Below are 57106 nucleotides of genomic sequence, written 5' to 3'. Positions count from 1 at the left end.
CGCGGCGCGCTATGGGCCTTGCAGCCGTGTTTTCCCGAGGGCGAACAGTTCGGCGAAGACCTGGACCTGTGGTTCCGCCTGGCCGAACGGCACCGCCTGGTGCAAACCACGGTGCCGCTGGTGGCGTACCGGCTCGATGTCGGCGGCAGCCTGAGCGCTACCCACGGCCGCGACAAGGTGCTGCCGGTGTTTGCCCGCCTGGAACAGCGTGCGCGCAGCTGGCCAGGCAGCAATCCTGCACGCCGGCCAGCCTTGCTGCTGGTGTCGAATGCGCGCGTGGTGGTGGCGCGCGAGCTGCTCGAAGCGGGGCGCCGTGGCGCGGCCGTGGCCGAAATGCGGCGCGCCATGCGCGATGGCGTCACGCGCCACTGGTGGAGCACCGCACTGATGTGCGCGCTGTTTACACCGGCCATGACCCGGCGCTGGTCTTTGTGGCGAAAATCACGCATCGCCGCTTAAAATAGTCGTTGCCGATGGGCATTTCGGTATAATCAAGGGAATTGCCCAAGTGCTTCTTGGTTAAAAAATCACCTCTTGCTCTTGTACCAAAAAGACCTTCCTTCTTGCGTGACGGTAGCACTGCGCAACGTCGATGGTCGCCTCAGATCCATGCCCAACCCGCACCGCTCCGAAGGAAGTCCCTCCATGAAATCAAGCAACCGCCCCCTGTTGCGTTCCGCCTTGCTATTGCTGTTGCCCTTGTGCGGTTCCGCCCAGGCCGACTGGGTACAGGCGACCGATCCGCTGGCCATCCGCCCTTTGCCGGACAATATGCAGACCCAGGCGCAGAACCCGCCGACCTTCTCGTGGTCGCGCCATGCGTCGGCGCCGCCGTCCTATGTGGTCCAGGTATTCCTGAACGGGGTCTTGAATCGCACCTATAGCACCAGCCGCAACTGGTATTTGCCGCCGAAAGCGCTGCCTGCTGGCCGGTATACCTGGCGCGTGCGGCCATCGACTTCGCAGGAATGGTCGACCCCGCGCAGCTTCGTGATCGCCAGTAACTCGCAGTTGTTCGAAGTGCCTGAAAACCTGGCGCTGCGCACTGCCGTCATGCGCAAGGCGCGCCCGCGCGCGCTGCCCAGCGGCCTGAAGCCTTTCTCGTCCTGGAGCGTGGCCATGCGCGCCGACCGCCAGCCGGCGCTGACAGCCCTGACCAATGAGGTGAATTACTACGTCAGCTCCCTGACAACCGTGTCCGACAGCGAATGGCCTTTGCCGCCAAGCAAGATCCGCACGGCGGCGCTGGTGGCCCAGCAGTCGAACATCATGCAGCGCGTCAATCCGAACGCGCGCCAGCTGGAAGCGGCGGCGACCCTGTACCGCGTGACCGGCCAGCAGGCCTACCTGGACGAGGCGATCCGCCGCGGCGACCAGTTCGCCGCGCTCGATGTCAATGGACCGACCAGTTTTGCCAACCAGGACATGGGCAGCCGCATGATCGCGCAAAGCCTGATGAAGGCGATCGACCTGCTGGCCGGCGCGCTGGTGGTCAATGGCGACACCACGCGCCGCGACCGCTGGCTGTCGGTGGTGGCGGCGCGCACCAGGGCGCTGTATGCCGACCTGTCGGCCGGCGGCGGCCGCCTCGACCAGCTGCCTTACGATTCGCACGCGGCCACCAGCATGGCCTTCCTGACCCTGACCTCGACGCTGGCGCTGGGCGACATTCCCGAGGCCGAACAATGGTTCGATTTCTCGTTCCGCGCCTTTGTCAGCTCGTTCAGCGTGTGGAGCGGTCCGGAGGGCGGCTTTGCCAACGGCACCGCGTATGCGGAATACGAAGCCGATTTTGCCCTGCAGATCTGGCCGGCGCTGGCCCAGGCCACGGGCGTGAACATGTTCGGCAAGCCCTGGTCGCGCGGCTTTGCGCAGTTCCTGATGCACTTTGTGCCGCCCGGCCAGCAGACCCACGTGTTTGGCGACGGCCACGAAACGGCGCCCGAATACCGCTTCATGAAGGGTTTTGCATCGCGCTACGCCACGCCGCAGGCGGCCTGGTATGTGCAAAACCTGAGCCGTCCGAACGATGTGCTCGCGACCTTGCAGGCGCCGTATCCGATGCCGGTGTCGACCGTGACGGCGACCGCCGCCACGCCGCCGGCCAACGCCGCCTATTATCCGAGCATCGGCTGGACCGCCATGCACAGCAACCTGGCCGACAACGGCCGTACCTCGCTGTACTTCAAGGCCAGCCCCTATGGTTCGTTCAACCACAGCCATGGCGACCAGAACGGTTTTGTCCTGTTCAGCGGCGGCGTGCCGCTGCTGACGGAAACCGGCTGGTACGACTGGTACGATTCGCCGATGTGGAACAGCTGGTACCGCCAGTCGAAGTCGCACAATGCCCTGACCTTTGACGGCGGCGTCGGGCAGGTGGTGGAAGGGTATGAAGAGCCGCTGTCGCGCAACGGCCGCATCAATGCCTTCTCGACCACGCCGGCCGTCGACTATGTCGAAGGCGACGCCACGGCGGCGTATGCCGGCCTGCTGACATCGGCCACGCGCAAGATCTGGTATGTGCGCGGCAGCGACACCGCCGTTATCCTCGACCAGTTTGCCTCGGCCACGCCGCGCGTGTTCGAGTGGAATTTCCATGCCTACGCACCCATCGTTGCCGATGCCGCCGGCAATATTTCGGTGACCAACCAGAACCGCAAGGTGTGCGTGGTGCCGCTGGCCACCAGCGCCCAGCGTTTCGAGCGCCGCTCGGGTCCGCCGCCGCAAAGCGGCACCTATGAAGACCATGGCGTGTTCGTCAAGGCCGCGGCCGCCACCAGTGGCGAATTTCTCACGGTGCTCGACATCGGCTGCAAGGGCACGGCCGTGAGTCTGGATACCAGCGGCGGCCTGCGCAAGGTGGTGGTCGGTACGCAAGCGTTGACACTGCCACTGCCAAAGTAATCGCGGCACCCCAGGCCGAAAAAAGCAATACCCGTTGGTATTGCTTTTTTTTTCGGCTCTGGCGTGCCGCTAAGTCCATGCTATTCATGTAAGATGATTAATCGTTTCATACGGGTATAGCCTGATGCCGGCAGTGGCCGTGTCCCGTCTTCTGTCGTCCGTTTCCACTGCCGCGCAAGTTCAACCGTGTTTGCCCATGCCCCTGAAGATCCTGCAACTGGTGCCGGAAAGCCTGCCCACCTTTCGCCCCGATGTGGCGGTGCTGTTCGGCAAATATCTGCCACGCCACGGTGTCGAATGCGATATCGTCGGCATGCCTTCCGGGCAGGCGCCGCAGGAACAGGGCTTTCGCTCGGTGCGCAGTCCACGCTTCCATGCCAGCCGGCTGGTGCGCGAGCTGGCTTTTCAAGTCACCTGCGTGCGCGCCCTGTTCGGCGCGCGCCGCACCGGCTGCGACGCGATCCAGGTGCGCGACATGGTGCCGACCGGCTTGCTGGCGCTGCTGCTGGCGCGCCTGAAGGGCATGCCTTTTTATTACTGGGTTTCCTACCTGCTCAGCGAGGGGCGCATCGAACGCGCGCGCGCCGGCCTGGCGCAGCGCGCCACCTTGCGCGGCCGCCTGGTGCTGTGCAAGGGTCTGGTCGAACGGTGGCTGCTGTACCGCGTGCTGCTGCCGCGCGCCGATCACGTCTTCGTACAAAGCGACGCCATGGCGCGCCTGATGGAACGGCACGGCGTGGCGGCAGGGCGCTTGACGGCCGTGCCGATGGGGGTCGACATGGAAGTGCTGGGCCAGCAGTCGATCGCCGCCGTGCGGCCCGACGGCTGGCACGGCGTGCCGCTGCTGGCTTACCTGGGCACGCTGGACCAGTCGCGCCAGCTCGAACGGCTGCTCGACGCCCTGCAGCTGGTGCGCCGCGAGGTGCCTGCCGCCTGTTTGCTGCTGATCGGCGCGTCCGACACGCCTTCCGATGTGGACGAACTGCTCGCTTACGCGCGCCGCGCCGGCCTGGCCGACTGCGTGCGCGTGACGGGCTGGCTGCCATCGAGCCAGGCCTGGGCGCTGCTGGCCGGCGCCGACGCGGCCCTGTCGTACATCCCGCGTGGCGCGCTGCACGACGTCAGTTCGCCGACCAAGTTGCTGGAGTATTTGGCCCTGCGCATGCCCGCCGTCGGCAACGACAGCCCGGACCAGGTGCAGGTGCTGACCGGCAGCGATGCGGGCTGGCTGACGGCCAGCGAGCCGGCCGCGATGGCCGGCGCCATGGTCGCCATTTTGCGCGATGTGCCGGCCGCGCGCGCGCGCGCCCACACTGGCGCCGCCTATATCGACGCGCGGCGCAGCTACCGCGTGCTGGCGGCCGGACTGGCGGCGCGCTATCACCACCTGAGCGGGACTGTTGCATCGTGAGCGCTAAATAACGGTGGCTTGCGTGCAATTGCAAATCTATAACATATAATGCCAATATGACTACTGTAATGCTGCTGGGACCTGCGCTCGATGCCGTCAGCGGCGTGACCACCCATTTGAATCAATTGTTCCATTGTTCGCTGGCGCGCGATTTTCATCTGGTGCATTTTCAGGTCGGCAGCGAGGGGCGGCGCGAGTCGCGTGCGCGCAAGTTGCTGCGTCTGGCCTGGAGTCCGTTCCAGTTCTTGCAGGCATTGCGGCGGCAGCGGCCGCAGATCGTGCATATCAACACCTCGATGGAGCAGAAAAGTTATTGGCGCGACTTGGCTTATTTGCTGGTGGCCAAGGCCATGGGCAAGCGCGTGCTGTACCAGGTGCATGGCGGCGCCTTGCCGCAGGTGTTTTTTGGCGGCAAGCCTTTGCTGACGGGCCTGCTGCGCCGCGTGCTGCGCCTGCCCGACGCGGTAGTGCTGCTGGCGCAGTGCGAATTGCGCGGCTACCGCAGTTTCGATCCGGGCTTGCCAGTCGAGGTGATTCCGAACGCCATCGACGCGGGATGCGATGCCGGCGACAAGCCAGACTCCCCGCATGCGCCGCTGTCGCTGGTCTACGTGGGCCGCCTGGCCGAGAGCAAGGGCCTGTTCGAACTGGTCGAAGCGCTGCACCTGGCGCGTGCGGCCGGCAGCACAGCCACCCTGGCGCTGGCCGGCAGCGGCCCGGCCGAGGCTGCCTTGCGCGCGCGCGTGGGCGCGCTGGGGCTGCAGGAGCAGGTGCGCTTTCTGGGGCCGGTGTTCGGCGCGGCCAAGCATGCCTTGTGGCGCGGCGCCGATGTGTTCGGTTTCCCCACGCATCACGAAGGATTGCCGTATGCTTTGTTGGAAAGCATGGCCGCGCGCACGCCGATGCTGATCTGCCCGGTAGGCGCGATTCCCGACGTGGTGCAAGATGGCGTGCACGGATTGTTCGTGCCGCCGCGCGATCCGCAGGCGCTGGCCGGCGCCATCGTGCGCCTCGATGGCGACCGTCCCCTGCTGCGGCGCATGGGCCTGGCCTGTCGCGAGCGTATCGATAGCCACTACGCGGTCGAGCGGCTGGCGCGCGATTTCGGGCGCGTCTACCGCGCCATGCTGGCGCCGCCGGTGTCTGACTAGTTTTTTTCAAGCGAGATATTATGTGCGGTATTGCCGGTTTGATCTTTCCCTCGTCCGATCCTGGCCCGCTGGCCGCGCTCGAGTCCATGGGCCGCGCCATCGCCCACCGTGGCCCCGATGACACCGGCGTGCTGCAAGCGGCCACTGCGGACGGCGCCTGGCAGGTGGGCCTGCTGCACCGGCGGCTGTCCATCATCGACCTGGCCACCGGTCACCAGCCGCTGGGCAACGAAGCGGGCGATGTGCAGATCATCTTCAACGGCGAAATCTATAACTACCAGCCGTTGCGCGAGGAACTGATCGCGCTGGGCCACCTTTTCCGCACCGCCTCCGACACCGAAACCATCGTCCACGCTTATGTGCAGTGGGGCGACGACTGCGTGCGGCACTTTCGCGGCATGTTCGCCTTCGCCATCTGGGATGCGCGCCACAACCGCCTGTTCCTGGCGCGCGATCCGTTCGGCAAGAAGCCGCTGTTCCTGTGGCAGCACGAGGGCCGGCTGGCCTTCGGTTCCGAAATCAAGGCGCTGCTGGCCTTGCCCGGCGTCAGCGTGCAGGCCAACGAGGCAGCGATCTGGGACTATTTCGCCTATCGCTATGCGCCCGCTCCGGCCACGCTGTTCCAGGGCATCCGCAAGCTGGCGCCCGGCAGCACCGCCACCTGGGAAAACGGCGTGCTGCGCGAGCAGGTGTACTACACGCCGCCCGACAGCCGGCCGCGCGTAAGGAAGGCTTTGCCGGCCGATCCGGTCGCCACCTTTCTTGAAAAACTCGACGAATCGGTGCGCATCCGCATGATTGCCGATGTGCCATTTGGCGCGTTTTTGTCCGGTGGTATCGATTCCTCGGCCGTGGTGGCGCTGATGTCGCGCCACGCCGGCGTGCCCGTGAAAACTTTTTCGGTCGGCTTCAAGGAGGGCGGCTTCAGCGAGCTGGCCTATGCGGCCGATATCGCGCGCCAGTTTTCCACCGATCACCATGAACTGGAAGTGTCGGTCGACCAGGTGATCGCCTTGCTGCCCGACCTGGTGCGCTTTCGCGATGCGCCCGTGGCCGAGCCGTCCGACATCCCCATCTACCTGCTGGCGAAGGAATCGCGCAAGACGGTCAAGATGGTGCTGACGGGCGAAGGCTCCGATGAAATTCTCGGCGGCTATCCCAAGCATGTGTACGAGCGTTATGCGGGCAGCTACCAGCAGTTGCCGGGCGTATTGCGGCGCGGCCTGATCGAACCGGCCATCGGCGCCTTGCCGTACCGTTTTCGCCGCGCCAAGACGGCGATTGTCAACCTGGGGCTGGCAGCGTTCGGCGAGCGCATGCCGCGCTGGTTCGGCATGATGTCGGACCAGGAACGCGCGCGCCTGGTGGCGTTGCCGGCGCCACGGCGCACGCATGACGCGGATCTCGGCTGTGGCGGCGGCGACAACAGCGCGCTGCGCCGCATTTTGTGTTTCGACCAGAAAAGCTGGCTGCCCGACAATCTGCTCGAACGCGGCGACCGCATGACCATGGCCGCCTCGCTCGAAGCGCGCATGCCCTTCATGGACCACGAGCTGGCCGCCTATGTCTCGACCCTGCCCGACGACTACCGCGTACGCGGGCGCACCACCAAGTGGATCTTGCGCGAGGCGATGAAGCAGCTGCTGCCGCCGGCGATCCTGGCGCGGCCGAAAGTGGGTTTTCGCGTGCCCGTCAACGCATGGTTCCGCGGCCCCATGAAAGAGTATCTGTACGAACACCTGACCGGCGCGTCCTCGCGCACGCGCCACTACTACCATGCGAGCGCGCTGCAGCAGGTGCTGGCCGAACACGTGAAAGGGCGGCAAAACCACGAAAAGTTGCTGTGGAGCTTGCTGACGCTGGAAATCTGGCATCGCCAGTATCTGTGAGCAGCGACCATGCTGGCTAATCTGACCTGGAAACTGAACCGTTTGCGCGCCATGGGGGCGCCGGAAGTGGCGCACCGCGTGGGTGACGCCGTGCGCCAGCGCCTGCAGGCGCGCGGTATCGGCCTGGCCCTCACGCCGCCACCGGCGTCGCTGGCGCGCTTCGGCCAGCCGTGGCTGGGCTTGCCCGTGGACAGCGCGCCGCACCTGGCGGCGGCCGAACGCATCCTGGCCGGCCGCTTCGATGTGTTCGCGCTGCGCGACGCCGAGCTCGGTTTCCCGCCAGAATGGAACCGCGATCCGAAGACCGGCACCCTGGCCCCGGTCACCTTCGGCAAGACCCTCAACTACCGCGACGAGGCGGTGGTCGGCGATATCAAGTGCCTGTGGGAGCCGAACCGCCACCTGATGATCAGTGACCTCGCGATGGCGTATCGCCTCAGCGGCGAGATGAAACATGCGCAGGGCGTGCAGACGCTGCTCGAATCGTGGTGGCGGCAGTGCCCGTATCCGCTGGGGGCCAACTGGAGCAGCGCGCTGGAACTGGCCCTGCGCCTGGTCAGCTGGTCGCATGCCTGGCAGTTGCTGGGAGGCCTAGACAGTGCGCTGTTCCAGGGTGCCGGCGGCCAGGCATTTTTGCAGCGCTGGCTGGCCAGCATCTACCAGCATTGCCACTTTATCGCCGGCCACTTGTCCCGCCATTCGTCGGCCAACAACCATCTGTTCGGCGAACTGACGGGCTTGCATGTGGCGGCGCTGACCTGGCCCTGCTGGCCAGAAAGTGCGGATTGGCTGGAGCGGACCGAGCGCGAACTGGAACAACAGGCGCTGCTGCAAAATGGCCCGGACGGCGTCAACCGCGAGCAGGCGATTTACTACCAGCACACGGTGGCCGACGAAATGCTGCTGTGCCTGCTGGCGGGACGCGCCAATGGCCGGCCCCGTTCGTCGGCCTTCCTGCAGCGGCTGGAAAGCATGCTGGAATTTGTCGCCGCCATGATGAATGTGGCCGGTGGCGTGCCGATGATCGGCGACGCCGACGACGCCCAGCTGGCCAACTGGGACAAAGCACCGGGCGCCAATGCCTACCGTTCCCTGCTGGCCAGCGGCGCGGCGCTGTTCGCGCGCGGCGACTTCAAACGCAAGGCAGTGGTGTTTGACGACAAGAGCGCCTGGCTGCTCGGCGACGCGGGCCGCCAGGCCTTCGACGCCTTGCCTTCTGTTGCGGCCACGACCCTGCCGCGCAGTTTCGCCGATGGTGGTTATTACATCATGGGCGCGCGGTTCGACACGGCCAGCGAAGTGCGCCTGACCGGCGACGCCGGGCCGCTCGGCTACCTGGGCATTGCCGCCCACGGCCACGCCGATGCGCTGGCGTTGACCTTGTCGGTGGCGGGGCAGGCGGTGCTGGTCGATCCGGGCACGTACGCGTATCACACGCAGAAACAGTGGCGCGATTATTTCCGTGGCACCAGCGCGCACAATTGCGTGCGCATCGACGGCCAGGACCAGTCCGTATCGGGCGGCAATTTTTTATGGTTGCGCAAGGCCAGGGCAAGCTGCCTGGCCTGGCGTGACGATGGGCAGGGGCAGTTCTGGAGCGCCAGCCATGACGGCTACATGGCCTTGCCGGACCCGCTATCGCACCGGCGCGAGGTCAGCGTGACACACGATGCCGCGTGCATCGTGGTGGAGGACATACTTGAATGCCAGGGCACGCACGACGTCGAGCTGTTCTGGCACCTCGATCCGCAATGCCAGCTCAGGCTCGATGGCACCGTGCTGCATGTGCAAGGCGCTGCTTTCTCGCTTGAAATGCATTTGCCCGACCTGCCAGGCGCCACCATGGCGCTGGTGTGCGGCGCCGAGCAGCCGGTGCTGGGCTGGATCTCGCATCGCTTTGATGAAAAACAGGCTGCGCCCACTTTGGCCTGGCGCGCGCGCCTGGGTGGCGGGAGCAGGCTGCGCACCACATTACACTTGACGGTATCTGACCTGTAAAAAATTAACGAGGAAAAACATGAAAATTAGCATCTTTGGTTTGGGTTATGTGGGCGCGGTCTCCGCCGGTTGCCTGGCCACCGACGGCCACGAAGTGATCGGCGTCGATCCGAACAGGACCAAGGTCGACCTGATCAACCAGGGCGCCACGCCGATCATTGAAAAGGACATCGGCGAGATGATCGCCGCCACCGTGAAAAGCGGCCATCTGCGCGCCACGGCGGACGTGCGCGACGCCGTGTTCGGTTCCGACATGTCGCTGATCTGCGTCGGCACGCCATCGCAGCTCAATGGCAACCTCGACCTGAGCCATGTGCGCAAGGTGTGCCAGGAAATCGGCGCGGCGATTGCCGAAAAAGACACCTTCCACGTGGTCGTCGCGCGCAGCACGATGCTGCCCGGTTCGATGCGTTCGCTGGTGATCCCGACCCTGGAAGCGGCCTCGGGCAAGGTGGCCGGCGTCGATTTTGGCGTGTGCAACAACCCCGAATTCCTGCGCGAAGGCACGGCCGTCCACGACTACTACCATCCGCCAAAAACGGTGATCGGCGAGTCCGACGAAAAGGCCGGCGCGCTGCTGGTGCAGCTGTATCAAAAGATGGATGCGCCGCTGGTGCGTACCGATGTGGAAACGGCCGAGATGGTCAAGTACACCGACAACACCTGGCATGCCGTGAAAGTGGCGTTCGCCAACGAGATCGGCAATATCTGCAAGGCGGTCGGCATCGACGGCCACAAGGTGATGGACATCTTCTGCCAGGATACCAAGCTCAACCTGTCGCCGTACTACATGAAGCCGGGTTTTGCGTTTGGCGGTTCCTGCCTGCCGAAAGACGTGCGCGCGCTGACCTACAAGGCGCGCACGCTGGACCTGGATTTGCCCCTGCTCAATTCGATTTTGCCGTCGAACCAGAAGCAGGTGGAAAAAGGCGTCAAGATGATCGTCGACAAGGGCGCGCGCAAGGTGGGTATTCTGGGCTTTTCGTTCAAGGCCGGCACCGACGACCTGCGCGAGTCGCCGCTGGTCGATGTGATCGAATACCTGCTGGGCAAGGGCTACGAGCTGAAACTGTACGACAAGAACGTCAACCTGGCCGCGCTGACGGGCGCCAACCAGGATTACATCCTGAACCATATTCCGCATATCTCCAAGCTGATGGTGGACAATATGCAGGACGTGCTGGACTTTGCCGACACCATCGTGATCGGCAATGGCGCGGCCGAATTCAAGACCGTACCGGCAAGCATCAAGCCGCACCAGCATATCGTCGACCTGGTGCGCATCAGCAAGGATCAAAGTGGAGAGCAATATGACGGCATCTGCTGGTAATGCCGCGGGCGGCAAGCCGCGCCGGGTATTGATCCTGGTGGAAAACCTGCCGTCGCCATTCGACCGGCGCGTCTGGCAGGAAGCGACCACCCTGCATGCGAATGGCTATGCAGTGTCGATCATCTGCCCGACCGGCAAGGGCTACGAGTCGCGCTACGAGGCGATCGACGGCATCCATATCTACCGCTACCACCTGCCGCTGGAGGCCGAAGGCGCCAAGGGCTACCTGGTCGAATATTCGCTGGCGCTGTTCCACACCTTCCGCCTGGCGTGGAAGGTGCATTTCGCGCGCGGCTTCGATGTCATCCACGCCTGCAATCCGCCCGACCTGCTGTTTTTGATCGGCGGTTTTTTCAAGCTGGCCATGGGCAAGCGTTTTCTGTTCGACCACCACGACATCAATCCGGAACTGTACGAAGCCAAGTTCGGCCGGCGCGACTTTTTCTACAAGCTGATGGTGCTGTTCGAGCGCTGGTCGTTCCGCAGCGCCGACGTGTCGATCGCCACCAACGAGTCGTACAAGAAGATCGCCATCGAACGCGGCGGCATGAAACCCGAAGACGTCTACGTGGTGCGCAGCGGGCCCAAGCTCGACCGCTTGCGCGTGCTGCCGCCGGTGCCCGCACTGAAAAAAGGCCGCAACTACCTGGTCGGCTATGTCGGCGTGATGGGCGCCCAGGAAGGCATCGACCTGCTGCTGCAGGCGGCGCAGTACATCGTGCAGACGCTGGGACGCCACGACGTGCAGTTCGGCCTGGTCGGCGGCGGCACCTCGCTGGAACAGATGAAGCAGCTGGCGCAGGAGATGGGCATCGCCGATTACGTGACGTTCACCGGCCGCGTGCCGGACCAGCAACTGCTGGAGATGCTCAATACCTCGGACGTGTGCGTGAATCCGGACGTGGCCAACGACATGAACGACAAATCGACCATGAACAAGATCATGGAATACATGGCGCTGGGCAAGCCGATCGTGCAGTTCGACCTGGTCGAGGGCAAGGTCTCGGCCCAGCAGGCGTCGCTGTATGCGCTCAAGAACGACCCGGTCGACATGGCGCGCAAGATCGTCGAGCTGCTCGACGATCCGGCCCGCCGCGAACAGATGGGTGCGTTTGGCCGCCACCGCGTGATCAACGAGCTGGAGTGGGAGTACGAAGCGCCGAAGTTGCTGGCCGCTTATGCGCGCCTGTTTCCCGGTGCCGCGCCGGCGCTGCAAATGAGCAAATAAACACTCAGAAAGGTCGCGATGAAGATATATCCAGTGATCCTGTCGGGCGGTTCCGGCACCCGTTTGTGGCCGCTGTCGCGCGCCGTGCTGCCCAAGCAACTGCTGCCCCTGGTGGGCGACAACACCATGCTGCAGGAAACGGCGCTGCGGGCGCACAGCCTGCCGGGCGGGGTCTGCCAGGTAATGCCGCCGCTGGTGGTATGCGGCAATGAACATCGTTTCATGGTGGCCGAGCAGCTGCGCGAAATCAAGCTCGAACCGCTGGCCATCGTGCTCGAACCGGTGGGCCGCAATACGGCGCCGGCAGTGGCGGTGGCGGCGCAGTATCTGCTGGCGATCGACCCCGGGGCCTTGATGCTGGTGCTGCCGGCCGACCATGTGATCACCGACGTGGCCGCCTTTCACCGGGCGATTATCGCGGCGGCCGCACTGGCCTTGGAGGGCGCGCTGGCCACTTTCGGCATCGTGCCGACCGGGCCGGAGACGGGCTATGGCTATATCCGCGCCGGCCTGCCCGTCGCCGCCGAAGCGGGGCAGGGCGCTTGCCGGGTCGAACGCTTCGTCGAAAAACCGGATCTGGCGACGGCGCAGTCCTTCCTTGCAGCTGGCAATTATTACTGGAACAGCGGCATGTTTTTGTTCCGCGCCGAGCGCTATCTGAGCGAACTTGGCCGCTTGCAGCCGGCCATGCTGGACGCTTGCGTGGCGGCCGTGCGCGATGGCTATCGCGACCTCGATTTCTGCCGCCTCGACGAAAAAGCGTTTACCGGCAGCCCTTCCGATTCGATCGACTATGCGGTAATGGAACATACGGCGCATGCGGTGGTGCTGCCCGCTGCCATCGGCTGGAGCGATGTCGGCTCCTGGTCGGCGCTGTGGCAAGTGCAGCAGGGCGACGCCAGCGGCAACGTGGTGCGCGGCGACGTGTATCTCGATGGCGTGAGCAACTGCCTGGTGCGTGCCGAGCGCCGCCTGGTGGCCGTGCTGGGCGTGCGCGACCTGGTCGTGGTGGAAACCGATGACGCCGTGCTGGTGGCCCACAAGGACCAGGTGCAAAGAGTCAAGCAGGTGGTCGACCACCTGAAACAGCAGGGGCGCAGCGAACATGTGCAGCACCGCAAGGTGTACCGGCCGTGGGGCAGCTACGAAGGCATCGACCTGGGCCAGCGCTTCCAGGTCAAGCGCATCACCGTCAATCCGGGCGGCAAGCTGTCGCTGCAGATGCACCATCACCGGGCCGAGCACTGGGTGGTGGTGAGCGGCACGGCCAGGGTGACCTGTGGCGAGAAAGTCACCTTGCTGACGGAAAATGAATCGACGTATATTCCGATCGGCATGACGCACCGCCTGGAAAATCCGGGCAAGCTGCCGCTGCACCTGATCGAAGTGCAGTCCGGCAGCTATCTGGGCGAGGATGATATCGTGCGGCTGGAAGATGTTTATCAACGCATGTAGGGCGCTATAATCGTCGGCGGGCGGGCAGCCCAGGCTGCCTGCGATTTTCCACATGACCGGCGACCACTCATTGCGTACCTTTCTTAGTCTGACACTGGCGACGGCCGCCGCTGCCCTCTGCGGCCAGGCCAGTGCCGATGCGCCGCCCGCAGGCGCCGGCCTGCAGCCATCGCAACTGGCCATCATCATCAACGACGCCGAACCGAACAGCGCCGAAGTGGGCGAATACTACCGGCAGGTGCATGGTATTCCGGCCGCCAATGTCGCGCATGTGACTATTCCGAACCGGCCCCGCAAGCTGAGCATGGACCAGTTCAAGCAGCTCAAGGAGCGCATCGACGCCCAGTTGAAACCCGGCATCCAGGCCGTGCTGATGGTGTGGAGCGCGCCCTATGCCGTCGAGTGCAACTCCATCACCTCGGCATTTACCCTGGGCTACGACGCGGGGCAATGCGCCAAAACCTGCGACCCTGGCAAGCCCAGCCCGTATTTCAACAGCAATGTGGCCCAGCCCTATACCGAGCTGGGCCTGCGCCTGGCGATGCTGCTGCCCGTCGATTTCGTCGACGAGGCCAAGGCGGTGGCCGAGCGTGGCGCCGTCAGCGGCTTTTCGCCGCCGGCGGCCAGCGCCTATTACCTGACGACCTCGGATGCGGCGCGCAACAGCCGCGCGCCGCTGTTTCCGCCGCCCGGCATGCTGGCCCAGCGCAAGCTGGCCATCAGGCACCTGAAGGCGGACAGCCTGGACGGCGCGCAGGACATCATGGTCTACCAGACCGGCATGGCCAAGGTGGCCAAGCTCGACACCCTGCGTTTCCTGCCCGGTGCGCTGGCCGATCACCTCACTTCGTTTGGCGGCGATTTGCAAGGCACGCAGCAGATGAGCAGCCAGCGCTGGCTGGAAGCGGGGGCCACCGCCAGCTACGGCACCGTCAGCGAGCCTTGCAGTTATTGGCAGAAGTTTCCCCAGCCCAGCGTGCTGCTGCGCCGCTATCTGTCGGGCAGCACCGCGCTCGAGGCCTACTGGGGCAGCGTGGCCTGGCCGGCGCAGGGCCTGTTCATCGGCGATCCGCTGGCCGCGCCGTATGCGCGTTTCCGGCGCTGACGGGCAGGATTTTCTCCAACCGCGATGAATCAAAAAAGGCCCTTGCGGGCCTTTTGCTTATGTCTTTGCGGTCAGCTTGCGCCGTCCCGCCAGGGCTAGCAGGCCCAGTCCGGCCAGCAGCATGGCCCAGGTTCCCGGCTCCGGCACCGCGGGCACCAGTCCGCCGTTGGTGTTGAGATCGCCAGCGGCGGCGCCGCCGCCCACGCCGCCGGTGCTGAGCGGGGCGCTTTCGCCGAGGGAGGCGGCGCTGCTGCGGCTCACGGCACGGCCTGCCGCACCATAGGCCGCAGTGTCGTCGAGTGGATAGATTTCTTCAGCGGCAACGAAGTCGCGCGTGCGGAAGCGAAAGCTGTTGTCGTCGGCAGACAGCACCGTGCCGCCAGGCACTGTCGTTTCCTTGCCTGGCAGCGCGTTGATCGCCAGGCGATGCGTACCATCGCTGGAATCGAACTTGCGCAATTCCTGGTCCGACATTACGCCGTTAAATTCCGGTACCGGCTTCTTGCCGTCGTTGGCGCGCGTGCTGCCACTGATAAAACCATCAGCCAGGCTGCAGGCGCTGTAGGTGCCGTCGAGGTTGGCGTCCCTGGCCTTGCCATCCGCACTGTTGGTGCTGGCCTGGCAGCTTTTCTGGTTTTCGCCGGGCTGCGCTGGCGCTTGTGTTTGTGCCTGGGCATTGCCGGCCAACGCCATCATGGTGGCGGCGAGCAGCAAGGCAGGCCCGGTCGAACGGGTAAAAATCGATGTGGACACGATAGTTCTCTCAAAAAGCAGGTGCGAAGCGTCACTGGTGACGCCGTTGTCGCGCATGTTGCAGCCACCTCCCCCTGCGACCGTTTTGTGCCGGGAAAGGCGTGCTTTTCAAGGCCAGGCGTGGATGGGGCCTGAACCTGCGGGTAGTGCGTCTTGTTTAGTCATTATCAGGAACAAAACTTATTTGTAGGAAATATATCATATTTTTATGTTCAGTGTCGAGTCTGCCGTTGGCACCACCGCATTGTGTTGCAGGCGCGCCCGTGACTGGCGGTGAACGGCAGCAGCGATATTTTCCGTTGGGAAGTACGAAAGTCTGGCAACTATTTTGATAGTGAATTTATTTCAATTAAGAAACTATAATAAAATTATTGTAATTTATTTGATGTAATTATGTCATTGTAAATTCTGGTACTTCCGGTATCTGCAAATAGTCAGCACGTCGCGGCCATTTATTCATTTTGAAGAAACGCATCCATGAAGCTGAAATTGAAATTGATTGTTGCTGGTGTCCTGACGGCAGCGTCGTTCAGTGCTGTCGCTGACCACTACGCCTTGGGCAGCCTGGATCCGCTTGGCGCTGACACCGCATCAAAGGCGTCTGCCAAGTTTATCGACAGTGGCACCGCAATCACCGACAGCTGGTTTTTCCAGCTGCTGACGCCATCGTCGAGCTCATTCGGTGCGCTGCAAACGTTTTCGGTGGCGGAAGGCGCGATCACTGATTTTGCCGGCTCGCTGGTCGGTGTCGACAGCGGCATCTCCTACGGTGCACTGTCGGCCACGCCAGGCAGCTCAAGCCAAAGCCTGAGCTGGGCGGCGCCTTTGGCTGCCGGCAACTATCGCGTGGACATTACGGGTACTACCGCTATTGCTCGTTCGCAATATGTCGCGACCGTCGCGGCCCTGCCGGTGCCGGAGCCGGCAACCTGCGCCATGATGCTGGCCGGCCTGGCGCTGGTCGGCGCTGTGGCGCGCCGCCGCGGCAACAGGCCTGCCTGATTGTCATTGGCTGAAACGAAAAAAACCGCTGCGGCGGTTTTTTTTATGTCGACATGGCTCAGGCGGTGCGCTTGAAATCGCGGAAGCGGAAGCCGGCCAGTAGCAGCGTGCCGAAGTAGGCCACGCCGCACAGGCAAATCAGCAGGCCCAGGGTGCCGGCGCGCAACAACGGGTGCGCTTGCATGGCGATCCAGTCGATGCGGGTGGCGCCATAGGCGGCCACGCCGCCCATTACGGCCAGCGCCGGCAGCAGGCGCAGGAAGAACACCAGCCATCCCGGTTTCGGCGTGTAGATGCCGCGGCGGCGCAAGCCCCAGTAGAGGAAAGTGGCGTTCAGGCAGGCGCCCAGGCCGATCGACAGGGCCAGGCCGGCGACGGCCAGGTAGGGTACGAACAGCCAGTTCATCAGTTGGGTGGCGATCAGCACGCCGATGGCGATCTTGACGGGCGTGCGGATATCCTGGCGCGCATAAAACGCCGGCGCCAGGGTTTTTACCAGGATGATGCCCAGCAAACCCAGGCTGTAGGCGACCAGCGGCTCGGTCGACATGGCCACTGATTCGGCCGAGAATTTGCCGTAATGGAAAAGCGTGGCGATCAGCGGCGTGGCCAGGGTGGCCATGCCGACCGCCGCCGGCAACGCCAGCAGAAAGGTCAGGCGCAGGCCCCAGTCCAGCAGTGACGAGTATTCCGTCTTGTCGCCATCGACATTGGCTTTCGACAAGCTCGGCAGCAAGATGGTACCCAGCGCCACGCCCAGCATGGCGGTCGGAAACTCCATCAGGCGATCCGCATACGACAGCCAGGAAATACTGCCTTCGGCCAGGCGCGAGGCGATGCTGGTGTTGATCATCAGGCTGATCTGTGCAGCCGAGACGGCAAACACGGCCGGTCCCATCTTTTTCAGCACGCGCCGCACGCCACCGTCCGCCAGGCCGATGGCCGGATTGATCGACAGGCGCGGCAGCATGCCGATCCTGACCAGCGCCGGGATCTGGATCGCCACCTGCAGCAGGCCGCCGACAAACACGGCAATGGCCATGGCGTAGATCGGCTGCGCCAGGTGCGGCGCCAGGAACAGCGAGGCGGCGATAAAGGACAGGTTCAGCAGCACTGGTGTAAACGCGGGAATCTTGAATTCGCGCCAGGTATTGAGAATGCCGCCGGCCAGCGCCACGAACGACATGCAAGTAATATAAGGGAACATCAGGCGCGTCATCCAGACGGCCGCGTCAAAGGCGCCCGGGTCCTGCTTCAGGCCGGTCGCGATCACATACACGAACCATGGCGCGCCGATTATGCCGACGATGGAGACCAGCAGGGTGGCCCAGACCAGCGTGGTGGCGACATGGTCGGCCAACTGCTTGCTGGCCTCCTGGCCATGCTGGTTTTTGTATTCCGACAAGATCGGCACGAAGGCTTGCGAGAACGCACCTTCGGCGAACAGGCGGCGCAGCAGGTTGGGAATGCGGAAGGCGACGATAAAGGCATCGGTATAGGCGCCGGCGCCAAAGGCGCGCGCGAACAGGCTCTCGCGCAATAATCCGGTGACTCGGGACAGCATGGTCATGCTGGAAATGGCGGCGAGGGTTCTGAGCAAGTTCATGGGGGCAGATTATAGCTGGGCGCGGCCCGTGCAAACGGTTAACATGTCGTAATAATCACGGCGCCTAGCCCCCGGACCGTGCCGTTTTTTGCCCTGTCGATGCCGATAGCGTTTTTTTTGAATTGCCCTCGCCGCAAAATATCGTTATAATCGAAGGCTGTACAGAATTCTGTTACGCAGACACTAATGTTTGACAGGCACTGGTTTGGCACACATGGTTCGGCAGACGCACAGAACGCACCGGTTGGCAAACACTAATGTTTGCAAACGCACTTTGACCCTGTTTTAGGAAATTCCATGGCAAATACCGCACAAGCGCGCAAACGCGCTCGTCAAGCAGTTAAGCAAAACGCACACAATTCGTCCCAGCGTTCGACCTTGCGCACAGCTATCAAAGCTGCTCGCAAAGCGATCCAGGGCGGTGACAAGGCAGCAGCTGCTGCAATCTTCCAGGCTTCCGTGTCGACCATCGACCGTATCGCTGACAAGAAGATCATTCACAAAAACAAGGCAGCTCGCCACAAGAGCCGTCTGGCAGCTGCTTTGAAAGCACTGTCGGCTTAATATTCCACTGCGCGCCAGTTCGCTGGCGCTGGATGAAAAGCAAAAACCCGCAGACTTGTTCTGGCGGGTTTTTTCGCGTTGTGCCGGTTATTTTTGCGCAGGGAGATTGCCGATGAGCATGCCCGGCTTGATATTGCGCAGCCGAAACCAGCCCAGATTCATTTCCAGCGCATAGCGCGCCGGCACCGACCTGGTCGAGCAATGGCTGTCGAGCGTGTGCGGCTGCATGTCCTCGATATTGATGATCTTGCCGGCCGCGTCGAGAAACGCCACCGACAGCGGCAGTTCCGTATTGCGCATCCACATGCACAGCGCGCCTTGGGCGCCGAACACGAACAGCATGCCGCCGTTGACGGGCAGGCTGTCGCGGTACATCAGGCCCAGTTCGCGCTGCTCTTCCGTGGCGGCCAGCTCGGCCACGATCAGATGCTTGCCAGCTGACAGTTGCACCGTCTTCAGCTGCGGGTTTTGCGCCTGCGCCGCCATCGCAACGGCCAGGCTGCTACAGATCAAAAATTTTTTCATGTGCAAGACAGTAGCGGTGAAGCGGCGATTAAGCCATGCTGGCGCGCCAACCGTCAAGCAAGATGGCTTATTTGGCCAGCGCGGCGGCGGGCACTTCGCACCATTCGCCGGGCATCAAGGGGTGGCTGGCCAGCGAGAACGGGCCGATGCTGCTGCGCACCAGGCGCAAGGTGGGCAGGCCGACGGCCGCCGTCATGCGCCGCACTTGCCGGTTCTTTCCTTCTTTCAAGGTGATCGCCAGCCACGCGGTGGGCTGGTCGAGCCGCGCGCGGATCGGCGGATGGCGCGGCCACAGCCAGTCCGGCTCGGCGATGCGCACGGCCTGGCAGGGCTGGGTGATAAAGTCGCCCAGGTCCAGTGGCGATTGCAGCCGCGCCAGGCTGGCCGCGTCCGGCACGCCGTCGACCTGCACCAGGTAGGTCTTCGCTTCCTTGCGGTCGGGGTGGCTGATGGCGTGCTGCAGCCGGCCGTCGTCGGTCAGCAGCAGCAGCCCTTCGCTGTCGGCGTCGAGCCGGCCGGCCGGGTAGATATTCGGTATGCTCAGGTGATCGGCCAGGGTGATCCGGCCGTCCTGCGGCGAAAACTGGCACAGGACCTGGAACGGTTTGTTAAAAAGTATGAGTGGCATGGTGTTATCTTGACGCAAAAGGGGCGGGCGCCGCCGGTGTGGCGTGGCGCCGTGTACTATAGTGGTGCATAATGAGAAGCCTGCATCGTCTTATATCTTATAGAAGACTTTGCCATCACCTGTTCGTGAACGCTGCCATCGCAGTTCCATTCGGAGATTTTGATGTACCAACATATTACAGTACCTGCTGACGGACAAAAAATCACCGTCAATGCCGATTTTTCGCTGAACGTGCCCGACCAGCCCATCATTCCCTTTATCGAGGGCGATGGCACCGGCAGCGATATCACGCCGGTGATGATCAAGGTGGTCGATGCGGCGGTGGCCAGGGCCTATGGCGGCGCACGCAAGATCAGCTGGATGGAAATTTTTGCCGGCGAAAAAGCCACGCGTGTCTACGGTGCCGACAGCTGGCTGCCATCGGAAACCCTGGCGGTGCTGAAAGACTATGTGGTGTCGATCAAGGGGCCGCTGACCACGCCGGTGGGCGGCGGCATGCGTTCGCTCAATGTGGCGCTGCGCCAGCAGCTCGACCTGTATGTGTGCCTGCGTCCGGTGCGCTACTTCAAGGGCGTGCCGTCGCCGCTGAAGGCGCCCGAGAAAACCGATATGGTGATCTTCCGCGAGAACTCGGAAGATATCTATGCCGGCATCGAATACGAGCAGGGTTCGGCCGGCGCGAAAAAACTGATCGATTTCCTCGTCAATGAAATGGGCGTGACAAAGATCCGCTTTCCGGAAACCTCGGGCATCGGCATCAAGCCGGTCTCGGTCGAGGGCACCGAGCGCCTGGTGCGCAAGGCGCTGCAATATGCGATCGACAATGACAAGCCTTCCGTGACGATCGTGCACAAAGGCAATATCATGAAGTACACGGAGGGCGGTTTCCGCGACTGGGCCTATGCGCTGGCGCAAAAGGAATTCGGGGCCGAACTGATCGATGGCGGCCCGTGGTGCAAGTTCAAGAATCCGCGCACCGGGCGCGACATCACGGTCAAGGATTCGATCGCCGACGCCTTTTTGCAGCAAATCCTCATGCGTCCGGTCGAGTACAGCGTGATCGCCACCCTGAACCTCAATGGCGACTATATTTCCGACGCGCTGGCGGCCCAGGTGGGCGGCATCGGCATCGCGCCGGGCGGCAACCTGTCCGACTCGGTCGCCATGTTCGAGGCGACCCACGGCACGGCGCCCAAGTATGCGGGCAAGGATGTGGTCAATCCCGGTTCCTTGATTTTATCGGCGGAAATGATGCTGCGCCATATGGGCTGGGTCGAAGCAGCCGAGATGATCATCGCCGCGATGCAAAAGGCGATCGCCTCGAAGCGCGTGACGTATGACTTTGCGCGCCTGATGGAGGACGCGACCCAGGTGTCGTGCTCGGGCTTTGGCGAGGTCATGGTCGAGAGCATGTAGTGTAAAAACGGCAGGCCAAAAAAAACCCCGTTCGCAAACGGGGTTTTTCACATCTGAGGGCCGAAAGAAGCTTAGGCGGACTGGATGTTGGAAGCTTGCTTGCCTTTAGGGCCTTGCGTGACTTCGAATTGAACTTTTTGACCTTCTTTGAGGGTCTTGAAACCGTTCATGTTGATTGCGGAGAAATGAGCAAACAAATCTTCGCCGCCATCATCTGGAGTGATGAAGCCAAAGCCTTTGGAATCATTGAACCACTTAACTGTACCTGTTGCCATAAAAAGAACTTTCAAAATTAAAACAAATCACACGAGCCATAAAAGCAAGAAGCTTCTTGCCCCCTCCTCGACGTCTCACTTCTTATCAAGCTGTACATATTACTGCAACAGTCGATACCGCATTGTTGGCGGAATAAATATTGAAGTCAAGCGCTTTTCCACTGATCTTGCCAATTTCTTCACGGCCACCAAAAAAGCAACTCTTGATTTTGACGACAGGGTCGCCATCTGCGCTGTAGTGAGAAAACGCGTAAGATTGAAAACAATTGGAAAGGCGCAGATATTGCGCATGACAACCACTGTGAAAGCATTAGAATAAGCGTATGGCAACCAAGCACGACACAGAAGCCCTGCTGGAGCGGCAAGCCCTGAAGCCGCCGCCGCTCTACCAGGTAGCCTTGCTCAATGATGATTACACCCCGATGGAATTCGTGGTCGCCGTCATTCAGGAGTATTTCAACAAGGATCGTGAAACGGCGACGCAAATCATGCTCAGTGTTCACCGCTACGGCAAAGGAGTGTGCGGCGTGTTCTCTAAAGATATAGCGTGTACCAAAGTGGAGTTCGTTTTAACGCATGCGCGCAAGGCGGGGCATCCCCTGCAGTGCGTGATGGAGGAAGTATGATTGCGCAGGAATTGGAAGTAAGTTTGCACATGGCGTTTGTCGAAGCTCGGCAGGCACGGCATGAATTCATCACGGTTGAGCATCTGCTGCTGGCACTGCTGGACAATCCCTCCGCTGCCGAGGTATTGCGTGCCTGCGCGGTCAATATTGACGACCTGCGCAAGACCCTCACCAACTTTATCGGCGATAACACGCCGACCGTGCCCGGCACGGGCGAGGTCGACACCCAGCCGACGCTGGGGTTCCAGCGCGTCATCCAGCGCGCCATCATGCACGTGCAGTCGGCATCGAATGGCAAGAAGGAAGTGACCGGCGCCAACGTGCTGGTGGCGATCTTCGGCGAAAAGGATTCGCATGCGGTCTACTACCTGCACCAGCAGGGCGTGACGCGCCTGGACGTGGTCAATTTCATTTCCCACGGCGTGCGCAAGGACCAGTCGACCGAAAGCGCGAAAGCGTCGGAAGGCGTGGAAGAGGGCGCAGCGGGGGCCGAAGGCCAACCGAAGGAAAGCGCGCTCGACCAGTTTACGCAAAACCTGAACAAGGCCGCCGCCGAAGGGCGAATCGACCCGCTGATCGGGCGCGAGGACGAAGTCGACCGCGTGATCCAGATCCTGTGCCGCCGCCGCAAGAACAATCCGCTGCTGGTCGGCGAGGCGGGCGTGGGCAAGACGGCGATCGCCGAAGGCCTGGCCTACCGCATCACGCAAAATGACGTGCCGGAAATCCTGCAAAACGCCGTCGTCTATTCGCTGGACATGGGCGCCTTGCTGGCCGGTACCAAATACCGCGGCGACTTCGAGCAGCGCCTGAAAGCGGTGCTCAAGCAGTTGAAGGACAATCCGCACGGCATTCTGTTCATCGACGAGATCCACACCATTATCGGTGCGGGCTCGGCCTCGGGCGGCACGCTGGACGCGTCCAACCTGCTGAAACCAGCCCTGGCCAATGGCCAGCTCAAGTGCATCGGTGCGACCACCTACACGGAATTTCGTGGCGTGTTCGAAAAAGACCATGCGCTGTCGCGCCGCTTCCAGAAAGTGGACGTCAACGAGCCGACCGTCGAACAGACCGTGCAGATCCTGCGCGGCCTCAAGTCACGCTTCGAAGAGCATCATGGCGTGAAATACTCGCAATCGGCGCTGTCGACGGCGGCCGAGCTGGCGGCGCGCTTCATCAATGACCGCCATCTGCCCGACAAGGCGATCGACGTCATCGATGAAGCGGGCGCGGCGCAGCGTATCTTGCCGAAGTCCAAGCAGAAAAAGACCATCGGCAAGAGCGAGATCGAGGACATCATTGCCAAGATCGCCCGCATCCCGCCGCAAACGGTCAACCAGGACGACCGCAGCAAGCTGCAAACCATCGACCGCGACCTGCGCAACGTGGTGTTCGGGCAGGATCCGGCCATCGAAGCGCTGGCCTCGGCCATCAAGATGGCGCGCGCCGGCCTGGGCAAGACGGACAAGCCGATCGGCTCCTTCCTGTTCTCCGGTCCGACCGGCGTCGGCAAGACCGAGGTGGCCAAGCAACTGGCGTTTATCCTTGGCATTGAGCTGATCCGTTTCGACATGTCGGAGTACATGGAGCGCCACGCGGTGAGCCGTCTGATCGGTGCGCCGCCGGGTTACGTTGGTTTCGACCAGGGCGGCCTGCTGACCGAAGCGATCACCAAGAAGCCGCATGCGGTGTTGCTGCTCGATGAAATTGAAAAAGCCCATCCGGACATTTTCAATATCCTGCTGCAAGTGATGGATCACGGCACCCTGACGGACAACAACGGCCGCAAGGCCGACTTCCGCAACGTGATCATCATCATGACCACCAATGCGGGCGCGGAGAGTTTGCAGAAGGCCTCGATCGGCTTTACCAACTCCAAGCAGGCAGGCGACGAGATGGCCGACATCAAGCGCATGTTTACGCCGGAGTTCCGCAACCGTATCGATGCGACCATCAGCTTCCGCGCGCTGGACCAGGAAATCATCCTGCGCGTGGTCGACAAGTTCCTGATGCAACTGGAAGAGCAGCTGCACGAGAAAAAAGTCGAAGCCGTATTCACCGAGAAGCTGCGTGCCTTCCTCGGCAAGAAAGGCTTCGATCCGCTGATGGGCGCGCGGCCGATGTCGCGCCTGATCCAGGACATGATCCGCAAGGCGCTGGCCGACGAACTGCTGTTCGGCCGATTGGTGTCCGGCGGCAAGATCACGGTCGACCTCGACGACAAGGATCAGGTCTTGCTGGAGTTCCCGGAACCGCCTGACGCGGCGCCAACGGCCGCACCGGAAACGGTGGAAGTCGAATAAGTCTCTGGCTCTTCAAAAAACCCGCCCACGCAAGTGTAGCGGGTTTTTTTACGTTCATATGGGTAATAAAGAAGGTTTTCTTCGGGGCGCTTTATGCCAGAATTGTTGTCCGGTATCGACATAAGGTCCATGCCGCCTGACCGCCCTCTGGATGCTTACATGAAAATCTCCCGTCGCCTTTCCCTGCTGTTATTGTCCGCCGGCCTGCTCGTCAGCGCCGCCGCCCACGCCGCCACCAGCTATTTCCGCTACCCTGCCGTGCGCGGCGACACCGTGGTGTTTACCGCCGAAGGCGACTTGTGGAAAAGCAGCGTGCAGGGCGGCCCCGCCCAGCGTCTGACCACCCATCCCGGCTATGAAACCCATGCGGCGATCTCGCGCGACGGCCAGTGGCTGGCGTTCTCCGCCTCGTACGAAGGGGCGCAGGATGCCTATGTGATGCCAATGGCCGGTGGTTTGCCGCGCCGCATCTCCTATGGCAATGGCGGCGTGCTGGTGCTGGGCTGGACGGCGCAGGGCGAGGTGCTGATCAGCACGCAAAACACGGACGGCCCCGCCTCGCGGCGCATTGTCGCCGCCATCGACCCTGCCAGGCTCACGCGGCGCGTGTTTCCCGTTGCCGATGCCAATGACGCCGCGCTCGATGACGACGGCAAGACCCTGTTTTTCACGCGCTTTGGCCTCGCCATGACGAACGACAATGTGCGCAACTACCGCGGCGGCGCGCACGCCCAGCTGTGGCGCTATGAACTGGACGGCAGGAGCGAAGCGGTGCCCCTGCATGGCGACTCGTCAGTTCGCGCCGGCAACAACAAGCGCCCCATGTGGTGGCAGGGCCGCGTCTATTTCATCAGCGACGAGAGCGGCAGCGACAATCTGTGGAGCATGTTGCCGGACGGTTCGGACCGCCGCGCCATCACCCGTCACACGCAGTGGGACGTGCGCAATGCCCAGCTCGGTGACGGCAGGATCGTCTATCAGCTGGGCGCCGACTTGCAGGTCCTGGACCTGGCCGCAGGCACGGACTCGCCGCCATTGCCGATCAGCCTGGTGTCGGACTTCGACCAGCAGCGCGCGCGTCAGGTGCGCTCGCCGCTCGACACCCTGAGCAATGTGCAATTGTCCGGCAAGGACGAGCGCATCATTCTCACCGCGCGCGGCCGGGTCAGCATCGCCGGCACGGGCAGCCAGCGCCGCGTCGATATCGCCATTCCGGAAGGCGCCCGCGCGCGTGACGCCGTGTTCAGCAGCGATGAAAAATACGTCTACGCGATTGTCGACACCAGCGGCGAAAACGAGATCTGGCGCTATGCGGCCGACGGTTCCGGCCCGGGTGAGCGCCTGACCACCGAGGGCGACAGCCACCGCTGGAAATTGTATCCGTCGCCGGACGGGCGCTGGCTGGCGCACAGCGACAAGAAGGGCCGCTTCTGGCTGCTTAACCTGGCCACCAGGGCGAACGAGCTGATCGACGACGCGGGCAAGGCCGGCGTCGACAAGCATGACGAGGTGCAATGGTCGCCCGACAGCCGCAATCTGGCGCTGGTACGCGTGGCCAGCAACGAGCAGCGCGAACAGATCGGCCTCTACAATCTGGCCAGCAAGGAACTGCACTTCGTCACCAGCGACCGCTACACCTCCGGCTCGCCCATGTTTTCACCCGATGGCCGCTGGCTGTACTTTCTGTCGGCGCGCAATTTCCAGCTGTCCAACGGTTCGCCCTGGGGCGACCGCAATATGGGACCGGTATTCGACAAGCGGGTCGGCGTGTATGCGCTGGCGCTGCAGCCGGGCAACCGCTTTCCATTCCAGCCCGACGATGAACTGAGCCGCCCGGGCGTCAAACCGCCGGAAACCGACGATGAAAAGGCGGCCGAACTGGCGGCCGAAAAGGCACTGGAAAAAGTGGGTGGCAAGGCGGCCGTGAAAAAGGCGCCGGCCACCTTGCCCGCCATCATGCCCAAAGGCCTGGCCGCGCGCCTGTACGAAGTGCCCTTGGCGCCCGGCAACTACACGGCGCTGGCGGTCGACGACAAGCGCTTGTATTTCCTGGAACGCGATGGCGCCGGTGACAAGGCCAGCCTGAAGACGCTGGCGATCGGCAATACCGGTTCCAAGCCCGAGTTATTGGTCGCCAATGTGCGCGAATTCGACCTGGCGCAGGACAAAAAACATCTGTACTACAGGACAGCAACCAGCGCCAGCGCCACCGGCCCCGGCGAGATGCTGGTGATCGAGGCGGGCGCCAAGCTGCCGACCGACCTGTCCAAAGCCAAGGTAAAAGTCGATGACTGGACCTTTGTGTCGAACCCGCGCCTGGAATGGAAGCAGATGTTCAACGACGCCTGGCGCTTGCACCGCGACTTTTTGTACGACGCGAAAATGCGCGGCGTCGACTGGACGGCGGCGCGCGCCAAGTATGCGCCACTGGTCGAGCGCGTGACCGACCGCGCCGAACTCAATGATGTACTGGGCATGATGGTGGCCGAAGTGGGCGCCCTGCATTCGCAGATCCGCCCCGGCGAATTGCGCCGCACGGAACAGGAGGGCACGCCGGCCGGCCTCGGTGCGGTGCTGGCGCGCGCGAAGGATGGCTATGTGGTCGAACATATCTACCGCAGCGAGCCGGAACTGCCGTCCGAACGCGCACCGCTGTCGCGCCCGGAAGTGGACGTCAAGCAGGGCGATGTGATCACCGCCGTCAACGGCAAGGACGCCCTGGGGGCGCGCGATATCAGCGACTTGCTGCTGAACCAGGCCGGCAAGCAGGTGCTGCTGCAGGTAAAACGCGGCAATGCCGCGCCGCGCGCGGTGATCGTCACGCCGGTCGACATGGCGAAACAGACGGCGCTGCGCTACGGCGACTGGGAATTGAGCCGCGCCGAACAGGTGGCGGCCGCCTCGCAAGGGCGCATCGGCTACCTGCACCTGCGCGCCATGGGGGCGCGTGATATCGCTTCGTTTGCGCGCGATTTCTACGCCAATATCAACCGCGACGGCCTGATCATCGACGTGCGGCGCAATAACGGCGGCAATATCGACAGCTGGATCATCGAAAAGCTGCTGCGCAAGGCCTGGGCCTTCTGGGCGCCGCCCGGCGTGCAGCCGTCGTCGAATATGCAGAATACTTTCCGCGGCCACCTGGTGGTGCTGGTCGACGAGCTGACCTATTCCGATGGCGAGACCTTTGCCGCCGGCATCCAGGCATTGAAGCTGGCGCCCCTGGTGGGCAAGCGCACGGCCGGCGCCGGCGTCTGGCTCAGTGACAACACCAGACTGTCGGACAATGGCATGGCGCGCGTGGCCGAAAACGGCCAGTTCGGCGCCGATGGCCAATGGCTGATCGAGGGTGTCGGCGTGGCGCCCGACGTCGAGGTGGAAAACCCGCCGCACGCCACCTTCAATGGCGGCGACCGCCAGCTCGACGTGGCGCTGGCGATGTTGGCCAAAAAGCTCAAGGAACAGCCGCTGCGCCAGTTCCAGGCCCAGCCGATACCGGCGCTCAAACGTTAAAGCGTGGTGGCGGCGCATGGTCCTGGTAGGCGATCCAGGTGCCCTGCACCAGGGTCGGCGAGGCGATGCGCGCCACGTCCTGGCGCAGGTCGGTGCCGATGACAGTGGCCATGGCGTCGATCACCGTGGGCTTGTCCGAGCGGCTGCCCCATTCCCTGATGCGCGCCACGTCATCGGGTTTGGCTGCCATGCCCTGCAACTGTGCTTTGGTGATGCCCGGCAGCTGGACTGCGCCCAGTGCCGGCAGCGCGTCGACGATGATCAGCTTGCCGGTTTGCTGCGGATGGACGATCGCCAGTAGAGGGGCGAAGGTCGTGATAGCCGAGGATGAACGGCGCCGATCTCAGATCCACGCTTCCTGGTCCACGCAGTCGTCCGCATGGTAGGTCAGGTATTGCACCATGCGCGGCACCTCGCCAAGGTTGGGCGTGGCGCAATGGGGCAGGGCCTGGTGCCAGATGATGAAGTCGCCGGCCTGGCCTGGCACCGCTAACGGCTGCAGCTGCTGCACTGCCCACTCGCGCGGATTCTGGCCGGTCGGCACCGTCGCCAGCCAGTCGCCGATCTGGCGATGAAAGCCCGGCACGCAGTGAAACGCGCCATGGCTGGCGGCGCAGTCGCCCAGGTACAGCAGGCCTTGCAGCTTGAACGGGATCGGCAAGGCCAGGCTGGTGTCCCAGTGCAGCGGGCTGCCCGTGAAACAGCTGCCAGCGGCTTGCGGCGGATTGAAGCTGACCTTGTCGATCGATGGATAGATGGCCTCGCTGCGATACAGCTGCTGGTAGGCGCGGCGGATGGCCGGATGGTGGCGGATGGTTTCCAGCGCCGGATGATCGGAAAATTGCAGCATGAAACCCGACTTGCCCGGGTGATCGCGGTACCAGGAAGCGCGGTCGTCAGCACTGGCGCCCAGGTAGTCCCAGATCGCCGCCTGCGCCGCCTGGCATTGCGCTTGCGGCACGGCGCCGCGCAGCACCACATAGCCATTGCGTTCCCAGAACCGCAGGTCGGCGGCCGACAGCGCGTCGCTGGCGACAGTGGCGGCATGGGCTGGCCGCGCACGCGTGCGCGCCGCGATCCAGGCCTGGAAGGCGTCGAACGTGGGGCGCTGCTGAAACAGGAACTGCAGCGCGTCGTCCATGAAGATGCCGCGCGCGTACAGCGCCCTGATCTGCTGCTGGTGCTGTGCCGGCGATCCTGTGCCGGTGTGCTTGCCGCCACAGCGCTGCCACAGGCCGCGCAGGAGCGCCAGGTCATCCATCATGACGCTTTGAGCCGGCGCCACAAGGTGGTGCGGCTGATGCCCAGGTGCCGCGCCGCGGCGTCGTGGCGCCCGCCGAAGCGCGCCAGCACCTCGGCCGCGCTCTCGGCGCGCGCGGGCAGTCCGGTGGGTGGGGCGGCCGGCGGCGGGCTGGCGTCGCCGCCCAGCTCCGGCGCCACCGCCAGCATGAACGCCGGCGTCAGCGCCTGCAGCGGCTCGGCCGCCAGGAACAGCGCCAGCCGTTCGGCCAGATTGCGCAGTTCGCGCACATTGCCGGGCCAGCCGTAGCGCAGCAGCAGCGGCGCGCAGGCCAGCAGCTGCGCCTGCAGGTTAGGCTGCGGCCGCGCGCCGAGGGCGGCCAGCGCGTTTTTCAGCGACCACTCCATCAGGCCGGCGATGTCGCCCGCGCGCTCGCGCAGCGCCGGCAGCTGCAGGCGCAGCACCGCCAGGCGGTAGAACAGGTCGGCCCGGAAGCGGCCTTCGCGGATGCGCTGTTCGAGGTCGCAATGGGTGGCGCTGATGACGCGCACGTGAATCGGAATCGGCCGCGTGCCGCCCACGCGCACCACTTCACGTTCTTCGAGCACGCGCAGCAGACGCGTTTGCAGGGACAGCGGCATTTCGCCGATTTCGTCCAGAAACAGGGTGCCGTGGTTGGCCGCCTCGAACAGGCCCGCGTGGCCGCCGCGGCGCGCGCCCGTAAAGGCGCCGTCTTCGTGGCCGAACAGTTCCGATTCCAGCAAGGATTCGGCGATCGCGCCGCAATTGATGGCGACAAAAGGGCGGTTGGCGGCCAGGCTGCGCGGACTTTCGCGGTGGATCGCCTGCGCCACCAGCTCCTTGCCGGTGCCCGTCTCGCCCTGTATCAGCACGGTTGCTGGCGACTTGCCGAACAGTAGCACCGACTGGCGCAGCGCCTCCATGGCATCGGACTCGCCGCGCAGGTCGTGCAGGCCGTGGCGCGCGCGCTGGGCTTCGCCGCTGGCGGCGCGCTTGCCGCGGTTCGCTTCGAGCTGGGTCAGGCGCGCCAGTTCCAGCGCATCGTCGAAGGCGCGCCGGATCGCCGTCGCCGAATACACGAACACGGCCGCCAGCCCCGCCTCTTCGGCCAGGTCGGTCACCAGGCCGGCGCCGACGATGGCCTTGACGCCGGCCGCTTTGAGTTCATTGATTTGCGCGCGCGCGTCTTCCTCGGTGGCGTAGGTGCGTTGAGCGATGCGGATGCCGAAGGTGGTCGCAAATTCGGCCAGTTCCGGCATCGCATCCTGATAGGTGACGACGCCGATCTGCGCCGAGATGCGCCGCGCGCGCGCCAGCGCCTGCATCACGTCGTAGCCGCTGGCCTTGGCGATAATTACCGGCACCGACAGCCGGCCCTTCAGGTAGGCGCCGTTCGAGCCGGCCGCGATCACGGCGTCGCAGCGTTCATTGGCCATGCGCTCGCGGATATGGCGCACGGCGTCATCGAAGCCCAGGTTGATCGGCTCGATGGTGGCCAGGTCGTCGTATTCGAGCGTGATGTCGCGGAACAGGTCGAACAGGCGCGACACCGAGACGGTCCAGATGACGGGCTTGTCGCGGTGGTCCAGCATGGGCGGGGAAGGGCGGCGCATGGCGGCGATTGTAAAGCATTTGCCGCCGTGCCTGACGGCCGAAGCACCAACTGGTCTGTTGTATGGCCGGCACGCGCCGCCGCTTGCGCGTCCTGCGCCGGCGTCAGATACGGAAATCGGCCGAAACTGGTTTATGATCTGTCAGCATCTTGTTGCCTCAATGTATACGTTTGCCGTTTTTCAACCTTGTGGTGTCCATGAACCGCGTTCCGACCAGCCCTGATTTCATCGCCGAGGCCTTGCAGCTGATTGCCTTGCCGGCCTGCGCCTGCGACGCCTGCGGCATGGTGGTGGCGGCCAATGATGCGCTGGCCGGGATGCTGGGCATGGATGTGGCGGGGCGGCTGCTGGCCGACTGTTTCAGCGACGCGTATCGCGCCTCGAGCACCAGCATGCTGCGCGCCGCGCTGGGCGCCGCCGGGCGCGAACGCCAGTGGGACAGCTGCCTGCAGGGCGTGCACGCGCCGGTCGCGGTGCAGGTCTGGGCCAGGCCGTTGCTGCCGGCCGATGGCGCCGGTCTGGCTGGCGCCACTCTGGTGTTTGCCGATATCAGCGTGCAGCAGCGCGATCAGCAGGCGCTGCGCAAGTCGCTGCTGGAACAGCAGGCGATCCTGGAAAGCGCGGCCGTCGGCATCCTGTTTTCACGCGGCGGCGTGATCGAGGAGTGCAATATCCGCGCCGCCGAAATGTTTGGCTATGCGCGCCACCAGCTGACCGGCCTGGCCGGCGTGGCGCTGTACCGCTCGCAGCAGGACTACGAGGCGCTGGGCCGCGAGGCCGGCCCGCTGCTGTCGATCGGCCGCTCGTTCAGCACGGAACTGGAACTGCGGCGCTTCGATGGCAGCCTGTTCTGGAGCCGCGTGCACGGGCGCGCCGTCGATCCGCTCAACACGCAGGACGGCACGGTGTGGATCGTCGAGGACATCAGCGACCACCGGCGCGATGAAGACCAGTTGCGCCGTGCCCTCGTCGAGCAGCAGGCCATCCTCGACAACGCCTCGGTCGGCATCCTGTTTTCGCGCTCGCGCCAAGTGCTGCGCTGCAATCCGCGTTTTGCCGAGATGTTCGGCTACGCACAGCAGGACATGACGGGCATGCCTTCGGCCGAGCTGTTCCCCTCGCCCGAGGCGCATGCCGCATTCGGCGCGCTGGCCGCGCCGCTGCTGGGGCAGGGCCTGCCCTACGAACAGGAAGAGACGCAGTTCCGGCGCCGCGACGGCAGCCTGTTCTGGTGCCGCATCCGCGCCAAGGCGGTCCACCACGAACACAGCGAGCAGGGCACGATCTGGATCCTGGAAGACGTCAGCGCCAGCCGCCAGACGCAGATGGAAGTGGCGGCCATCATGACCAACGCCTCGGTCAGCATTTTGTTTACCAAGAACCGCCTGATCACGCGCTACAACCTGGGCTTTGCCGACATGTTCGGCTATCGCGGCGACGAGGCGCTGGGCATGCCGGGGCGCGCCCTGTATTCGTCGCAAGACGCCTACGAGATGCTGGGCGCGGCCGCGTTTCCCTTCCTGTCGGTGGGCAAACCGTTCCAGACCGAAGTGGAGATGCGGCGCAAGGACGGCAGCACCCTGTGGGGCCAGCTGATCGCCTATGTCGTCAATCCCGCCGACGCCGCCGCCGGCACCATCTGGATCATCGAAGACCGCACCGAGGCCAAGCGCGCCGAAGAGTCCCTGCGCAACGCGCTGCTGGAAAACCAGGCCATCCTCGACAGCGCCGTGCTGGGCATTTCGGTGATCGAACATGGCCACAACCTGCACGCCAACAGCAAGATGGAAGAGCTGTTCGGCTATGGTCCCGGCCAGGTCGACGGCCTGTCGGTGCAGGCGCTGTATCCTGACCTGGCGTCATGGAAGGCGGCGCGGTGCGAAACGGCGCGCGACTTCGCGGCCGGCCGCGTGCACATGTCGGAATACCAGCTGGTGCGCAAGGACGGCAGCCGCTTCTGGGCGCGCCTGTCGGGACGTCCGTTTGATCTGGCGCATGCGCACGGCCGTTCGGTGTGGCTGGTCGACGACGTGACGGCGCGCCGCGAGGCGGCCGAAGCGGTGCTGCGCGCGCGCGACGAACTGGAATTGCGGGTGCGGGAACGCACGGCCGAACTGGCCGGCGCCAACGCCCTGCTGCAAGGCGAGATCGCCGAGCGGCGCCAGGCCGAGGCGCGCGTGCACCACATGGCCTACCACGACAGCCTGACCGGCCTGCCGAACCGCGCGCTGCTGGCCGACCGCCTCGAGCGCGCCATGCTGGCCGCGCAGCGCTCCGCCCGCAAGCTGGCCGTGATGTTCATCGACCTGGACCGCTTCAAGAATATCAACGATACACTGGGCCACATGATGGGCGACATTTTGCTCAAGGAAGTGGCGGCGCGGCTGTGCCGCGCGGTGCGCGCCAGCGACACCGTGGCGCGCCTGGGCGGCGACGAATTCGTGGTGCTGTTGCCTGGCATCCGCGGCGCCGAAGAGGCCGCCACGGTGGCCGCCAAGATCATCGAGTCGCTGACGCCCGCGTTTCCGCTCGAAGGCCATGTGCTGCATATCACGCCGTCGATCGGCATCTGCCTGTATCCGGAAGACGGCGCCGATGTCGACGCGCTGATGCGCCATGCCGACGCGGCCATGTATCACGCCAAGGCCAGTGGCCGCAACAACTACCAGTTCTTCACGCAGAAGATGAACCAGGCGGCGGCGATCCACTTCGACCTGGAAAGCAGCTTGCGCACGGCGCTGGCGCAGGACCAGTTCGAGCTGTATTACCAGCCGGTGATCGATATCGCCACGCGCACCGTGCACGGCATGGAAGTGCTGCTGCGCTGGCGCCGGCCCGGCCACGGCCTGGTGATGCCTGACCGTTTCATCCCCATCCTGGAGGAAAACGGCATGATCGTGCCGGTCGGCGCCTGGGTCATGCGCCAGGCCTGCGAGCAGAGCATGGAATGGCTGCGCCAGGGCTTGCAGCCGGTGCCGCTGGCGGTCAACCTGTCGCCGCGCCAGTTCATGCATGCGGGCCTGGTGGCGGCCATCAGGGCGGTACTCGAGGACAGCGGCATCGCCCCGGGCTTGCTGGAGTTTGAAATCACCGAAACGGCGCTGATGCAGCAGGGCGAGCAGACCCTGGAGATCCTGCGCCAGATCAACGCCATGGGCTTGCGCCTGTCGATCGACGATTTTGGCACCGGCTACTCCAGCCTGGCCTACCTGAAGCGCTTCCCCGTGAAAAAGGTCAAGATCGACCGCGCCTTCATCAAGGACCTGGAGACCAGCGCCGAGGACCGCGCCATCGTCTCGGCCATCATCGCGCTGGCCGGCAGCCTGCAGTTGTCGACCGTGGCCGAAGGGGTGGAAACCGAGCAGCAGTTCGCGCTGCTGCAAAGCAAAGGCTGCCGCTACGCCCAGGGCTATCTGTTCTCGGCGCCGATGCCGGCGTCGAACGCACGCATGCTGCTGGCGCGCCGCGGCGATTAGTCGATGGTGGCCACCACCGGCGCGTGGTCGGACGGCTGTTCCCATTTACGGGGCACGCGGTCGATCACGCAGGCGCTGCAGCGGCCCGCCAGCTGCGGCGACAGCAGGATATGGTCGATGCGCAGGCCCTTGTTCAGGCGGAAGCCCAGCTGGCGGTAGTCCCACCAGCTGAATGACTTGTCGGCCTGCTCGAACAGGCGGAACGAGTCGGCCAGGCCGAGGTCGAACAGGCGCTGCAGCGCGGCGCGCTCCCTGTCGGACACCAGGACCTGTCCGGCCCAGGCCACCGGGTCGTGCACGTCGCGGTCGTCCGGCGCGATATTGTAGTCGCCCACCACCGCCAGCTGCGGATGCGCGGCCGCTTCTTCGGCCAGCCAGTCGTGCAGCGCGGCCAGCCAGCCCAGCTTGTATTCATACTTGTCCGAATCGACGCTCTGGCCATTCGGCACGTAGGCGCACACCACGCGCATGCCACCGATGGTGGCGGCCAGGATGCGCTGCTGCGCGTCCTCGTAGCGCGGGTTGTTTTTCACCACGTCTTCGATCGGCAGCTTCGACAGGATGGCCACGCCGTTATAGGTCTTCTGGCCGCTGAATACCACCTGGTAGCCGGCCGCCTCGATCTCGGCGGCGGGAAATTTGTCGTCCGTCAATTTGGTCTCTTGCAGGCACAAGATGTCGACCGGATTATCGGCCAGCCACTGCAGCACTTGCGGCAGGCGTACTTTCAGCGAGTTGACGTTCCAGGTGGCTAATTTCATGAGAGAAGATCCTTAAAGGAGGGCGATAGCGGCGCATCTTACCGCATGGCGCCGCAGGGTGCGCTGGCGGGGCGGATGGGTAGTTGTGGTTTATTTGCTCTACGGGAAAATAAAGTTCAAAAAAGACTATATTTTTAACCAATCGTGACGCATGCCGTTTCGGTTTTTGTGTATGATTCATCAAGCCACATGATTGATTTGCCAAATTTGCTTGTGTTGCTGTCATGTATCGGAAACTAAACACGATAAAGGTGTAAAGTTTCTCGCTACAAGGCGATAAACACTACTAAAATGGCATATTGTGACATCGTTGTCATACGGGCCATGTCAGCCATGAGATGAAATAATTGGAATTCACCGTGTGTGATTCCGGATTACAGACCATTGCGCCTGAAGCGGATCGCAAGCTCCGTTGACGGCGCCGCCGGTCTTGCTGTAGCACTGGGGCAGTTCTGTTGAGATTGTTTTTTTTAATTAATAAATGATACCATCTGGAAATGTTGCAGTTTTAATAGTGAGACTTGCGCGTAGCATTTGCAAAGGAAGAAAATGCGAACTGCATTTGAAGCGTGGGCACAGCGTGACGGCCACATTGTTCGGCGACGCGAAGACAAGCCGGACGAATATCTGATTTTCGAAACCCAGCGGCGCTGGGTGATCTGGCAAGCAGCCTTGACTCATGGCAAGACGACGCCGAAGCCGCGCGTGAGCGCAGCCGAAAAGGCGGCCAAGGCGCAGCGTGCACTGGAAATGTCGTCCGACGAGGCGGCCGTGCGCAACAAGGTGCTCAATGAGGTGCTCGACGCCTTCAGCAGCGCCGACGGCGCCGCCGGCATGGAGGGCATACTGAAAGTCATCCAGGGCCTGAAAATGAAGCAGAAGGCACTGGCCGGCGACAAGAGCGAAGATTCAACGGCTTGAGGAGACGGCGATGCGTTACCGGCACTACAAGGGCGGGATCTACGAACTGGTGTGCGAAGCCACGCTGGAATCGGACCTGACCCCGATGATCGTCTACCGCGCCGCCGACGGCTCGATCTGGACCCGGCCGAAAGACGTGTTCTTTCAGCTGATCGAGGTCGAGGGCGTCATGGTGCAGCGCTTTGCTCCCATTAATTGATAACCGATCATTGATCACCGATGGCCGCGCCAGCGCGTGCCCAGGACACTCCATGTATAAAATGCTGGCATCTGCCACGCTGCTGGGCCTGGCCTGCGCTGCCGCGCAGGCTGAAACTGTCGGCTCGGTCGACACCGTTTTCAAGCTGATCGGTCCCGATCACAAGATCGTTGTCGAAGCCTATGACGATCCGCGCGTGACCGGCGTGTCGTGCTACCTGTCGCGCGCCAAGACGGGCGGCATCAAGGGCGCCGTCGGCCTGGCCGAGGACAAGGCCGACGCCTCGGTTGCCTGCCGCCAGGTGGGTGCGCTGCAATTCAACGGCAAGCTGCCGCGCCAGGAAGAAGTCTTTACCGAGCGCGCCTCGATCTTTTTCAAGCACGTGCGCGTGGTGCGCATGGTCGATCCCAAGCGCAACGCGCTGATCTACCTGGTCTATTCCGACCGCCTGATCGACGGCAGTCCGAAAAACAGCGTGACCGCCGTGCCGGTGCCCGCCAACCTGCCGATTCCCCTGCGTTAACGAGCCCGCCATGCGCCGTCCCCTCGCCGCCATGCTGCTGCTCTCCGGACTGGCCGGCTGCGCCACCATGACCGGTTCGACCGAGCAGATGGTGCTGGTGCAAACCATCCTCGACAACCGCCAGCTGGCCGGCGCCGGCTGCATTCTCAGCAACGACATGGGCAAGTGGTTCGTCACCACGCCGGGCCGCATCATGATACGCAAGAGCCGGGAGCCGCTCAAGGTCGACTGCAAGAAGAGCGGCTCGCCGGCCGTCGTCATGGATGACAGCTTCGACGCCACCGTCAATGGCGGCAGCGCCTGGAGCAATGTCATCTTTACCCTCGGCGTGGGCTACTTCGTCGACCGCGACACGGGCGCCGCCTACGACTATCCGTCGACCCTGACTGTCATCATGCAGGACCCGGCGCGCCTGGCAAGACCTGCTCCTGCCCCTGCAGCCCTGGCTGCACCGGCGATGGCCACGCCACCTGCCGCGCAGCCGTCTGCCGTCGTCATGCCGCCGGCCGCGCCTGCGGCCAAACCTGTACTTTCACCGGTCCCCGACCCCGTCGTTTATTAATTGCGCACGCACATGAAAAAAGCCGCCAGGGTCAGTGACCGTGGCGGCTTTTGATGTCATGCAGCGTTATTGAACGCGGTTCAGCAGGAAGGTCGACAGCAGCGGCACCGGCCGGCCGGTCGCCCCTTTTGCCGCGCCCGATTTCCAGGCCGTGCCGGCGATATCGAGGTGGGCCCAGGTGTACTTCTTGGTGAAGTTTTCCAGGAAGGCCGCGGCCGTGACGGCGCCGCCGCCAGGTGAGCCGATATTGCCCAGGTCAGCGAAGTTCGATTTCAGCTGCTCGTTGTACGCTTCCTCGATCGGCATGCGCCATGCGGTGTCCGACGCCTGCTTGCCGGCGGCCAGCAGTTCGTTGGCCAGCTGGTCGTGCGCCGCGTCCGAGCGCGTGAAAAGGCCTGTGTTGTGGTGGCCCAGCGCGATTACGCAAGCGCCTGTCAGGGTGGCGATATCGACCACCACCGCCGGCTTGAAACGCTCGGCGTAGGTCAGCGCGTCGCACAGCACCAGGCGGCCTTCGGCGTCGGTGTTGAGGATCTCGATGGTCAGGCCGTTCATCGAGGTGACGATGTCGCCCGGCTTGGTGGCGCGGCCCGACGGCATGTTTTCGCAGGCGGCGATCACGCCGATCACGTTCAGCTTCAAATTCATTTCGCCGATGGCGCGGAAGGTGCCCAGCACCGAAGCGGCGCCGCACATGTCGTACTTCATTTCATCCATGCCAGGGCCGGCCTTGAGCGAAATGCCGCCCGTGTCGAAGGTGATGCCCTTGCCGACCAGGACCACCGGCGCATCCTTGGCCTTGCCGCCCATGTGTTTCAGAACGATGAATTTCGGCGGCTGTTCGCTGCCGTTGGTGACCGACAGGAAGCTGCCCATTTTCAGCGCTTCGAGCTGTTTGCGGTCCAGCACTTCGACCTCGAATTTGTAGTCCTTGGCCAGCTGCTTGGCGGTGTTGGCCAGGTAGGTCGGAGTGGCGATATTGGCCGGCAGGTCGCCCAGGTTGCGGGTGAAGTTCGAGCCGTTGGCAATCGCGATCGCCTGCGCCAGGGCGCCGCGCGTGGCGGCGGTGGCCGGCGCCGACAGCACGATCTTGCGCACGCCGGCAGGGGCCGGGTCTTTCTTGCTTTTTTGCGAGTCGCAGCGGTATTGCCCGTCATGCGCCGCCTGCACCACGCAGCGGATCGCCCAATTTACATCGCGCTCTTTCACATCACCCAGCGGTAATGCGATAATGGCGTCCGCCGCGCCCAGCGAACCAAAAACCTTCAAGGCCGCTTGCACGCCGGTGGTGTAGCTTTTTTCGCTGACGGTTTCTTCGCTGCCCATGCCGACCAGCAGCACGCGCTCGGCGGTGACACCGTCCACGGCGCGCAGCAGCAGGGTGCTGCCAGGCTTGCCGGTGATGTCGCCGGACTTCAGCGCAGCCGAAATGGCACCCTTGCTGTCCAGCGCTTGTGCCGCTGGCGACAGTTTTTTGTTTTCGAATACCGCAACCGCGATGCATCCGCTTTTGGCCGTGCCGAGGGTGCTCCTGGTATCGAATGCTTTTATGCTAAAGTCCATTTGGTTCTCCGTTTTCATTTACTAGTAACGTGTTACTCAACTAACTGACCCGAATTATAAACTCCGAATGATCTTTCAACGTGCCCTTCGACGTGAATTGGCTAGTGCCGCCGGGGCCACCTTCACTGTTTTATTCAGTATCCTGCTCACCTGGATGCTTATCGGTATCCTCGGCAAGGCCGCCGGCGGCAAGGTCGCGTCGGCCGACGTGATGTCGCTGATGCTGTTTTCCTCGCTGATGCAGCTGCCCACCATCCTGATACTGACCGGTTTCATCTCGGTGCTGATGGTCGTCACGCGCAGCTACAAGGACTCCGAAATGGTGGTGTGGTTCGCCTCGGGCCTGAGCCTGTCGCGCTGGATCGCGCCGGTGCTCAGCTTCGGCCTGCCGCTGGTGATCGCCATCGCCGCCCTGAGCCTGTACGCCACGCCATGGGCGCAGCAGAAAAGCGACGCCTACGTGGCGCGCTTTGAAAAACGCGAAGACCTGCAGAAGGTCACGCCGGGGCAGTTCCGCGAATCGGCCGGCAGCAACCGCATCTTCTTTGTCGAAGGCGTCAGCGGCGAGAAAAACGTGGTGCAGAACGTGTTCGTCAATACCGTCGACGCCAAGGGCAGCGCGGTAGTGGTGGTGGCCAAGGAAGGCGTGATCAATACCGACGCCGCAGGCAGCCGCTTCCTGGTGCTCAAGGAAGGGCGGCGCTACCAGGGCATTCCGACCCAGGCCGACTTCCAGACCATGGAATTCGAGCAGTACATCATGCGCATCGAAAGCCGCCAGCAGGAACTGGGCGCCGACCTCGGCGTGCGCGCCATGAGCACCATGGCGCTGATCGCCGCCAACAACCAGTTCACCATGGCCGAACTGATGTGGCGCGTCAGCGCGCCGCTGATCGCGCTGCTCCTGATCCTGCTGGCCATTCCGCTGGGCTTTGTCAATCCGCGCGCCGGCAGCTCGGCCAACCTGATCGTGGCGCTCCTGATCTTCTTCAGCTACAGCAACCTGACCAAGGTCTTCGAGGCGAGCGTGAAGCAGGGCCGTTTGAGCTTCGGCATGGCCTGGTGGCCGCTGCATCTGCTGGCGCTGCTGGCCGTGGTGGCGCTGTTCGCCTGGCGCCTGAATGTGAATCACCGCTATCATCCGCTGGTTTTGCTGGCGTCCTTCAAGCGCGCCCGCCGCGCCGCCAAACAGAATAAAGCGGATACCAAATGAAGATTCTGCAGCGCTATTTTGCCGTCTCGATATTCCAGGCCGTATTCTTCGTGCTGCTCGCCTTCCTGGCGCTGCAGGCGTTCATCGACCTGACGGGCGAGCTGCCCAAGGTGGGCCGCAACGGCTATACCATCCAGTACGCGTTCTTCTATGTGCTGGTGCTGGTGCCGGGCCACGTGTATGAAGTCATGCCGATCGCCGCGCTGATCGGCACCATCTACACGATGGCGCAGTTCGCGGCCAGCTCCGAGTTCACCATCATGCGCGCGTCGAGCATGTCGACCGGCATGGCGGCCGGCTTTTTGCTGCGCATCGGCGTGGTGTTTGTCGCCATCACCTTTCTGTTCGGCGAATTCATCACGCCCTACACCGAACCGCTGGCCGAGCGCCTGAAGCTCACCTCGCGCGGCACGTCGGTGTCGAGCGAGTTCCGCTCGGGCCTGTGGACCAAGGACATGATCAAGAGCGATGGCCTGAGCGGCACCGTCACCGGTTCGCGCTTTTTCAATGTCGGCGAAGCGCGGCCCGATGGCCAGCTGAAAAACGTCAAGCTGTACGAGTTCGACACCAGCATGCGCCTGCGCAGCCTGACGGTGGCGGCCAGCGCGACTTACCAGGGCAATAATGTATGGCGCTTGTCGGACGTGACGGAGACATCGTTTTCCAACAGCGCCGCCGCCAAGCCCGGCTACGAACCCAAGCTGGAAAACTACTATGGCCAGGAAACGAGCCTGGTACGCACCGTGAAAAGCGCGACCAAGGACATGGTGTCGGAAGTGACGCCGAAGATCCTGACGGTGTCGGCCTCGGACCCGGAGCGCATGTCGGCCAGCGAACTGGCCGTCTACACGCGCCACCTGGCCGAAAACAAGCAGGAGACGGAGCGCTTCCGCATCGCCTTCTGGAAAAAGCTGATCGATCCGCTGGCCATTTTCGTGCTGATGGCGCTGGCGCTGCCGTTCGCCTACATGCATACGCGCAGCGGCGGCGTGAGCCTGAAGATTTTTATCGGCATCATGATCGGCGTGAGCTTCATGCTGGTCAATACCCTGTTTTCCCACCTTGGCCTGCTCAGCACCTGGCCCGCCCTGTTGACTGCTGCCGCGCCCAGCGTGCTGTATCTGCTGGCGGCGCTGGTGATGCTGTGGTGGGTGGAGCGACACTGATGAACAATACAACTACCCGGCAAGTCCTGATCCTGTTCGCCCACGGCGCGCGCGCCGCTTCCTGGGCCGCGCCGTTCGAACGCCTGCGTGACCTGACCCAGTCGCGCATGCCCGGCGTTGCCGTGCACCTGGCGTTTCTTGAACTGATGACGCCGCGCCTGCCGGAATTGATTCCGTCCTTGCTGGCCGACCTGCCCGATGGCTTTGTTCTCGACGCCACCGTGGTGCCGGTGTTCCTGGGACAGGGCGGCCATGTGCTGCGCGACCTGCCGCTGCTGGTCGAGGAACTGCGCCAGGCGCATCCGCAACTGCGCCTGAAAGTGGTCGAAGCCGTCGGTGAAAACGCCAGCGTGCTGGCGGCGATCGCCGACTACTGCGTGGCCGCCCCCGGCCAGGCGTGAACGCTCCGGTCGATATCGGGCCGGTCGATATCGTCTACCTGTGGGTGGACGGGCAGGACCCGGCCTGGCGCGCGCGCCACCGCGCCGCCTATGCGCAGTGGGCGATACAGCACCCCGGCCAGCTGGCGCTGCACGGCAATGTGGCGGGCCGCTACCGCGACAACGGCGAGCTGCGCTACAACCTGCGTGCGCTCGAACGCTACTTTCCCGGGCATGGCCATATCTACCTGGTGACCGACCGGCAAGCGCCATCGTGGTTGCGCGCCGGTGCCGGCCTGACCGTGATCGATCACGGCCAGCTGATGCCGGCGTCCGCCTTGCCGGTGTTCGACTCGGCGCATATCGAATCGTACCTGCACCATATCCCGGGCCTGGCCCAGCGCTTCCTGTATTTCAACGACGATGTGTTCCTGGGGGCGCCGTTCGACGCCGCCCACTGGTTTGGCGAGCGTTTGCGCGTATGCCTGGAGGCGGCCCCGGTCGAGTTGCCGGCGCAGGCGCGCTTTGACATGGCCGCACCCGTCAACTGCGCCGTGCTGTCGCGCGACTGGCTGGCGGCGCGCGATCCCGGCTACCGCCACGAGCCGCGCTTGTACGCGCATGCGCCGCGGCCGATGCTGGTCAGCGCCATGCGCGAGCTCGAGCGGCAGGCGCCCGCACTGTTCGCGCAGGTGCGTTCGACCGTGTTTCGTTCCTGGCGCGCGCCGGCGCTGCTGCCCGACCTGGTGCCGCGCTGGATGGTGGAGCAGGGCCTGGCGCGCAGCGAGGTGCTCGACCCGCTGCATGTCGCCAGCGGCGACGTCGATGCGCCGGCGCGCCTGGCGCAGTTGCGCGCGCAGTTCGGCAGCTTGCCGTTTTTCTGTATTAACGATACCTGCGACGAGGCGGACGACGATGATCCGCGCCTGGCGCGGGTGGCGGCGACGCTGGAGCAGTTGCTGCCGCAGCCGTCGCGCTTTGAAATGGATGTCAGCGCGCCTTTGGCCGACGCAGCTTGATGCGCGCAGCGGCGCCGGTGTCGGCCAGGGCGGCCAGGAACAGCAGCAGATAGCCGTCCAGTTCCAGGACTTCTTCCATCAGCTCCGAGACCATCTCCGGCAGCGCATGAATGACCTTTTTGTCGAACGGCCAGCCGGCCACCATGAACAGGCCGCCGATCAAGGTGATGATGGTCACGCGCATGCCGAAGATGGCGCGCACGTTGGCAAACACGGCGCGCGCGCGCGGCACGAAAAACACCAGCAGGCGCAGCAGCACCAGCAGTTCCAGCACGCGCAGGGTTTTTTCCAGCACGTTCCACGCAGACGACTGGCCCATTTCGCGAATTTCCAGCTCGCGCAGCAGGAAGCCGAACATCAGCGCCGACAGGCCGGCATGGATCAGGAAACGCAGCGAGTCGCGGTCCGGTTCGGTCCACGCCTTTTGTCCGTGCACGGCACAGGCCAGCGCCAGGAACAGCGCCTGCAGGCATTCGAGCAGATGGTTTTCATTGTCGATGGCGGGAAAGAGCAGCCACAGGCCGATCTGTCCTGCAGTGACCAGCAGCATCAAGGCAAACAGGCCGCCATTGCTGCGGATCAGAGTATGCGGCGCTGCGCGCAGAGAGGTGAAATTCATGGGTGCTTGGCGGTGGTTGAATGCTCGGACTGCGCGATATTGCAGCGCGAGCATCCTACCATGTTTCAGCAATGCACAATAGTTACTGACTTTGCAGTCGGTAAAAAAAGCCGCCTCAGGCCCGGCGCGCCAGGGGTGCGATGAGCGCATCGGGGGCCTGCTGCATGCGCATGGCCATCGCCTCGCCGATCATCACCAGCACCGGGCCTTGCTTGTCGCCCAGGCCCAGTGCCAGTTGCGACAGCGGCAGGCGCACGATGCGCTGTTCCGGCCGGCTGCAGTTTTCGATCACCACCACCGGCGTGCCGGCGCGCCAGCCTTGCGCCAGCAGGCGCCCGGCGGTGGCCATCGCCTCGCGTCCACCCATGTACTGCACCAGGGTGTCACAGTCGGGCACCGCCGTTTGCTCGGTTTCGCCGGGCGCCGTGCTGGAGGTGAAAAAGGCCACGCTGCGCGATACGCCGCGCTTGGTCAACGGCTGCTGCGTGGCCGCTGCGGCGGCCAGCGCGGTGGTAATGCCGGGCACCACTTCCACCGCGATGCCGGCTTCTTCGAGCGCGCGCAGTTCTTCATCGGCGCGGCCGAACAGCATCGGGTCGCCGCCTTTCAGCCTTACCACCACGGCGTGCTTGCGCGCCTGGTCGACCAGCTGCTTGTTGATGAAGGCCTGCGCTGTCGACAACTGGCCGCAGCGCTTGCCGACCAGGATTTTGACGGCCTGCGGACACAGTTCCAGCATCTCTGGCGTGACGAGCGCGTCGTGCAGCACCACGCCGGCCTGCGCCAGCAAACGCGCGCCGCGCAAGGTCATCAGGTCCTGCGCACCGGGGCCGGCGCCGATCAGATAGACCTTGCCGGGCAGGGATGTGGAGTGATTCATGCTGTAGCCTTCCTCAGTCGAAGCGGATCATGCCCGCGGCGACAGTCTGGTGGGTCACTTCATCGATCAGGATAAACGCACCGGTGGCGCGGATATCGGCGTAAGCGTCGGCCGCCAGCGCCTGCTGCACGTTCAGGCTGATGCGCGCGATATCGTTCAGCTTCAGGCCTTCGGCCGGATGGCGCTCTTGCGTGTTGATGTCGAGGATGGAGTCGATCGCCGTTACCTTGGCGGCCGTCTGGCGCGTGCCGTGCTTGATCCAGTATTTGCGGCGCAGGTCCAGCGCGTCCTCGGACAGCCAGCACACATCGGCCACCACCTGTTTCAGCAGGCTGGCAGGACGGTCGCTGCCGGCCAGCAGGTCGCCGCGCGATATGTCGAGGTATTCATTGAGCAGCAATGTCACCGACTGGCCCACCACGGCGCTTTGCAGCGAGCCGTCGAGGGTGACGATCTCCTTGACGGTGGCGCTCTGGCCCGATGGCTGCACCACCAGCGTGTCGCCGACGCTGACCTTGCCCGCTTCGATGCGGCCCATGTAGCCGCGGAAGTCGTTCGCTTCGTGGCCGTTGTGGCGCGCCACCAGCTGCACCGGGAAACGGAACGGCGCGTCGTGCGATGCGTCGTAGACAGACAGCGATTCGAGCAGCTCGATCAGGGTCGGGCCGCTGTACCAGCCCAGCTTGTCGCCGCGCTCGACGACGTTGTCGCCGGTCAGGGCCGACAAGGGAATCGGCGTGATGTCCTTCAAACCCAGCGACTGGGCGAACTCGCGGTAGGCGGCGACGATGCGGTTGTACACCGTTTCATCGTAATCGACCAGGTCCATCTTGTTGACGGCCACCACCACGTGCTCGATCTGCAGCAGGTGGGCAATGGTCGAATGGCGCTTGGTCTGGATCAGCAATTCCACGCTGCCGTCGTCGCCCAGTTTGACCTTCGACACGTCGATCAGGATGATGACGGCGTCGGCGGTCGAGGCGCCGGTGACCATATTGCGCGTGTACTGCTCGTGGCCCGGCGTGTCGGCGATGATGAACTTGCGCTTCGGCGTGGCGAAATAGCGGTAGGCCACGTCGATCGTGATACCTTGCTCGCGTTCGGCTTCCAGGCCGTCCGTCAGCAGTGACAGGTCGACCGTGTCGCCGACGGTGCGCTTGTGCTTGGAGCGCGACATGGCGTCGAGCTGGTCGGCAAAGATGCCTTTGCTGTCGAACAGCAGACGGCCAATCAGCGTGCTTTTGCCGTCATCGACGGAACCGGCCGTGATAAAGCGCAGCATGCCGCGCTCCAGGCTGTCATTGGTAGTGGTGTTCAACACTGCTGCGTTCATTAGAAATACCCTGCTTTCTTGCGTTTTTCCATCGAGGCTTCGGAGGTCTGGTCATCCATGCGGGTAGCACCACGTTCCGTGATTTGCGTGATTGCCGTTTCGGCGATGATGGCGTCGACCGTGGCCGCATCGGACGATACGGGGCAGGTGCACGAGATATCGCCGACGGTACGGAAGCGCACCACCTGCGTTTCCACCGTTTCGCCATCGCGCGGCGGCGTCAGATCGGTCAGCGGCACCAAGAGGCCATTGCGCGGGATCACCTGGCGCTCGTGCGCGAAGTAGATCGGCGGCAGTTCCAGTTTTTCGCGGGCGATATATTGCCACACGTCCAGTTCGGTCCAGTTCGAGATCGGAAACACGCGCATGTTTTCGCCGGGGTGCACGCGGGTGTTATACAGGTCCCACAGTTCCGGGCGCTGGGCTTTCGGGTCCCAGGCGCCGAATTCGTCGCGGAACGAGAAGATGCGTTCCTTGGCGCGGGCTTTCTCCTCGTCGCGGCGCGCGCCGCCGATGCAGGCGTCAAACTTGTGCTCGGCGATGGTTTCGAGCAGGGTCACGGCCTGCGCCGCATTGCGCGAGTCGGTGGCCGGGTTGCGCAGGCGCACCGTGCCGCGTTTGATGGAATCCTCCACCGAGCCGACGATCAGGCGCTCGCCCAGTTCCGCCACTTTCTTGTCGCGGAAAGTGATGACTTCCGGGAAATTATGGCCGGTGTCGATATGCACGAGGGGAAATGGGAACTTGCCCGGGCGAAAGGCTTTTTCGGCCAAACGCAGCAGGACGACGGAATCCTTGCCGCCCGAAAACAGCAGCGCGGGATTGGCCGATTCGGCCGCCACTTCGCGCATGATATGGATGGCTTCCGACTCAAGACTGTCGAGGTGGCGCTGGTTCAGAATATTGCTCATATTGGATGCTTTCTTGTTCTCTGTTAGCTTGTTCAGGCGGCCACGGATTTAATGCGGATCAACTTGCCGTCCACCATGTGCAGGCCGCATTCCTTGGAGTCGGGGTTTTCCCACCACCAGCGTCCGGCACGCACGTCTTCGCCCGGTTGCACGGCGCGCGTGCACGGTTCGCAGCCAATCGACGGATAACCCTGGTCATGCAGCGCGTTGTAGGGCACGTCGTTGGCGCGGATATACGCCCAGACGTCCTCTTCCGACCAGTCCGCCAGCGGATTGAATTTGGTCATCGCGTGCGCCGTGTCCTCTTCCTGCACATGCAGTTCGGCGCGCGTGGTCGACTGGGCGCGGCGCTGGCCCGTGACCCAGGCCTTGTTGCCGGCCAGGGCGCGGCCCAGGGGCTCGACCTTGCGGATGCGGCAGCATTCGCGGCGCATCTCGACGCTGTTGTAAAACGCGTTCAGGCCGTTCTGTTCCACATACTGCGCCACCGCTTCAGGCTGTGGGCGGTACAGGGTGACGTCATGGCCGTAGCGCTGCTTGATCTTGCCCAGTACGGCCAGGGTTTCCTGGTGCAGGCGGCCGGTTTCCAGCGAAAAGATGCCGATCGGCAGCTTCGCTTTGAGGATCATGTCGGTCAGCACCATGTCTTCGGCTGCCAGGCTGGACGCGAACACGGCCGGCGAAAAATCCGCCGCGATCCGTGCCAGCGTTTGTAGGGTGGCGGTGACTAAAGTAGAAAGGTCGCTCATGTCGTAGCCTTTGTTCAGATACCGGCCGCGTTGTCGAGGTCGGGATTCTGGCCCTCGCGGTGGTGGCGGCGGAACAGCGGCGACTTCTGGTCCCACGAGGCCTGGTAGGTTTCCGAAAACACAGATAAACCTTTCAGCGCGTCATGGATGCTGCGGTCCGGACGCGTCGCATACGCGTCGAAGCCGACCCGGTGCATCGAGAACAATTGATCGCGCAGCACGTCGCCGATGGCGCGCAATTCGCCTTTGTAGCCGAGGCGGGCGCGCAGATTGAAGGCGATCGAATAGCCGCGGCCATCGGTGAACTTCGGAAAGTCGATGGCGATCACTGGCAGCTGTGCTATCACGTCGGCCAGCTCCTCCGGGCGCTCGTCGCCGGCCAGCCAGACGCCAATGTGCGGCAGGCGCGCGGCCAGACTCTCTCGCTGGGCTTGCCACACGGCCAGCGGCACGATGGCCTTGCCTTCAGGCACGACCACGGACTCCGGCGTGTCGCCCTCGTCCAGGCGCAGCAGGCCCCAGCTATTGGGCACGACGGCGGCGTTCTTGATGATTTCTTCGCGTACTTCAAACATATTCGTCTTCTCCGACCAGGTTGCCGACGGTGATCGGCGTTGCATACACATGTTCCTTGAAGGGCGGCAAGCCCAGGCGCTGGGCCGTGTCGACAAAGCGCTCGCCTTCATGGCGCTCGCGCACATACACGTGCAGCAGGCGGGCGATGACTTCCGGCATCTGCAGGGCGGAGAACGAGGGGCCGATGATCTTGCCGATGGCGGCATGGTTGCCTTGCGCGCCGCCGATCGACACCTGGTACCATTCGCTGCCGTCCTTGTCGACGCCGAGCACGCCGATGCTGCCGACGTGATGGTGGCCGCAGGCGTTGATGCAGCCGGAAATATTGAGCTCAATTTCGCCGATATCGTGCTGGAAGTCGATATTGTCGAAACGCTCGGCAATCGCGGCGGCGATCGGCAGCGACTTGGCGTTGGCCAGCGAGCAGAAATCGCCGCCGGGGCAGCAGATCATGTCGGTCAGCAGGCCGATATTCGGCGTCGCCAGGCCATGCGCCCTGGCTTCCTGCCACAGCTTGAACAGTTTCGATTGTTCCACGTCGGCCAGCACCAGGTTCTGCTCGTGCGTCACGCGCAGTTCGCCAAAGCTGTAGCGGTCGGCCAGGTCAGCCACGAAGTCGATCTGCTCGGCCGTCGCGTCGCCCGGCGGCACACCGGTTTTCTTCAGCGACAGCACCACCGCCACGTAACCTGGACGCTGGTGCGGCTTCACATTGCGCTGCAGCCAGTTGGCGTAGGCCTTGTTGTCGGCATGCTCAAGCGCGTAATCGAGGTCCGGCAATTCCAGGTAGGCCGGCGGATTGAAAAAGTCCGCCACGCGCTGCATTTCCTCGGCCGTCAGGGTTTCCGGACCATCCTTCAGGTCGACCCATTCCGCTTCCACCTGGCGCGTGAATTCTTCCACGCCGATGGCTTTCAGCAAAATCTTGATGCGCGCCTTGTATTTGTTGTCGCGGCGGCCGTGCAGGTTGTACACGCGCATGATGGCCTGCGTGTAGGTCAGCAGATGCTGCCATGGCAAGAATTCGCGCACCACGCTGCCCAAAATCGGCGTGCGGCCCATGCCGCCGCCGGCCATCACCTTGAAGCCCACTTCGCCCGCTTCGTTGCGCACGGCGGTCAGGCCGATATCATGTACGGCGATCGCGGCGCGGTCCTGCTCGGCGCCATTGATGGCGACCTTGAACTTGCGCGGCAGGGCGATGAACTCGGGATGGAAGGTGCTCCACTGGCGCAATACTTCCGCATAGGGGCGCGGATCGATGATCTCATCGGCAGCCACGCCGGCGTACGGGTCCGATGTTGTATTCCGGATACAGTTACCGGAGGTCTGGATCGCATGCATTTCCACCGACGCCAGGTCGGTCAGGATATCGGGTGTCTGCTCCAGTTCGACCCAGTTGAACTGGATGTTCTGGCGCGTGGTGAAGTGGCCGTAGCCGCGGTCGTATTTGCGCGCAATATGGGCAAACATGCGCATCTGCTTCGACGACAGCAGGCCGTACGGCACGGCGATGCGCAGCATGTAGGCGTGGCGCTGCATGTACAGGCCGTTCTGCAGGCGCAGTGGAATGAATTCCTCTTCCGTCAATTCGTTGGCAAGGCGGCGCGCAACCTGGTCGCGGTACTGCGCGATGCGTTCTTTGACGATAAGGTGGTCGTACTGATCGTAGTGGTACATATCAAGTCCTAAATAAGCCGGGGTACTGGAAGATTGCCTGGGTGTTCTTTGATTAATAGATTAGCTTTACTGCCACGGTGGTCAAGGTCATCGCCAGCAGCACGCGCAAAAACTTTTCCGGCACCGAACGGGCGACCCAGGAACCGAGGGTAATGCCGGGCAGCGAGCCGATCAGCAGCGAAATGAGCAGTTCCCAGTGGATGGAACCGAGCCACCAGTGGCCCAGCGCGGCAATCGCCGTCAAGGGTACGGCATAAGCGATATCGGTGCCGGCCACCTCGGCCGAGCTCATGCGCGGATACAGCATCACCAGCAAGGTCGCGCCGATGGCGCCGGCGCCGATCGACGACACGGTCACCAGCACGCCCAGCACGGCGCCGGAAATAATAGTCGCTGCTGCAAGCTTGTTGCCTTGCAATTGTTTTTCTGGATGGGCATTGATCCAGTTCAGCATGCGGCCCTTGAAGATCAGCGCCACCACCGTCAGCAGCACCGAGCCGGCGATCGAGTAGCGGATGATCTGGCCGATTTCCGGCGACACGGTGCCGAACGATTTCAAGGCCAGGGTCGACACCACGGCGGCGGGCAGGGCGCCGATGCACAGGCGCTTGACGATATCCCAGCGGATGGTGCCGCGCAGGCGGTGCGTCAGGGTGCCGGCGCTCTTGGTAATCGAGGCAAAGGCCAGGTCGGTACCGACGGCCACCGACGGCGAGACGCCGAACAGCAATGTTAACAGCGGCGTCATCAGCGAACCGCCACCGACACCGGTCATGCCAACCAGTAAACCGACGGCAAATCCCGAGACTATATAAGACAAAGTCATGCTTGCACCCCCAAAGTACCTGCAATAGTAATAAACTTAGTGTTTATTCCAAACTACTAAGTACGCATTTGCTTATATGCGATATGCGTATAAGCATGAATGTAAAATCATCGGTGGGGCGGAAAGCGCGGCATATCTTAAGGCAAAACCAGCAATGAATCTCCATCAACTGCGCTTCGTGCGCGAAGCGGTGCGGCAGAACTATAACCTGACGGACGCGGCCAAGGCCTTGTTCACTTCGCAGCCGGGCGTGTCGAAAGCCATTATCGAGCTGGAAGAAGAGCTGGGCGTCGACATCTTCACGCGCCACGGCAAGCGCATCCGCGGCCTGACGGAGCCGGGCCGCCTGGTGCTCGAATCGGTCGAGCTGGTGATGCAGGAAATCGACAGCATGAAGCGCATCGGCAAGGAGTATGCGGCGCAGGACAGCGGCAGTTTCACCATTGCCACCACGCATACCCAGGCGCGCTACACCTTGCCCAAGGTGGTGCAGGCCTTCATGATCAAGTTTCCAAAGGTCAGATTATCCTTATTGCAAGGCAACCCGCGCCAGATTGCCGAGATGGTGCAGCGCGACCAGGCCGATCTCGCCATTGCCACCGAATCGATCGCCGCCATTGATGGCCTGATCACCTTGCCCTGTTATCAATGGGAACATGTGGTGGTGGTGCCGGTTGACCATCCGCTGCTGAAATCGAAGTCGGTCACGCTGGAGGAAATCGCCGCTTTCCCGCTGATTACCTATGACAGCGCGTTCGCCGGACGTAACAAGATCGACCACGCTTTCGTGTTGCGCGGCCTGAAGCCGGACATTCTTCTGGAGGCCATCGACGCCGACGTGATCAAGACTTATGTGGAGTTGGGCATGGGTATTGGTATCATAGCGGGCATGGCCTTCGACGCCGAGCGCGACCGCGGCTTGCGCGCCATCCCCGTGGGCCACCTGTTCGGCATGAATGTGTCACGCGTGGCCGTCAAGCAGGGCGCTTATCTGCGCAGCTATATTTACACCTTTATCGAGTTGCTCACGCCGACCCTGAACCGTAAATTGATCGAGCAGGCGATGAGCGGCGATAAAGAGCACTACGAATTATGACCATGCAGGAACCGGCCGGACGAGGTGTCCGGCAAGATTACTTAAGAGAAGAACTATGATTACCGATCAGCTTGCCCAATATTACGCCACCATCGCGCAGCAGTACGAGCGCGTCTATGACAAGCCCGAACGCCAGGAAGACCTGGAAGTGTTGCGCGACAAGGTCGCCGATGTGCTCGAAGGCCACACCGTGCTGGAGCTCGCTTGCGGCACCGGCTACTGGACCGAAGTCATCGCCGAAACAGCCGAGTCCGTGCTGGCGACCGACCTCAACGATGAAATGCTGGCGCTGTCCCGGGCCCGTGGCCTGCCCGACAACGTGAGCTTCGCCAAGCTCGACGCCTTCAAGCTGCCGGATGACCTGGCCGGCAAGTTCACCGCCGTGTTCGCCGGCTTCTGGTGGTCGCACGTCAAGCGCGAAGACCAGGACAAATACCTGAAGCAGCTGCGCAGCAAGCTGGGCAAGGACATCCTGCTGGTGCTGATCGACAACTCCTATGTCGACGGCAGCAGCACCGTGATCGCCCGTACTGACCTGGAAGGCAACACCCACCAGTTCCGCACCACGGAGTCCGGCGAGCGCTACGAAGTGCTGAAAAATTTCCCCTCGGACAGCCACCTGCGCAAGAAGTTCGCCCATTCCGCGCGCGAGATCCGCATGAAGCGGCTTGATTACTACTGGCTGCTGAGCTGCCGCCTGAAGTAAGCGGCAATCTGCCGTGATGCCGCCTGCGGGCGGTTTTTTTTCGCCTTGAGAAAAGTAGTGCTAAAAAACAACAAATTGTCGATGTCATATTGTTGAAGCATTTGCTTGGCATGATTCGTTCCAGCAGCTAGGCAGCAAGGCAGCAAACAATTTCGTCCACCCTAAAGTAGAGAATCTCAAGTGAAAAAAATTACTCTGGCAGCATTGATCATCGCTTCTTTCGCAGCCGCTACGGCACAGGCGCAATCGAACGTCGTCGTCTACGGTGTCGTCGACCTGGGCCTGGCCAAGACCAGCGGTTCGTCCATGGTGGAACGTGAAAACCAGGCTTCGCGCATCGGCTTCAAGGGCACGGAAGATCTGGGCAACGGCCTGAAAGCCATTTTCAATCTGGAGAGTGAATTCAAGGCCGATACCGGCGCGCAAGCCACCACCAACACCCTGTTCGACCGCCAGGCATGGGTCGGTTTGACCGGCAACTTCGGTACCGTGTACCTGGGCCGCACCAAGGACTTGCTGGACGGTACCCTGGCTCGCGTTGACCCGTTCAACACCTACGGCGTGATCGGCAAGATCAACGAGCCAGTCATGCGCGGCGGCCAGTCGCCCAACGGCGCGACCGCCGCTGCCGCGGTCGGTGCTTCGCGCGTCAGCAATGCCATCACCTACAACAGCCCGAGCTTCAGCGGTTTCGTCGTCAGCGGCCAGGTCGTCGCCAGCGAAATCAAGAATGCCGATTCGGGTTACAGCCTGGTCGCCACCTATGACATGGGTCCAGCCAGCGCACACGCCGGCTACCAGCGCAAGGTCCAGACGGTGGCCAACGCCGCTGCCGAGCCTACGCTGTGGCTGGTGGGTGGCGGCTACAAATTCGGTCCTGCCAAAGTGACCTTCGACTACTCGAAGGCCGACACCGATGTCACCACCACTGGCGAATTCAAGAGCTTCCTGCTGGGCCTGGCGTATGACATCGGCGGCGGCGCGATCAAGGCCAGCTATGTCAAGCAGAAACAGGACAGCCGTACCGTCAGCGGCAAGGAAACCGCCAAGGCCTTCGGCCTGGGCTACGACTACCCGCTGTCGAAGCGTACCGCCGTGTACGTCTATGGCGGCCGCGACCAGTTCAGCGAGAAATCGATGTACCAGCTGGGCATGACCCACAAGTTCTAAGCAACAGCCGCATCGACTTATCAGGCAAGGCGCTCTCCGGAGCGCCTTTTGCTATGGCGGCGTGGCTGAGTGCATCGGCAGCATGATGTCGATGCGCGTACCGCCCAGTTCGTTGTCAGCGCCGATCTGTATGCTGCCGCTCAGGCCCCATACCCGTTCGCGCATGCCCAGCAAGCCCAGCGATGCGGCTTTTTCCAGGTCGCGGTCGGTGATGCCCTTGCCATCATCCTGGATCGTGATGGCCAGCATGGAGTCGATGCGGTGCAGGGCGATGGTGATATGGCTCGCTTCGGCATGACGGGCGATGTTGGTCAGCGCTTCCTGCACGATGCGATAGATGGCCGTGCTGTGCTGGTCGTCCAGCACCAGGTCGCCTTCGTCGGCCATCAGTTCGAAATGCACGGCGTGGCGCAGCAAAAAATCGTGGCGCAAGGTTTGCAGCGCGAAATACAGTCCCCCTTCATCGAGCGCGCGCGGACGCAGATTGCTGGCGATGCGGCGCAGCGAGGAAATCGCAGTGACCAGCAGGCCATCCATCTCGTGCAGCAGGCGCAGCAAGGGCGCCGTCATGTCGGCATGCTGGCGCGCCAGGGTCAGGTCGACGCGCAAGGTGGCCAGCAGCTGGCCCAGGTCATCATGCAACTCGCGCGCAATATGCTTGCGCTCTTCCTCGCGGATGGTTTGCAGTGCGCTTGACAACTCACGCAGCTGCGCGAACGAGCGCGCCAGTTGTTCGTGCACCTGCTTGCGCGCGCTGATATCGCGCAACAGCACGGTGTTGATCGCCCCGTCGTGTTCGCTGTGCGTCGTCAATGAACCTTCCACCGGAAACATGGCGCCGTCCATTTTCCGGCCTATCAGGGTGGCGTCGGTGGCGCGCCTGCCGCTCAGGCGTAACTGCCGGGCCAGGTCGAGGAAGGCAATATCGTGATCGAGGCTGCGCAAGTCGCGCAAGATGAAGTGGCCCAGCGGCATGCCGCGCATGGCTTCCGGCGTGCTGCCGAACAGGGTGGCGGCAGCCGCGTTGGCATGCATGATCGCCTGCTCGCTGTCGATGGCCAGCATGGCCTCGCTGGCCGGCCTGGCTGGCGCCGCCTGACGGCCGGCCTTGAACGGCCGCCACAAATAATAGGTGGCGGCGGCAGCCATGCCCAGCGGCAGCATGCGCAACAATCCTGTTTTTGCACGGCCGGGCATGGGCGCTCCTTGCGGACGGATCAGCGTAAGGCAGGCGGGGAAAAAAGGGGGAACTTGATGCAGCGTAGGCTGATTGATGCGCAGCGGCTTGATCTGGCACACAGTAGCGCAGGCCGGGCCGCGCAGGCCGGGCCGCGCAGGGCGGCCCGCGTGGCCCGGCTCTTACATTTGCTTGAACAGGTGCAGGAAACTGCGGCTCACTTCCAGCTTGTCGGTCTTGCCCTTGATGAGCACCAGATGGCGGCCGCGGATATCGCGCGTCACGCCTTCGATGGCGTTGACATTGACCAGGGTGGCGCGGTGGATCTGCCAGAACAGCGATGGGTCGAGCTCTTCTGCCAGGTCGCGCACCGGTTTGCGGATCAGCGCTTCATACTTGGCCGTCTGCACGCAGGTATATTTTTCATCGGAGCGGAAGAACAGGATCTCCTCGACGGGGATCATGCGCAGGTCCTGGCCGATGCTGGCCTGTATCCATTGCAAGTAAGTTGGCTTGGCGGTGATTTTTTCGGCCAGTTGCGACAGCATGGCGGTGACGCTGCTATTGACGTCCAGCGCAGGTTTGCTCAGGTGGGTTTTCAGGCGCTCGACCGTGATCAGGAGGCGCTCATGCTCGGGCGGCTTCAGCACATAATCGACGGCGCCGCGTTCGAACGCTTCGACGGCGTGGCTGTCGTAGGCGGTGACGAACACGATGCGGCTTTTGTTGCCGATGACTTGCGCCGCTTCCATGCCGGTCTTGCCCGGCATGCGGATATCGAGAAAGGTAAAGTCGGGTTTCAACTGGTCGACCAGTTCGATCGCCTCATCGCCATTCTTGGCTTCGCCGATGATTTCCAGTTCGGGCCAGGCCTGGCCCAGTCGCAAGCGCAGCTGGTCGCGCATCAGTCTTTCGTCGTCGGCAATAATAGCGGTAGGCATGGTCTTCAAGTGTGAACTGGTGAAGATTGATTATTCAATGAATTAGCGTTTTTATCAACTACCGAGTGGCTTATTTCGACAGCTGATACGGCACTTCGATCACGGCGCACACGCCGCTCGGCTGATTTGGCGTGATCGTCAGGCTGGCCTGGTCGCCGTGCAGCAGTTTCAGGCGTTCGCGGATGGTCGGCAAACCAAGGCCCGTGCCATCGCTGGGTACGGCGCCAAAGCCCAGGCCGTCGTCGGTCACGATCACGCGCAGCTTGCTGTGCGCCACTTCCGCGACGATGCGCAGGGTGCCACCCTCGGGTTTGACTTCCAGGCCGTGCTTGATGGCGTTTTCCACCATCGATTGCAGCATCATCGGCGGAAATGCGGCGCTGCGCAGGCCGTCCGGAATCTGGAAGTCGACCGTCAGCCGCTCTTCCATGCGCATCTTCAGCAGGTTCAGATAGGCTTGCACCATGTCCGCCTCGCGGCCCAGGTTGGTAATCAGCGCGTTGTCGCGCATCTGCGGCAGCACGGCGCGCAAGTACTGGATCAGGCTGCGCTGCATCTTGGCCGCGCGCGGCGGATCGACCTGGATCAGGTGCTCGACCGAGGCCAGCGTATTGAACAGGAAGTGCGGTTCCACTTGCGCCTGCATCATCTGCATTTTCGCTTCGCTGAGCTGGCGCTGCATCGAGGCGCGCTCGGCCGCTTCATTGGCCGTCACCGTTTCCGCTTCGGCGCGCTTCTTGCCGCCGACCAGCGCCTTCATCGCGAACAGCGCCAATACCAGCAAGGAGACAAAACTCTTGAACCAGGTCGACGCTTGCTGGTGATAGCGCGAGACCTTCTGTTCTGCGGCATCATCGACCGCTTCCTCGATGGCGTTCGACAGTTCCTCGCCAATTTGCGGCGGCAGTTCGATATGGACTTCTTCGCCAGAGGCATTGGTCGTCACTGGATAGCTGGGCTTGGCTGGCGCGGCTGGCGGCACCGGCGGCACCGGCAGCGCCGGCTCTTCAGGCGTCGCGTCGGTCGGGCTGGCGTCGGCGGGCGTGGCATCGGCGCTGTCCGTGTTGCGCCGGCTCTTGCTGCTGCGCGGATTGAAGTGGATGCCTGTATCGTCGATCAGGATATTGGTCTCGCCGCTGTTCTTGCTGGCGCGCTTGTGCGATTTGATCACCACTTCTTCGTCGGGACTGGATGAAAACAGTTCGTCCTGCAAGATCGAGCCGGCGATCAGGGCCAGTGCGGCGAACAGGAAAAACTTCCACCAAGATAATTGGGTGACCCAGGTGGTGGTCGCGTCGAATGCCCTTTGCAGCCAGGCGAGCAGGGTTTTCAGCAATTGTGGCAGGCTGGAAATCGGAAACATGAGACGCTTTCTTGGCAAGGAATGAACCGACGCGGTGGGCAAGTGTAACTGATGCTGAACCGCGTCAAAATCTGATGTTGCCACTGTGCCTGAAGCACGGTGCCTGTGCCAGCCGCTTGCGACAGGCTGCATAAAAGAGCGCTTGAAGTGAACCGGAGGCCGGGTGGACGGTAAGCAGGTATTGTTGATCCAGGAAAATAGATGTTGCAGATATCGGGAGGCTTTGCTATAGTTCGCCTCCTCGCAAAACGACGCACACAAAACAAGGTGTTGCAGAGTTAGCGGGGTAAAAAAGAAGGTTGACGAATTAGCCGAAACGCTTCATACTCTTCCTTCTTCGCAGCTGACAAACACAACGCTTTGTCGATAGCGCGAATCGCAGTACCGAATACCGTTCTTTAACAATTAACAGTCGATAAGTGTGGGCATTTGATGAAGTGCAGCGTCGATCTTCGGATTGACGTAAAACTTAAAATATCAAATGTTCACAAGAAATAATGAAATAGGATACTTCTTCGGAAGTAGCCTGTCAGTTTTTTGAGTGAGCAAATCTTTTGCAATGCAAAAGATTTGGATGGTAGTGATACTGTCCGACCTGTCAGAAATGACATTAAACAGAGATTAAACTGAAGAGTTTGATCCTGGCTCAGATTGAACGCTGGCGGCATGCCTTACACATGCAAGTCGAACGGCAGCACGGAGCTTGCTCTGGTGGCGAGTGGCGAACGGGTGAGTAATAT

Annotated in this window: 49 protein-coding genes and 1 rRNA gene (1 of these 50 cut by a window edge); 29 read left to right on the top strand and 21 right to left on the bottom strand. The window is 62.9% G+C overall.

The genetic code is table 11. From position 1 onward, the window contains the following. The 10 genes from ASR47_RS05470 to ASR47_RS05425 all read left to right on the top strand — a co-directional run. Positions 1-459: the 3' end of a glycosyltransferase family 2 protein gene (locus tag ASR47_RS05470; protein WP_065306743.1), read on the top strand. It extends 486 nt beyond the left edge of the window; only the last 459 of its 945 coding nucleotides appear in the window; its start codon lies off the left edge, out of view; it ends in the stop codon at positions 457-459. 186 nt (positions 460-645) lie between these two features. Continuing rightward, complete coding sequence (locus ASR47_RS05465; protein WP_065306742.1) at positions 646-2904, top strand: heparinase II/III domain-containing protein; 2259 nt, start codon at positions 646-648, stop codon at positions 2902-2904. Between the two features lie 196 nt (positions 2905-3100). Then, entirely contained in the window at positions 3101-4315 is a 1215-nt protein-coding gene (locus ASR47_RS05460) for a glycosyltransferase (protein ID WP_065306741.1), read from the top strand. A gap of 56 nt (positions 4316-4371) precedes the next feature. Continuing rightward, on the top strand, positions 4372-5466 hold the full coding sequence (locus ASR47_RS05455; protein ID WP_082988757.1) for a glycosyltransferase family 4 protein: 1095 nt from the start codon (positions 4372-4374) through the stop codon (positions 5464-5466). A gap of 20 nt (positions 5467-5486) precedes the next feature. Further along, entirely contained in the window at positions 5487-7355 is a 1869-nt protein-coding gene (asnB, locus tag ASR47_RS05450) for an asparagine synthase (glutamine-hydrolyzing) (RefSeq protein WP_065306739.1), read from the top strand. A 9-nt stretch (positions 7356-7364) separates the two neighbouring features. Further along, positions 7365-9353, top strand: coding sequence for a heparinase II/III family protein (locus ASR47_RS05445; protein WP_065306738.1), 1989 nt, complete (start codon positions 7365-7367; stop codon positions 9351-9353). A gap of 19 nt (positions 9354-9372) precedes the next feature. Beyond that, the gene (locus tag ASR47_RS05440) at positions 9373-10683 is read left to right on the top strand and encodes a nucleotide sugar dehydrogenase (protein WP_065306737.1); all 1311 of its coding nucleotides are present in this window, start codon (positions 9373-9375) and stop codon (positions 10681-10683) included. Next, entirely contained in the window at positions 10664-11911 is a 1248-nt protein-coding gene (locus ASR47_RS05435) for a glycosyltransferase family 4 protein (protein WP_065306736.1), read from the top strand. Before ASR47_RS05440 ends, ASR47_RS05435 begins: the two co-directional genes overlap by 20 nt. An 18-nt stretch (positions 11912-11929) precedes the next feature. Beyond that, a complete protein-coding gene (locus ASR47_RS05430; RefSeq protein WP_065306735.1) occupies positions 11930-13366 on the top strand; it encodes a mannose-1-phosphate guanylyltransferase/mannose-6-phosphate isomerase in 1437 nt (478 codons plus the stop codon). Positions 13367-13418: 52 nt separating this feature from the next. Further along, entirely contained in the window at positions 13419-14471 is a 1053-nt protein-coding gene (locus ASR47_RS05425; RefSeq protein WP_082988756.1) for a TIGR03790 family protein, read from the top strand. Between the two features lie 57 nt (positions 14472-14528). On the opposite strand, the gene ASR47_RS27830 is transcribed toward ASR47_RS05425, so the two are convergent. Next, the gene (locus ASR47_RS27830; protein WP_245714264.1) at positions 14529-15224 is read right to left on the bottom strand and encodes a PEP-CTERM sorting domain-containing protein; all 696 of its coding nucleotides are present in this window, start codon (positions 15222-15224) and stop codon (positions 14529-14531) included. Positions 15225-15701: 477 nt separating this feature from the next. On the opposite strand from ASR47_RS27830, the gene ASR47_RS05415 reads away from it, so the two are divergent. Then, positions 15702-16226, top strand: a complete 525-nt coding sequence (locus ASR47_RS05415; RefSeq protein ID WP_065306733.1) for an FxDxF family PEP-CTERM protein — start codon at positions 15702-15704, stop codon at positions 16224-16226. A gap of 58 nt (positions 16227-16284) precedes the next feature. On the opposite strand, the gene murJ is transcribed toward ASR47_RS05415, so the two are convergent. Beyond that, positions 16285-17832: a murein biosynthesis integral membrane protein MurJ gene (gene murJ / locus ASR47_RS05410; RefSeq protein WP_065306732.1), complete on the bottom strand. Its 1548-nt coding sequence runs from the start codon at positions 17830-17832 to the stop codon at positions 16285-16287. A 297-nt stretch (positions 17833-18129) separates the two neighbouring features. Between murJ and rpsT the strand changes: the two genes are divergently transcribed. Then, complete coding sequence (gene rpsT / locus ASR47_RS05405; protein ID WP_010395935.1) at positions 18130-18396, top strand: 30S ribosomal protein S20; 267 nt, start codon at positions 18130-18132, stop codon at positions 18394-18396. Positions 18397-18483: 87 nt separating this feature from the next. Here the strand turns inward: rpsT and ASR47_RS05400 are convergent, their stop codons facing one another. Both ASR47_RS05400 and ASR47_RS05395 read right to left on the bottom strand, forming a co-directional pair. After that, positions 18484-18921, bottom strand: coding sequence for a DUF192 domain-containing protein (locus tag ASR47_RS05400; protein WP_065306731.1), 438 nt, complete (start codon positions 18919-18921; stop codon positions 18484-18486). A gap of 67 nt (positions 18922-18988) precedes the next feature. After that, positions 18989-19549, bottom strand: coding sequence for a pseudouridine synthase (locus ASR47_RS05395; RefSeq protein WP_065306730.1), 561 nt, complete (start codon positions 19547-19549; stop codon positions 18989-18991). Positions 19550-19711: 162 nt separating this feature from the next. Here ASR47_RS05395 and icd point away from each other — a divergent pair, with 162 nt between their 5' ends. Beyond that, a complete protein-coding gene (gene icd / locus ASR47_RS05390) occupies positions 19712-20965 on the top strand; it encodes an NADP-dependent isocitrate dehydrogenase (protein ID WP_065306729.1) in 1254 nt (417 codons plus the stop codon). Positions 20966-21036: 71 nt separating this feature from the next. On the opposite strand, the gene cspE is transcribed toward icd, so the two are convergent. After that, positions 21037-21240, bottom strand: coding sequence for a transcription antiterminator/RNA stability regulator CspE (cspE, locus tag ASR47_RS05385; protein WP_008446468.1), 204 nt, complete (start codon positions 21238-21240; stop codon positions 21037-21039). Between the two features lie 323 nt (positions 21241-21563). On the opposite strand from cspE, the gene clpS reads away from it, so the two are divergent. From clpS to ASR47_RS05370, 3 genes are all read left to right on the top strand, one after another. Continuing rightward, positions 21564-21866: an ATP-dependent Clp protease adapter ClpS gene (gene clpS / locus ASR47_RS05380; protein WP_065306728.1), complete on the top strand. Its 303-nt coding sequence runs from the start codon at positions 21564-21566 to the stop codon at positions 21864-21866. Beyond that, entirely contained in the window at positions 21863-24169 is a 2307-nt protein-coding gene (clpA, locus tag ASR47_RS05375) for an ATP-dependent Clp protease ATP-binding subunit ClpA (protein WP_065306727.1), read from the top strand. The genes clpS and clpA overlap by 4 nt, the downstream gene beginning before the upstream one ends. 159 nt (positions 24170-24328) lie before the next feature. Beyond that, positions 24329-27682 carry a S41 family peptidase gene (locus tag ASR47_RS05370; RefSeq protein WP_065306726.1) on the top strand — a complete coding sequence of 1118 codons (3354 nt, stop codon included), beginning with the start codon at positions 24329-24331 and terminating at the stop codon, positions 27680-27682. On the opposite strand, the gene ASR47_RS05365 is transcribed toward ASR47_RS05370, so the two are convergent. The 3 genes from ASR47_RS05365 to prpR all read right to left on the bottom strand — a co-directional run bounded on the left by ASR47_RS05365 (position 27672) and on the right by prpR (position 30556). Then, complete coding sequence (locus ASR47_RS05365; RefSeq protein WP_065306725.1) at positions 27672-27872, bottom strand: hypothetical protein; 201 nt, start codon at positions 27870-27872, stop codon at positions 27672-27674. The two genes, ASR47_RS05370 and ASR47_RS05365, sit on opposite strands and share 11 nt — an antisense overlap. A gap of 153 nt (positions 27873-28025) precedes the next feature. Further along, complete coding sequence (locus ASR47_RS05360; RefSeq protein ID WP_150127696.1) at positions 28026-28946, bottom strand: phytanoyl-CoA dioxygenase family protein; 921 nt, start codon at positions 28944-28946, stop codon at positions 28026-28028. Next, on the bottom strand, positions 28943-30556 hold the full coding sequence (gene prpR / locus ASR47_RS05355; protein WP_065306724.1) for a propionate catabolism operon regulatory protein PrpR: 1614 nt from the start codon (positions 30554-30556) through the stop codon (positions 28943-28945). Before prpR ends, ASR47_RS05360 begins: the two co-directional genes overlap by 4 nt. A 197-nt stretch (positions 30557-30753) precedes the next feature. Between prpR and ASR47_RS05350 the strand changes: the two genes are divergently transcribed. Beyond that, positions 30754-34032 carry a bifunctional diguanylate cyclase/phosphodiesterase gene (locus ASR47_RS05350; RefSeq protein WP_065306776.1) on the top strand — a complete coding sequence of 1093 codons (3279 nt, stop codon included), beginning with the start codon at positions 30754-30756 and terminating at the stop codon, positions 34030-34032. Here ASR47_RS05350 and xth read toward each other — a convergent pair. Then, a complete protein-coding gene (gene xth, locus ASR47_RS05345; protein WP_065306723.1) occupies positions 34029-34793 on the bottom strand; it encodes an exodeoxyribonuclease III in 765 nt (254 codons plus the stop codon). The genes ASR47_RS05350 and xth overlap by 4 nt on opposite strands. A gap of 549 nt (positions 34794-35342) precedes the next feature. Between xth and ASR47_RS05340 the strand changes: the two genes are divergently transcribed. Genes ASR47_RS05340 through ASR47_RS05325 form a run of 4 tightly spaced genes read left to right on the top strand, consistent with a single transcriptional unit; the run spans position 35343 to position 36998 of the window. Then, positions 35343-35714, top strand: a complete 372-nt coding sequence (locus tag ASR47_RS05340) for a phiTE_015 family protein (RefSeq protein WP_065306722.1) — start codon at positions 35343-35345, stop codon at positions 35712-35714. Between the two features lie 10 nt (positions 35715-35724). Further along, the gene (locus tag ASR47_RS05335) at positions 35725-35913 is read left to right on the top strand and encodes a DUF1653 domain-containing protein (RefSeq protein WP_065306721.1); all 189 of its coding nucleotides are present in this window, start codon (positions 35725-35727) and stop codon (positions 35911-35913) included. A gap of 52 nt (positions 35914-35965) precedes the next feature. After that, positions 35966-36436, top strand: coding sequence for a CreA family protein (locus ASR47_RS05330; RefSeq protein WP_171898895.1), 471 nt, complete (start codon positions 35966-35968; stop codon positions 36434-36436). A 10-nt stretch (positions 36437-36446) separates the two neighbouring features. Further along, a complete protein-coding gene (locus ASR47_RS05325) occupies positions 36447-36998 on the top strand; it encodes a hypothetical protein (protein ID WP_174551157.1) in 552 nt (183 codons plus the stop codon). Between the two features lie 66 nt (positions 36999-37064). Here ASR47_RS05325 and ASR47_RS05320 read toward each other — a convergent pair whose 3' ends face one another. After that, the gene (locus ASR47_RS05320) at positions 37065-38561 is read right to left on the bottom strand and encodes a leucyl aminopeptidase (protein ID WP_065306719.1); all 1497 of its coding nucleotides are present in this window, start codon (positions 38559-38561) and stop codon (positions 37065-37067) included. A 67-nt stretch (positions 38562-38628) separates the two neighbouring features. On the opposite strand from ASR47_RS05320, the gene lptF reads away from it, so the two are divergent. From lptF to ASR47_RS05300, 4 genes are read left to right on the top strand one after another with little or no spacing between them, the layout of a single operon-like run. Further along, a complete protein-coding gene (gene lptF / locus ASR47_RS05315) occupies positions 38629-39774 on the top strand; it encodes an LPS export ABC transporter permease LptF (RefSeq protein WP_065306718.1) in 1146 nt (381 codons plus the stop codon). After that, entirely contained in the window at positions 39771-40940 is a 1170-nt protein-coding gene (lptG, locus tag ASR47_RS05310; RefSeq protein WP_065306717.1) for an LPS export ABC transporter permease LptG, read from the top strand. Before lptF ends, lptG begins: the two co-directional genes overlap by 4 nt. Next, positions 40940-41341, top strand: a complete 402-nt coding sequence (locus ASR47_RS05305; protein ID WP_065306716.1) for a sirohydrochlorin chelatase — start codon at positions 40940-40942, stop codon at positions 41339-41341. The genes lptG and ASR47_RS05305 overlap by 1 nt, the downstream gene beginning before the upstream one ends. Further along, positions 41338-42339 carry a stealth family protein gene (locus ASR47_RS05300; protein WP_065306715.1) on the top strand — a complete coding sequence of 334 codons (1002 nt, stop codon included), beginning with the start codon at positions 41338-41340 and terminating at the stop codon, positions 42337-42339. The genes ASR47_RS05305 and ASR47_RS05300 overlap by 4 nt, the downstream gene beginning before the upstream one ends. Here ASR47_RS05300 and ASR47_RS05295 read toward each other — a convergent pair. The 8 genes from ASR47_RS05295 to ASR47_RS05260 all read right to left on the bottom strand — a co-directional run bounded on the left by ASR47_RS05295 (position 42311) and on the right by ASR47_RS05260 (position 49913). After that, positions 42311-42958, bottom strand: coding sequence for a hypothetical protein (locus tag ASR47_RS05295; RefSeq protein ID WP_065306714.1), 648 nt, complete (start codon positions 42956-42958; stop codon positions 42311-42313). The genes ASR47_RS05300 and ASR47_RS05295 overlap by 29 nt on opposite strands. Positions 42959-43073: 115 nt before the next feature. Continuing rightward, positions 43074-43838, bottom strand: coding sequence for a uroporphyrinogen-III C-methyltransferase (cobA, locus tag ASR47_RS05290; protein ID WP_065306713.1), 765 nt, complete (start codon positions 43836-43838; stop codon positions 43074-43076). A 13-nt stretch (positions 43839-43851) separates the two neighbouring features. Then, positions 43852-45171 (bottom strand): sulfate adenylyltransferase subunit 1, encoded by a 1320-nt coding sequence (locus ASR47_RS05285; protein ID WP_065306712.1) that lies wholly within the window; start codon positions 45169-45171, stop codon positions 43852-43854. Beyond that, the gene (gene cysD / locus ASR47_RS05280) at positions 45171-46082 is read right to left on the bottom strand and encodes a sulfate adenylyltransferase subunit CysD (RefSeq protein WP_065306711.1); all 912 of its coding nucleotides are present in this window, start codon (positions 46080-46082) and stop codon (positions 45171-45173) included. The genes ASR47_RS05285 and cysD overlap by 1 nt, the downstream gene beginning before the upstream one ends. Positions 46083-46114: 32 nt before the next feature. Further along, positions 46115-46831, bottom strand: a complete 717-nt coding sequence (locus ASR47_RS05275; RefSeq protein WP_065306710.1) for a phosphoadenylyl-sulfate reductase — start codon at positions 46829-46831, stop codon at positions 46115-46117. Positions 46832-46845: 14 nt separating this feature from the next. Beyond that, complete coding sequence (locus ASR47_RS05270) at positions 46846-47406, bottom strand: DUF934 domain-containing protein (RefSeq protein ID WP_065306709.1); 561 nt, start codon at positions 47404-47406, stop codon at positions 46846-46848. Continuing rightward, positions 47399-49087, bottom strand: coding sequence for a nitrite/sulfite reductase (locus ASR47_RS05265; protein WP_065306708.1), 1689 nt, complete (start codon positions 49085-49087; stop codon positions 47399-47401). Before ASR47_RS05265 ends, ASR47_RS05270 begins: the two co-directional genes overlap by 8 nt. Before the next feature lie 52 nt (positions 49088-49139). Then, positions 49140-49913 carry a sulfite exporter TauE/SafE family protein gene (locus tag ASR47_RS05260; protein WP_065306707.1) on the bottom strand — a complete coding sequence of 258 codons (774 nt, stop codon included), beginning with the start codon at positions 49911-49913 and terminating at the stop codon, positions 49140-49142. A 154-nt stretch (positions 49914-50067) separates the two neighbouring features. Between ASR47_RS05260 and ASR47_RS05255 the strand changes: the two genes are divergently transcribed. The 3 genes from ASR47_RS05255 to ASR47_RS05245 all read left to right on the top strand — a co-directional run bounded on the left by ASR47_RS05255 (position 50068) and on the right by ASR47_RS05245 (position 52885). Continuing rightward, positions 50068-51009 (top strand): CysB family HTH-type transcriptional regulator, encoded by a 942-nt coding sequence (locus ASR47_RS05255; protein ID WP_065306706.1) that lies wholly within the window; start codon positions 50068-50070, stop codon positions 51007-51009. A gap of 55 nt (positions 51010-51064) precedes the next feature. Then, positions 51065-51715 carry a class I SAM-dependent methyltransferase gene (locus tag ASR47_RS05250; protein ID WP_065306705.1) on the top strand — a complete coding sequence of 217 codons (651 nt, stop codon included), beginning with the start codon at positions 51065-51067 and terminating at the stop codon, positions 51713-51715. 180 nt (positions 51716-51895) lie between these two features. Then, complete coding sequence (locus tag ASR47_RS05245) at positions 51896-52885, top strand: porin (protein WP_065306704.1); 990 nt, start codon at positions 51896-51898, stop codon at positions 52883-52885. 51 nt (positions 52886-52936) lie between these two features. Here the strand turns inward: ASR47_RS05245 and ASR47_RS05240 are convergent, their stop codons facing one another. The 3 genes from ASR47_RS05240 to ASR47_RS05230 all read right to left on the bottom strand — a co-directional run bounded on the left by ASR47_RS05240 (position 52937) and on the right by ASR47_RS05230 (position 56366). Then, the gene (locus tag ASR47_RS05240; protein WP_065306703.1) at positions 52937-54082 is read right to left on the bottom strand and encodes a PAS domain-containing sensor histidine kinase; all 1146 of its coding nucleotides are present in this window, start codon (positions 54080-54082) and stop codon (positions 52937-52939) included. Between the two features lie 162 nt (positions 54083-54244). Further along, entirely contained in the window at positions 54245-55003 is a 759-nt protein-coding gene (locus ASR47_RS05235) for a LytR/AlgR family response regulator transcription factor (protein WP_065306774.1), read from the bottom strand. 70 nt (positions 55004-55073) lie between these two features. Then, a complete protein-coding gene (locus ASR47_RS05230) occupies positions 55074-56366 on the bottom strand; it encodes a sensor histidine kinase (RefSeq protein ID WP_065306702.1) in 1293 nt (430 codons plus the stop codon). Positions 56367-56989: 623 nt separating this feature from the next. On the opposite strand from ASR47_RS05230, the gene ASR47_RS05225 reads away from it, so the two are divergent. Beyond that, a 16S ribosomal RNA gene (locus ASR47_RS05225) occupies positions 56990-57106 on the top strand; the annotation flags it as partial.

The organism is Janthinobacterium psychrotolerans (genome assembly GCF_001677885.1).
Lineage (GTDB): Bacteria > Pseudomonadota > Gammaproteobacteria > Burkholderiales > Burkholderiaceae_D > Janthinobacterium > Janthinobacterium psychrotolerans.
Note: the sequence above shows the minus strand (reverse complement) of the source record. Positions and strands in the feature narration are given on the sequence as shown.

Bases quoted from the DNA above. Each gene is read 5' to 3' on its own strand.
- ASR47_RS05465 (WP_065306742.1), top strand. From the start codon at position 646: ATGAAATCAAGCAACCGCCCCCTGTTGCGTTCCGCCTTGCTATTGCTG.
- ASR47_RS05460 (WP_065306741.1), top strand. From the start codon at position 3,101: ATGCCCCTGAAGATCCTGCAACTGGTGCCGGAAAGCCTGCCCACCTTT.
- ASR47_RS05455 (WP_082988757.1), top strand. From the start codon at position 4,372: ATGACTACTGTAATGCTGCTGGGACCTGCGCTCGATGCCGTCAGCGGC.
- asnB (WP_065306739.1), top strand. From the start codon at position 5,487: ATGTGCGGTATTGCCGGTTTGATCTTTCCCTCGTCCGATCCTGGCCCG.
- ASR47_RS05445 (WP_065306738.1), top strand. From the start codon at position 7,365: ATGCTGGCTAATCTGACCTGGAAACTGAACCGTTTGCGCGCCATGGGG.
- ASR47_RS05440 (WP_065306737.1), top strand. From the start codon at position 9,373: ATGAAAATTAGCATCTTTGGTTTGGGTTATGTGGGCGCGGTCTCCGCC.
- ASR47_RS05435 (WP_065306736.1), top strand. From the start codon at position 10,664: ATGACGGCATCTGCTGGTAATGCCGCGGGCGGCAAGCCGCGCCGGGTA.
- ASR47_RS05430 (WP_065306735.1), top strand. From the start codon at position 11,930: ATGAAGATATATCCAGTGATCCTGTCGGGCGGTTCCGGCACCCGTTTG.
- ASR47_RS05425 (WP_082988756.1), top strand. From the start codon at position 13,419: ATGACCGGCGACCACTCATTGCGTACCTTTCTTAGTCTGACACTGGCG.
- ASR47_RS05415 (WP_065306733.1), top strand. From the start codon at position 15,702: ATGAAGCTGAAATTGAAATTGATTGTTGCTGGTGTCCTGACGGCAGCG.
- murJ (WP_065306732.1), bottom strand. From the start codon at position 17,832: ATGAACTTGCTCAGAACCCTCGCCGCCATTTCCAGCATGACCATGCTG.
- rpsT (WP_010395935.1), top strand. From the start codon at position 18,130: ATGGCAAATACCGCACAAGCGCGCAAACGCGCTCGTCAAGCAGTTAAG.
- ASR47_RS05400 (WP_065306731.1), bottom strand. From the start codon at position 18,921: ATGAAAAAATTTTTGATCTGTAGCAGCCTGGCCGTTGCGATGGCGGCG.
- ASR47_RS05395 (WP_065306730.1), bottom strand. From the start codon at position 19,549: ATGCCACTCATACTTTTTAACAAACCGTTCCAGGTCCTGTGCCAGTTT.
- icd (WP_065306729.1), top strand. From the start codon at position 19,712: ATGTACCAACATATTACAGTACCTGCTGACGGACAAAAAATCACCGTC.
- cspE (WP_008446468.1), bottom strand. From the start codon at position 21,240: ATGGCAACAGGTACAGTTAAGTGGTTCAATGATTCCAAAGGCTTTGGC.
- clpS (WP_065306728.1), top strand. From the start codon at position 21,564: ATGGCAACCAAGCACGACACAGAAGCCCTGCTGGAGCGGCAAGCCCTG.
- clpA (WP_065306727.1), top strand. From the start codon at position 21,863: ATGATTGCGCAGGAATTGGAAGTAAGTTTGCACATGGCGTTTGTCGAA.
- ASR47_RS05370 (WP_065306726.1), top strand. From the start codon at position 24,329: ATGAAAATCTCCCGTCGCCTTTCCCTGCTGTTATTGTCCGCCGGCCTG.
- ASR47_RS05365 (WP_065306725.1), bottom strand. From the start codon at position 27,872: ATGGCAGCCAAACCCGATGACGTGGCGCGCATCAGGGAATGGGGCAGC.
- ASR47_RS05360 (WP_150127696.1), bottom strand. From the start codon at position 28,946: ATGATGGATGACCTGGCGCTCCTGCGCGGCCTGTGGCAGCGCTGTGGC.
- prpR (WP_065306724.1), bottom strand. From the start codon at position 30,556: ATGCGCCGCCCTTCCCCGCCCATGCTGGACCACCGCGACAAGCCCGTC.
- ASR47_RS05350 (WP_065306776.1), top strand. From the start codon at position 30,754: ATGAACCGCGTTCCGACCAGCCCTGATTTCATCGCCGAGGCCTTGCAG.
- xth (WP_065306723.1), bottom strand. From the start codon at position 34,793: ATGAAATTAGCCACCTGGAACGTCAACTCGCTGAAAGTACGCCTGCCG.
- ASR47_RS05340 (WP_065306722.1), top strand. From the start codon at position 35,343: ATGCGAACTGCATTTGAAGCGTGGGCACAGCGTGACGGCCACATTGTT.
- ASR47_RS05335 (WP_065306721.1), top strand. From the start codon at position 35,725: ATGCGTTACCGGCACTACAAGGGCGGGATCTACGAACTGGTGTGCGAA.
- ASR47_RS05330 (WP_171898895.1), top strand. From the start codon at position 35,966: ATGTATAAAATGCTGGCATCTGCCACGCTGCTGGGCCTGGCCTGCGCT.
- ASR47_RS05325 (WP_174551157.1), top strand. From the start codon at position 36,447: ATGCGCCGTCCCCTCGCCGCCATGCTGCTGCTCTCCGGACTGGCCGGC.
- ASR47_RS05320 (WP_065306719.1), bottom strand. From the start codon at position 38,561: ATGGACTTTAGCATAAAAGCATTCGATACCAGGAGCACCCTCGGCACG.
- lptF (WP_065306718.1), top strand. From the start codon at position 38,629: ATGATCTTTCAACGTGCCCTTCGACGTGAATTGGCTAGTGCCGCCGGG.
- lptG (WP_065306717.1), top strand. From the start codon at position 39,771: ATGAAGATTCTGCAGCGCTATTTTGCCGTCTCGATATTCCAGGCCGTA.
- ASR47_RS05305 (WP_065306716.1), top strand. From the start codon at position 40,940: ATGAACAATACAACTACCCGGCAAGTCCTGATCCTGTTCGCCCACGGC.
- ASR47_RS05295 (WP_065306714.1), bottom strand. From the start codon at position 42,958: ATGAATTTCACCTCTCTGCGCGCAGCGCCGCATACTCTGATCCGCAGC.
- cobA (WP_065306713.1), bottom strand. From the start codon at position 43,838: ATGAATCACTCCACATCCCTGCCCGGCAAGGTCTATCTGATCGGCGCC.
- ASR47_RS05285 (WP_065306712.1), bottom strand. From the start codon at position 45,171: ATGAACGCAGCAGTGTTGAACACCACTACCAATGACAGCCTGGAGCGC.
- cysD (WP_065306711.1), bottom strand. From the start codon at position 46,082: ATGAGCAATATTCTGAACCAGCGCCACCTCGACAGTCTTGAGTCGGAA.
- ASR47_RS05275 (WP_065306710.1), bottom strand. From the start codon at position 46,831: ATGAGCGACCTTTCTACTTTAGTCACCGCCACCCTACAAACGCTGGCA.
- ASR47_RS05270 (WP_065306709.1), bottom strand. From the start codon at position 47,406: ATGTTTGAAGTACGCGAAGAAATCATCAAGAACGCCGCCGTCGTGCCC.
- ASR47_RS05265 (WP_065306708.1), bottom strand. From the start codon at position 49,087: ATGTACCACTACGATCAGTACGACCACCTTATCGTCAAAGAACGCATC.
- ASR47_RS05260 (WP_065306707.1), bottom strand. From the start codon at position 49,913: ATGACTTTGTCTTATATAGTCTCGGGATTTGCCGTCGGTTTACTGGTT.
- ASR47_RS05255 (WP_065306706.1), top strand. From the start codon at position 50,068: ATGAATCTCCATCAACTGCGCTTCGTGCGCGAAGCGGTGCGGCAGAAC.
- ASR47_RS05250 (WP_065306705.1), top strand. From the start codon at position 51,065: ATGATTACCGATCAGCTTGCCCAATATTACGCCACCATCGCGCAGCAG.
- ASR47_RS05240 (WP_065306703.1), bottom strand. From the start codon at position 54,082: ATGCCCGGCCGTGCAAAAACAGGATTGTTGCGCATGCTGCCGCTGGGC.
- ASR47_RS05235 (WP_065306774.1), bottom strand. From the start codon at position 55,003: ATGCCTACCGCTATTATTGCCGACGACGAAAGACTGATGCGCGACCAG.
- ASR47_RS05230 (WP_065306702.1), bottom strand. From the start codon at position 56,366: ATGTTTCCGATTTCCAGCCTGCCACAATTGCTGAAAACCCTGCTCGCC.